The sequence below is a fragment of the Mesorhizobium erdmanii USDA 3471 genome, assembly GCF_000472705.1.
In the GTDB taxonomy this organism is placed as follows: domain Bacteria; phylum Pseudomonadota; class Alphaproteobacteria; order Rhizobiales; family Rhizobiaceae; genus Mesorhizobium; species Mesorhizobium erdmanii.
Genome location: NZ_AXAE01000027.1, coordinates 55,742 through 96,210, shown reverse-complemented (window position 1 = coordinate 96,210; position 40,469 = coordinate 55,742). Strand labels below are relative to the sequence as shown.

Annotated in this window: 37 protein-coding genes and 1 pseudogene (1 of these 38 cut by a window edge); 18 read left to right on the top strand and 20 right to left on the bottom strand. The window is 64.0% G+C overall.

Annotation, left to right across the window (positions count from 1 at the left end):
• Nucleotides 1–139, top strand: a pseudogene (locus tag A3AU_RS01000000135870) (FMN-dependent NADH-azoreductase); the annotation flags it as partial.
• A gap of 56 nt (nt 140–195) precedes the next feature.
• Here A3AU_RS01000000135870 and A3AU_RS0122225 read toward each other — a convergent pair.
• From A3AU_RS0122225 to A3AU_RS01000000135865, 3 genes are all read right to left on the bottom strand, one after another.
• Nucleotides 196–1,422 carry an ROK family transcriptional regulator gene (locus A3AU_RS0122225; protein ID WP_027054834.1) on the bottom strand — a complete coding sequence of 409 codons (1,227 nt, stop codon included), beginning with the start codon at nt 1,420–1,422 and terminating at the stop codon, nt 196–198.
• A 140-nt stretch (nt 1,423–1,562) separates the two neighbouring features.
• The gene (locus A3AU_RS0122220; protein WP_051355437.1) at nt 1,563–2,585 is read right to left on the bottom strand and encodes an SIS domain-containing protein; all 1,023 of its coding nucleotides are present in this window, start codon (nt 2,583–2,585) and stop codon (nt 1,563–1,565) included.
• Nucleotides 2,586–3,509, bottom strand: a complete 924-nt coding sequence (locus tag A3AU_RS01000000135865) for a BadF/BadG/BcrA/BcrD ATPase family protein (RefSeq protein ID WP_245235548.1) — start codon at nt 3,507–3,509, stop codon at nt 2,586–2,588.
• 149 nt (nt 3,510–3,658) lie between these two features.
• Here A3AU_RS01000000135865 and A3AU_RS0122210 point away from each other — a divergent pair, with 149 nt between their 5' ends.
• The 5 genes from A3AU_RS0122210 to A3AU_RS0122190 are packed head-to-tail and all read left to right on the top strand — an operon-like array spanning nt 3,659 to nt 8,725.
• Nucleotides 3,659–4,909 (top strand): extracellular solute-binding protein, encoded by a 1,251-nt coding sequence (locus A3AU_RS0122210; RefSeq protein WP_027054832.1) that lies wholly within the window; start codon nt 3,659–3,661, stop codon nt 4,907–4,909.
• Between the two features lies 1 nt (nt 4,910).
• Nucleotides 4,911–5,846 (top strand): carbohydrate ABC transporter permease, encoded by a 936-nt coding sequence (locus A3AU_RS0122205; protein WP_027054831.1) that lies wholly within the window; start codon nt 4,911–4,913, stop codon nt 5,844–5,846.
• Nucleotides 5,843–6,691 carry a carbohydrate ABC transporter permease gene (locus tag A3AU_RS0122200; RefSeq protein WP_051355436.1) on the top strand — a complete coding sequence of 283 codons (849 nt, stop codon included), beginning with the start codon at nt 5,843–5,845 and terminating at the stop codon, nt 6,689–6,691. The genes A3AU_RS0122205 and A3AU_RS0122200 overlap by 4 nt, the downstream gene beginning before the upstream one ends.
• A 32-nt stretch (nt 6,692–6,723) precedes the next feature.
• Nucleotides 6,724–7,656, top strand: a complete 933-nt coding sequence (gene kce / locus A3AU_RS0122195; RefSeq protein WP_027054829.1) for a 3,5-dioxohexanoate:acetyl-CoA acetone transferase — start codon at nt 6,724–6,726, stop codon at nt 7,654–7,656.
• A gap of 10 nt (nt 7,657–7,666) precedes the next feature.
• A complete protein-coding gene (locus A3AU_RS0122190) occupies nt 7,667–8,725 on the top strand; it encodes an ABC transporter ATP-binding protein (RefSeq protein ID WP_027054828.1) in 1,059 nt (352 codons plus the stop codon).
• A gap of 27 nt (nt 8,726–8,752) precedes the next feature.
• On the opposite strand, the gene A3AU_RS0122185 is transcribed toward A3AU_RS0122190, so the two are convergent.
• On the bottom strand, nt 8,753–9,052 hold the full coding sequence (locus A3AU_RS0122185) for an AzlD family protein (RefSeq protein ID WP_027054827.1): 300 nt from the start codon (nt 9,050–9,052) through the stop codon (nt 8,753–8,755).
• Complete coding sequence (locus A3AU_RS0122180; protein WP_027054826.1) at nt 9,049–9,789, bottom strand: AzlC family ABC transporter permease; 741 nt, start codon at nt 9,787–9,789, stop codon at nt 9,049–9,051. Before A3AU_RS0122180 ends, A3AU_RS0122185 begins: the two co-directional genes overlap by 4 nt.
• A 172-nt stretch (nt 9,790–9,961) precedes the next feature.
• Here A3AU_RS0122180 and A3AU_RS0122175 point away from each other — a divergent pair, with 172 nt between their 5' ends.
• Together A3AU_RS0122175 and A3AU_RS0122170 are read left to right on the top strand one after the other, a co-directional pair.
• A complete protein-coding gene (locus tag A3AU_RS0122175) occupies nt 9,962–10,420 on the top strand; it encodes an Lrp/AsnC family transcriptional regulator (RefSeq protein ID WP_027054825.1) in 459 nt (152 codons plus the stop codon).
• A gap of 126 nt (nt 10,421–10,546) precedes the next feature.
• Nucleotides 10,547–11,749: an MFS transporter gene (locus tag A3AU_RS0122170; RefSeq protein WP_027054824.1), complete on the top strand. Its 1,203-nt coding sequence runs from the start codon at nt 10,547–10,549 to the stop codon at nt 11,747–11,749.
• Nucleotides 11,750–11,794: 45 nt separating this feature from the next.
• Here the strand turns inward: A3AU_RS0122170 and A3AU_RS0122165 are convergent, their stop codons facing one another.
• Nucleotides 11,795–12,928 carry an NAD(P)/FAD-dependent oxidoreductase gene (locus tag A3AU_RS0122165; protein WP_027054823.1) on the bottom strand — a complete coding sequence of 378 codons (1,134 nt, stop codon included), beginning with the start codon at nt 12,926–12,928 and terminating at the stop codon, nt 11,795–11,797.
• A 37-nt stretch (nt 12,929–12,965) separates the two neighbouring features.
• Nucleotides 12,966–13,634: a peroxiredoxin gene (locus A3AU_RS0122160; protein ID WP_027054822.1), complete on the bottom strand. Its 669-nt coding sequence runs from the start codon at nt 13,632–13,634 to the stop codon at nt 12,966–12,968.
• Nucleotides 13,635–13,781: 147 nt separating this feature from the next.
• Between A3AU_RS0122160 and A3AU_RS0122155 the strand changes: the two genes are divergently transcribed.
• Nucleotides 13,782–15,488 (top strand): AfsR/SARP family transcriptional regulator, encoded by a 1,707-nt coding sequence (locus A3AU_RS0122155; RefSeq protein ID WP_027054821.1) that lies wholly within the window; start codon nt 13,782–13,784, stop codon nt 15,486–15,488.
• 25 nt (nt 15,489–15,513) lie between these two features.
• On the opposite strand, the gene mocR is transcribed toward A3AU_RS0122155, so the two are convergent.
• A complete protein-coding gene (mocR, locus tag A3AU_RS0122150; RefSeq protein ID WP_027054820.1) occupies nt 15,514–16,974 on the bottom strand; it encodes a rhizopine catabolism transcriptional regulator MocR in 1,461 nt (486 codons plus the stop codon).
• A 97-nt stretch (nt 16,975–17,071) separates the two neighbouring features.
• Here mocR and A3AU_RS0122145 point away from each other — a divergent pair, with 97 nt between their 5' ends.
• The 5 genes from A3AU_RS0122145 to A3AU_RS0122125 all read left to right on the top strand — a co-directional run bounded on the left by A3AU_RS0122145 (nt 17,072) and on the right by A3AU_RS0122125 (nt 22,226).
• Nucleotides 17,072–18,190: a Gfo/Idh/MocA family protein gene (locus A3AU_RS0122145; protein ID WP_027054819.1), complete on the top strand. Its 1,119-nt coding sequence runs from the start codon at nt 17,072–17,074 to the stop codon at nt 18,188–18,190.
• The gene (gene iolE, locus A3AU_RS0122140) at nt 18,187–19,086 is read left to right on the top strand and encodes a myo-inosose-2 dehydratase (protein WP_027054818.1); all 900 of its coding nucleotides are present in this window, start codon (nt 18,187–18,189) and stop codon (nt 19,084–19,086) included. Before A3AU_RS0122145 ends, iolE begins: the two co-directional genes overlap by 4 nt.
• Before the next feature lie 112 nt (nt 19,087–19,198).
• Entirely contained in the window at nt 19,199–20,155 is a 957-nt protein-coding gene (locus tag A3AU_RS0122135) for a rhizopine catabolism ABC transporter substrate-binding protein (protein WP_051355435.1), read from the top strand.
• 179 nt (nt 20,156–20,334) lie between these two features.
• On the top strand, nt 20,335–21,432 hold the full coding sequence (locus A3AU_RS0122130; RefSeq protein ID WP_027054816.1) for an ABC transporter permease: 1,098 nt from the start codon (nt 20,335–20,337) through the stop codon (nt 21,430–21,432).
• Complete coding sequence (locus A3AU_RS0122125) at nt 21,432–22,226, top strand: ATP-binding cassette domain-containing protein (protein WP_027054815.1); 795 nt, start codon at nt 21,432–21,434, stop codon at nt 22,224–22,226. The genes A3AU_RS0122130 and A3AU_RS0122125 overlap by 1 nt, the downstream gene beginning before the upstream one ends.
• Nucleotides 22,227–22,631: 405 nt before the next feature.
• On the opposite strand, the gene A3AU_RS01000000135860 is transcribed toward A3AU_RS0122125, so the two are convergent.
• The 5 genes from A3AU_RS01000000135860 to A3AU_RS0122100 all read right to left on the bottom strand — a co-directional run bounded on the left by A3AU_RS01000000135860 (nt 22,632) and on the right by A3AU_RS0122100 (nt 31,026).
• The gene (locus A3AU_RS01000000135860; RefSeq protein WP_245235547.1) at nt 22,632–26,411 is read right to left on the bottom strand and encodes an IPT/TIG domain-containing protein; all 3,780 of its coding nucleotides are present in this window, start codon (nt 26,409–26,411) and stop codon (nt 22,632–22,634) included.
• Between the two features lie 329 nt (nt 26,412–26,740).
• Nucleotides 26,741–27,007, bottom strand: a complete 267-nt coding sequence (locus A3AU_RS1000000139035) for a hypothetical protein (protein ID WP_154674635.1) — start codon at nt 27,005–27,007, stop codon at nt 26,741–26,743.
• Nucleotides 27,008–27,472: 465 nt separating this feature from the next.
• On the bottom strand, nt 27,473–29,911 hold the full coding sequence (locus A3AU_RS0122110) for a GcvT family protein (protein WP_027054814.1): 2,439 nt from the start codon (nt 29,909–29,911) through the stop codon (nt 27,473–27,475).
• A 129-nt stretch (nt 29,912–30,040) separates the two neighbouring features.
• Nucleotides 30,041–30,337, bottom strand: a complete 297-nt coding sequence (locus A3AU_RS0122105; protein WP_027054813.1) for an HlyU family transcriptional regulator — start codon at nt 30,335–30,337, stop codon at nt 30,041–30,043.
• Between the two features lie 47 nt (nt 30,338–30,384).
• A complete protein-coding gene (locus A3AU_RS0122100; RefSeq protein WP_027054812.1) occupies nt 30,385–31,026 on the bottom strand; it encodes a TetR/AcrR family transcriptional regulator in 642 nt (213 codons plus the stop codon).
• Between the two features lie 179 nt (nt 31,027–31,205).
• Between A3AU_RS0122100 and A3AU_RS0122095 the strand changes: the two genes are divergently transcribed.
• Together A3AU_RS0122095 and A3AU_RS0122090 are read left to right on the top strand one after the other, a co-directional pair.
• On the top strand, nt 31,206–31,883 hold the full coding sequence (locus A3AU_RS0122095) for a PspA/IM30 family protein (RefSeq protein WP_027054811.1): 678 nt from the start codon (nt 31,206–31,208) through the stop codon (nt 31,881–31,883).
• A gap of 64 nt (nt 31,884–31,947) precedes the next feature.
• Entirely contained in the window at nt 31,948–32,208 is a 261-nt protein-coding gene (locus tag A3AU_RS0122090) for a YiaA/YiaB family inner membrane protein (RefSeq protein ID WP_027054810.1), read from the top strand.
• Nucleotides 32,209–32,305: 97 nt separating this feature from the next.
• On the opposite strand, the gene A3AU_RS0122085 is transcribed toward A3AU_RS0122090, so the two are convergent.
• Nucleotides 32,306–32,974, bottom strand: a complete 669-nt coding sequence (locus A3AU_RS0122085; RefSeq protein ID WP_027054809.1) for a PadR family transcriptional regulator — start codon at nt 32,972–32,974, stop codon at nt 32,306–32,308.
• Nucleotides 32,975–33,169: 195 nt separating this feature from the next.
• Between A3AU_RS0122085 and A3AU_RS0122080 the strand changes: the two genes are divergently transcribed.
• The gene (locus tag A3AU_RS0122080; RefSeq protein ID WP_027054808.1) at nt 33,170–34,036 is read left to right on the top strand and encodes a patatin-like phospholipase family protein; all 867 of its coding nucleotides are present in this window, start codon (nt 33,170–33,172) and stop codon (nt 34,034–34,036) included.
• A gap of 25 nt (nt 34,037–34,061) precedes the next feature.
• On the opposite strand, the gene A3AU_RS0122075 is transcribed toward A3AU_RS0122080, so the two are convergent.
• The 4 genes from A3AU_RS0122075 to A3AU_RS0122060 all read right to left on the bottom strand — a co-directional run bounded on the left by A3AU_RS0122075 (nt 34,062) and on the right by A3AU_RS0122060 (nt 36,260).
• On the bottom strand, nt 34,062–34,454 hold the full coding sequence (locus tag A3AU_RS0122075; RefSeq protein ID WP_027054807.1) for a thiol-disulfide oxidoreductase DCC family protein: 393 nt from the start codon (nt 34,452–34,454) through the stop codon (nt 34,062–34,064).
• A 13-nt stretch (nt 34,455–34,467) separates the two neighbouring features.
• On the bottom strand, nt 34,468–35,532 hold the full coding sequence (locus A3AU_RS0122070) for a DMT family transporter (protein ID WP_027054806.1): 1,065 nt from the start codon (nt 35,530–35,532) through the stop codon (nt 34,468–34,470).
• A 35-nt stretch (nt 35,533–35,567) separates the two neighbouring features.
• Nucleotides 35,568–35,837, bottom strand: a complete 270-nt coding sequence (locus A3AU_RS0122065) for a putative hemolysin (protein WP_027054805.1) — start codon at nt 35,835–35,837, stop codon at nt 35,568–35,570.
• Between the two features lie 129 nt (nt 35,838–35,966).
• Nucleotides 35,967–36,260, bottom strand: a complete 294-nt coding sequence (locus A3AU_RS0122060) for a GYD domain-containing protein (RefSeq protein WP_027054804.1) — start codon at nt 36,258–36,260, stop codon at nt 35,967–35,969.
• 213 nt (nt 36,261–36,473) lie between these two features.
• On the opposite strand from A3AU_RS0122060, the gene A3AU_RS0122055 reads away from it, so the two are divergent.
• Nucleotides 36,474–37,529 (top strand): TauD/TfdA family dioxygenase, encoded by a 1,056-nt coding sequence (locus A3AU_RS0122055; RefSeq protein ID WP_027054803.1) that lies wholly within the window; start codon nt 36,474–36,476, stop codon nt 37,527–37,529.
• Between the two features lie 70 nt (nt 37,530–37,599).
• Here the strand turns inward: A3AU_RS0122055 and rpoD are convergent, their stop codons facing one another.
• Both rpoD and dnaG read right to left on the bottom strand, forming a co-directional pair.
• Nucleotides 37,600–39,624, bottom strand: a complete 2,025-nt coding sequence (gene rpoD / locus A3AU_RS0122050; protein WP_027054802.1) for an RNA polymerase sigma factor RpoD — start codon at nt 39,622–39,624, stop codon at nt 37,600–37,602.
• A 424-nt stretch (nt 39,625–40,048) separates the two neighbouring features.
• Nucleotides 40,049–40,469, bottom strand: partial view of a DNA primase gene (dnaG, locus tag A3AU_RS0122045; protein WP_027054801.1) — the 3' end only. The gene runs 1,514 nt beyond the window's last position; only the last 421 of its 1,935 coding nucleotides appear in the window; its start codon lies off the right edge, out of view; its stop codon occupies nt 40,049–40,051.

The following is a 40,469-nucleotide window of genomic DNA, read 5'->3' as shown; positions in this document are numbered from 1 at the left end:
CCTCGGCATGACCGATGTCGACGTCATCCGCATCGAAGGCGTCGGCATGGGCCCTGAAGCGGTGACATCAGCGCTCGCCAAGGCGACCGCCAAGGTCGATGCGGTTGTGGCCAGCCAGCAGGTTGCCGCAGCGGCGTAAGGCCGCCGATCATCCAAACTCAGAGGCAGGCGCCCGGCGCCTGCCTTTTTTGTTTATCAGACGTCCGTTGCCTGCTCGGTCGTGCCCGTCGCGTCCAGCGCCATTTCCGACATCGGCGGCAGCACGACAGCCGGGTGGCGGCCTTCGCGCAGCATCAGCCCGAGACTGTAATCGACGGCCAGCTTCATCGCGCCGAGCGCCGTGCCGCCGTCTTCGAGCGAGCTGACGGCGATGCGTGTCGGCCAGGCGAGGTCCGCCGCGACGCGCTCGACATTTTCCGTCATCAGCGGATTTCTGCCGACGCCGCCGCCAAGCACGATCAGGCCGGGGTCGAGCATGCCGATGCAGCCGGCCGCCAGCCTGCCGATATCGGCGGCATGGCGCGCGACGGCCGCCATCGCGGACGGCGAGCCTTCCAGCGCGCGCGCAAAAAGATCCTTGGCCGAGTCGGGCGGCGCGCCTTCTTGCGCCGACCAATCGACACGGCAGCGCTCGACCAGCGCCCGCGAGCCGAGATAATGTTCGAGCCCTTCACGATAGGGCGTCTCACTGGCCGACCACGGAAACGGCATGCGGCCGATTTCACCGGCAGCGCCGCCGGCGCCGCGAAACAGTCGCCCCTCGGTGATGAAGCCGAGGCCGACCCGCACGCCGACTTGCAGAAAGGCGAAGGTCTGGTGGCCTTGCGCGGCGCCAAAATGCATCTCGCCAATGGCCGCGCAGTTGACGTTGTTTTCCAGGATGATCGGCACCTCGATACGGCGGCGCAGCAGGCCAAGCACGGCGGATGGCCCACCGGGCCGGTCGAAGCGATCGTTGGAGACGATGCGCGGCACGGCCACCGCGATGGCGCGCGGCGCGCGAAAACTCTTGGCCACCCTGGCCATGGTAGTACGCGCCACCGACAGCACGACGGCGCCGACCGCATCGGCATCGCTGGCCATCGATTCCGGGATCGGTTCTTCGGCCGATGCCAGCTTCTGTGCGTCCATCGAATAGGCGACGGCACGCACCTGGGCAGCGCCGACATCGATGCCGATCGCGTAGCCGGCGCCCGGGCCGATGCCATAGATCGTCGCCGTGCGGCCGATCGCGCCACGCTCCAGCCCACGCGAGGCGACGAGGCTGAGCGCGCTCAACTCCGAGACCGCCGCCGACATGGTCGGCTTAGACAGGTCGAGCATGGCGCCGAGCTTGGGCCGCGTCACCGGCCCGTGCGAAGCGAGCAGGCGCAGTACCGCGCGGGCGCTATCGGTCAGATTGGGGATTTCCGCAGCCGCCATCTCAGCCGTTCGACCTTTGCCTGAAATCCTGTCCCAGTCGGTGGAAGCGCGATCGCCGCCCCGACTCGAAAGCCCCATCCCTCTCTCAATGCCTCATTGCTGGCCGGTTTGGCAATTTCCATGCTGTCCGGACAGGGACGTCAGACTTCCGTCGGCGACCACGGCTTAAGCTTGGTATCGGTCTGGCGATAGCGGAAGGTGATGTCGGTGAGCCCGGCCGCATCCTGCATGTCGCCGACGACAAGCTGGATAGCGATGATTTCCAATATGGCGTCCGCCATGGCGTTGCCCAGGGTTGGAATGGAGATCACCACAAGCCTGTCGGCATCAACGACATCCGTGCGCCTCGTCACCAGCACGCAAGGACAGCCGAAGCCGGCCATGTCCTGCGCGATCTTGACCTCGCGGCCGTCGCCGATGGCGATCACGCCGGTGGCCTCATCCTGCGATTCCATCGGCCCATGCAGATAGTTCAGCGTATCCCATCCCGAGGCCGGCACCCGAACGGCTTCGCGGATCAGCATGGCTGCCTCGCCGGCGTTGGCGAAGCTGACGTCGGCGCCGACAATATCGATTGATGTTCCGCCCTGCAGCAGCCGCGCCGCTTGCCCCGCGGCCTGTTGCACGCCGGAGAAGACGCTGGAGACAGCACCGGGCAAACGCGTCCAGTCGAAGCTGTTTCCGGCAAGCCTGTCGATCAGCATGCCGAGCGCCAGCAGGGTCCCCGTGTAGCCGGTCGAGCTGGCGCCATTGTCGGCGCCCGAATCCGTGGCCAGCACCGCGCCGGTCAGGTCAGCCAGCGGATTGTCGCTGCCTCGGCAGACCGCCAGTCGCGGCGAGCCCGCTGCCTCACGCATGACATCGGAAATCTCGCGGCTCTGCCCGGAGGCCGACAGCGCGATGAACGCATCGGCGGCCGCACCTGTGCGGCCATAGAGATCCGTCGGCGTATAGGCGAAGGCCATGATGGCGGAGGTGCGCAGATAAAGCGCTCCGGCAAGCGCCGCCTGATAGCTGGCGCCGATCCCGGCAAGCCCGATCGTCTTGCCGGCAAAGGCGCTGAGATCGAGGCCCTCGAGCGCTGCGGACACCGAGCCCCGGCCGATCTCGAGACTTTCCGTCTGGCGCGCCACCGCCTGGCGGTAACCGATGCGCTTCTGCATTCAAATGGCTCCAATTTGTGAGGACAACCCTTGGCTGACGAGCAGTCGCCTGGCCAAGGCGACCGCGCCGAGCACCGGCGGCTCGCGCAGCAGCAGCACCTGGCTCGACGGCGACACTTTCGCCATGGCCTCGACGAATGCCGTCATCAGCATCGGCTGCTCCGAAATGACGCCGCCGCCGGCCACGACCAAGGCAGGATTGGCGCCGCGTTCGATCAGCAGTTCGACCAGCGCGGCAAGCCCTGCCCCACCCTCCCTGATGACCCGGGTCGCCAGCACCGAGCCGGCGATCGCCGCATCGAAAACGGCATTGGCGTAGCGGCCCCAGACCGCGGCTCCACGCGTTTCGTTGAGCAGGATGCCGAGCTTGGTCTGGTCGTCGGTACCGAGTTCGCGCATCAGCGCGGCAATCAGCGGATCGCCATTCTCACCCCGGTCCAGACTCTGGCGGATCGCCTTCGCGGCCTCGCGCACCAGGGCCGGCGCGCTGCCTTCGTCGCCGAGGATCCAGCCCCAGCCGCCGGCGGCCAGCATCTTGCCGTCGGCCGTGCGCGCCACCGCGATGGAGCCGGTACCGGCAACGACACCGATGCCATCGACATGGCCGGCGGCAGGCACCATCAGTTCGGCATCGTTGATCACCTGCACCGCACCACCGGTCCTGTCTGCCAGCAGCGCCTGGAAACGCAGGCACTGTTCACCCGTGTCGCAACCATGCGCGCCGACCGCCAGCGCGGCTGGCGCGACGCCACCGCACAGTCCGGCGACGATCCCGGCCAGCGTCGCGGCATCGCTTTCCATCTGGCGAATGCGCCAGCTCTCCGTCACCAGCACCTCGTCTGCGATCATGTGCTCACCCAGATACGCCATGATGCGCGTCTTGGTGCCGCCGATATCCACGCCTGCAATGATTTTCTGGGTCACCGATGTCCACCGCGCACGCCGGACGAAGCGGGTTGCCGCGTCCAATCCACATTAGTTAGGAAACTTTACAAACTATCTTTCCAGACGGCAAGAACTATGATTTGATAATCGTCGTAAAAAGCGCATCAAGCGCATTGGGAGATTGCAACATGAGCAGGAGAAGGATGGGTCTGGCCCTCGCGGCCGCGTCTTTCGCATGGGGATTGGCAGCCGGCGTGGCCCATGCCACCGACATCTCGTTCTGGACCTGGCGCCAGGAAGACAAGGCCGCCTACAATGAACTTTTCGCCGATTTCACCAAGGCCAACCCGGACATCCATGTGAAGTTCGAGTCGTTCCCGGACGAGAACTATCCGACGATCGTCTCGACGGCGCTGGCCGCCGGCAAGGGCGGCGACGTCATCCACACCCACGCTTACGGCTGGCTCGAGCAGTTCGTGAAGGCAGGCTATTTCGAGCCGCAGGATCTGACCACCGTGCCTTCGCTCGCCAACCAGCCCGCCGATGCGCTGGTGGCCGGCACCTACCGCGCCGACAAGAAGGTCTATTCCCTGCCCTTCGCTTCGCAGACGCTCGGCCTGTTCATCAACAAGGACGTCTTTGCCAAGGCCGGGCTGACACCGCCGACCACATGGGATGAGTTCATAACCGTCAGCAAGGCGCTGAAGGAAAAGGGTATTTATCCCCTCGCCAACGGCATGGGCACCAGCTGGTTCAACGAGATGTTCGTCGCCATCTTCACCAACCCGTTCCTCGGCCATGATTTCGTCAGCGACCTGACCTCGGGCAAGACCACCTTCAAGGACCCGCGCTATGTCGCGGCGCTCGGCAAGCTGCTCGAATTGCGCGACTACATGCCGCCCGGCTTCGAAGGCATCGACTACGACACCGCTGGCCAGCTGTTCATCAGCGGCAAGGCGGCGATGCTGGCCGGCGGCAGCTTCGACATCGCCAGCTACCGGACCCAGAACCCGGCCATCAACATGGACTTCGTCGCCCCGCCAATGGCCAAGGCCGGCGACGTGCCGCAGGTGACCAAGTTCTTCGACGGCGGCTATGCCGTCAACGCAAAGTCGGCCAACAAGGCGGCTGCGCTCAAGCTGGTCAACTGGATGGGCACCAAGGAGTTCGGCGACAAGTTCTCCGCTTTGCTCGGCAACATCTCGCCGATCAAGGGCGTCGTCATCAAGGACGAGCTGCTGGCGCACGTCGCCAAGTTGAACGAAACCGCCATGCCGCATATCAATGTCGTCTACTTCCGTTTCGAGAAGCCGACGGGATCGGAACTGCTGCAGGGCGACATCACCAAGATGATGTCGGGTTCGATCACCCCGGACCAGCTGGCCGCCGACCTGACCGACGGCCTCGCCAAATGGTACAAGCCTTTCCAGGGCAAGTGACATGAACATCGGCCGGCGCCACACCACAAAAGCCTTTCCGTGGCGCCGGTCACTCTGGATCGCGTCCCTGCTGACGCCGGCCCTGGTGGTCATGGTGCTGTTCGTGCTGTGGCCGCTGCTCTCGGCCTTCCGTCTTGCCTTTTATGAGTTCAACGGCCTGCAGCCGACCGGATTCATCGGCTTCGAGAACTTCCGCAAGGTGTTGTTCGAACAGCCTTATAGCGGCTGGACCTGGAACGCGCTGAAGCACAACATCATCGTCTTCTTCGCCCTGATGGTGTTCGAGAACGGCACCGCCTTCCTGCTTGCCTACGCCTTGCTGAAGGCGCTGCCCGGCCACCGCATCCACCAGGTCATCGTCTTTCTGCCCGTCGTGCTGTCGGCGGTCATCGTCGGCTTCCTCTGGAAGCTGTTCCTGCATCCGCTGTTCGGGCTGGTGAACCAGACGCTGGCGCTCGTCGGCATCGGCGCCATCCCGTGGCTCGGCAATGAATCGACGGCGCTGGGCAGCATCCTGTTCGCCAACATCTGGCACTGGCTCGGTTTCCCGACCCTGGTGTTGCTGGCCGGCATGCAGCGCGTCGGCAAGGAAGTGATCGAAGCCGCCCGTCTCGACGGCGCCGGCGACTATGTGCTGATGACCAGGATCATCTGGCCGCTGATTGCGCCGAGCGTCACCATCGTCACCATCCTGACCTTCATCGGCAGCTTCAACTGGTTCGAAATCCCCTACGTCATGGCCGGCCTGACCGGTTCGCCCGGCGGCGCCACCGACGTGCTCGGCCTCTATTTCTACCGCACCGCCTTCGGCTCGACGACGACAGGCATCCAGGATTTCGGCCAGGGCAGCGCGCTGGCGGTGATGATGTTCATCATCGTTGCCGGCGTCACCGCAATCGCGCTTCGTTATCTGCGCCGTCGTGAGATCGAACTGTGAGCACCGTGGTCGCCACCAGGGAACCCGCAGAGCTGTTGAAGAACGGCGCCATCCAGCTGATGCTGGCGATCAACGCCGTCATCATGATCTATCCGCTGTTCGTCATGGTGATGTCGTCGTTCAAGACCAATGCCGAAATCTTCTCGTCGCCCTTCGCCCTGCCGGCGCACTTCTCGCTGGCCAATGCCGAGCGTGTGTGGAGCGAAACCAACTTCGTCCGCTACCTCGCCAATTCCGTCGGCATCACCATGGCCGCGGTCACGCTGATCCTGCTGTTCAGCACCATGGCCGCCTATGCGATTGCCCGCTACCAGTTCCGGCTGAGCGCGCTGGTTCTGATGTTCTTCCTCAGCGGCATGACCGTGCCGCTGAAACTGGCGATCATTCCGCTGTTCATTCAGTTGGACTCGCTGGGCCTTGTCGACAGCTATGCCGGCCTGGTGCTGGTCTACGTCGCCATGGGCATTCCCTCGGCGGTGTTCATCATGACCGGCTTCCTCAGGACCTTGCCGCGCGAACTGGAAGAGTCGGCGCGCATGGACGGCGCCAGTGAATTTCGCATCATGCGCTCGATCATGTTGCCGCTAGCGCGGCCGGCGCTGGTCATCGTCGCCATCCAGAACGCCGTGCCGATCTGGAACGACTTTTTCTTTCCGCTGGTGCTGATCACCTCGGACAATCTCAAGACGCTGCCGCAGGGCCTGACCGTCTTCATCGGCGAGTTCACCACCGACTGGGGCGTGCTGTTCACCGGGCTGACGCTTGCGGCGCTGCCGATCACCTTGCTCTACATCGTGCTGTCGAAGCAGTTCATCTCCGGCATCACCCAAGGTGCCGTGAAATAGAGCGCGATCAAACAGATAAGGGATTCTTTCAAGTGGCGAACCAGAACAAGATCATCATCACCTGCGCGGTGACAGGCTCGATCCACACGCCGTCGATGTCGCCGTATCTGCCGGTGAGCGCGCAGGAGATCGCCGATGCCGCGATCGGCGCGGCCGAGGCGGGTGCGGCCATCGTCCATCTGCATGCGCGCAATCCCGCCGATGGCCGGCCCGACCAGTCGACCGAGGCGTTCGCCCCCTTCCTGAAGGTGATCAAGCAGCGCTCGGACTGCGTCATCAACATCACCACCGGAGGGGCCGCGACGATGAGCGTCGAGGAGCGCGTCAAGCCGGCGGCAACCTTCGCACCGGAAGTCGCCTCGCTCAACATGGGCTCGATGAATTTCGGCCTCTATCCCATGCTCGAGCGCTTCAAGACCTTCGAACACGATTGGGAACGGCCCTATCTCGAAGGCTCGCGCGACCGCATCTTCCGCAACACCTTTGGCGACATCGAGCACATCCTGCGCACCTGCGCGGAGAACGGTACGCGTTTCGAGATCGAGTGCTACGACATCGGCCATCTCTACACGCTCGCCCATTTCGTCGAGCGCGGCCTGGTCAAGGCGCCGTTCTTCGTCCAGAGCGTGTTCGGCATCCTTGGCGGCATCGGCACCCATCCGGAGGATGTCGCTCATATGAAGCGCACCGCCGACCGCCTGTTCGGACAGGACTACCACTGGTCGGTGCTAGGTGCCGGACGCAGCCAGCTGCCGATCGCCACCCAGGCCATCGCGCTCGGCGGCAATGTGCGCGTCGGGCTGGAGGACTCGCTCTGGATCGGCAAGGGCCAGCTGGCGAAATCCAACGCCGAACAGGTGAAGCAGGTGCGCCAGATCATCGAAGGGCTCGGCGCATCGGTGGCCACCCCTGACGAAGCGCGGCGGATCCTGCAGCTCAAGGGCGGCGACAAGGTCTCTTTCTGAGGAACGACAAATGAGTGCGGTCACCATATCCGGCGTCGAGAAGGCTTACGGCAAGGCCAGGGTCATCCACGGCGTATCGGTCGACATCGCCTCGGGTGAATTCGTCATCCTGGTCGGCCCGTCCGGTTGCGGCAAGTCGACCTTGCTCAGGATGATCGCCGGGTTGGAAGACATCAGCGCCGGCGAGATCGCGCTCGAAGGCAAGGTCATCAACGACGTCGCGCCGAAATCGCGCGACATCGCCATGGTGTTCCAGAACTATGCGCTCTACCCGCATATGACCGTGCGCGAGAACATGGCTTTCGCGCTGACGCTGAAGAAGACCGACAAAAGCGAGATCGACGCCAAGATCATGCGTGCCGCGACGATCCTCGGGCTAAAGGATCTGCTGGACCGCTATCCGCGCCAGTTGTCCGGCGGCCAGCGCCAGCGCGTCGCCATGGGCCGCGCCATCGTGCGCGATCCCAAGGTCTTTCTGTTCGACGAGCCGCTCTCAAACCTCGACGCCAAGCTGCGCGTGCAGATGCGCACCGAAATCAAGGCGCTGCACCAGCGGCTCGGAACCACCATCGTCTACGTCACCCATGACCAGGTCGAAGCCATGACCATGGCCGACAAGATCGTCGTCATGAATGGCGGCATCGTCGAACAGGTCGGCGCCCCGCTCGACCTATACGACCGGCCGGCCAATCTGTTCGTCGCCCAGTTCATCGGCTCGCCGTCGATGAACATCCTGCGCGGCCGCACCACGGCTGACGGTTTCACCGCCGGCGACGGCACGGTGTTTCCGCTGCCGGTGCTGGAACAGGGCGAATGCGCTTCTGCCTGGGGCATCCGGCCCGAACATCTCAGGCTCGCCGACAGCGGCGTGCCGGCGGTGGTCGAAGTGGTCGAGCCGACCGGCTCGGAAACCCTGGTCATGGCCAAGGCCGGTGACAACACGCTGGGCGCGCTGTTGCGCGAGCGGATTGCGGTAATGCCGGGTCAGCGCGTTTTCCTGGCGCCGGACCTGACCCAACTCCATTTGTTCAACACCGAGGGTCGGCGCATCACGTCCAAGTTCCACTAGAAAGCCGGCGTCCGCCTATTGTCGCAGCTAGCCCAGGACATGCCTGAGCAGGCCCGCCGATGCGACCCCGATCAGCACGGTCGGCAGCATGGACAATCGTGTCGCCGCGATAAAGGTGATCGCCAGCGCCAGGAGATCGGCCGGATTGCGCGACACGAAGGCCGTTGCGATGACCGAGATCAGTACGCAGCCGGGTGCCGCCTCCATCACCGCTGTGGCACGCGCGCTGAGCACACGGTTGCGCAGCACGACATAACCGCCGATCCGCGTGAGATAGGTGACGCCGGCCATCAGCACGATGGTGAGAAGGGTTGCCATGTCGATCATGCGTCACCCGCCATCAGCCAGGCGGCAGCGAGCCCCGACACCGCACCCGCCGCGACATACCAGGCGCCGGGAACGACGAGATAGACTAGGGCGGCGACGACCAGGCTGACCAGCCAGGGCCGCGCCGCCGCCACGCCTTTCCACATGCCGCGCATCAGCACCAGGAACACGGCCGGGAACGCCATGTCGAAACCATAATGCTGGACATCGCCGAGCATCGGGCCAAGCAAGGCGCCGAGCGTGGTGAAGCCCACCCAGGCCAGGTACATCGCCAGTGCCGCGCCCATGTAGTAGCGCAGGCTGAAGGCTGGGGCGATGCCGGCGTCGGCACGCTGTTTGGCGTCGGCCAAGCCGAGCGCCCAGCTTTCGTCGCACAGGAAGAACAGCGCCGGAAACACCTTGCGCGGCGGCAAATGCCCCAGGAATGGCGCCAAGGCTGCTCCCATCAGGAAGTGACGGCTATTGACCAGGAAGGTGATGGCGACGATCAGCACGATGTGCGGCGGCGATGTCCAGAGTTGGATGGCCGCGAATTCCGAACCGCCGGCGAAATTCAATCCGGTCATAAGAGACAGCTCGACGGCGCTGAGGCCTTTCTGTGTCGCCTGCGCGCCCAGCACCAGCGCATAGGGGATCGTGCCGAGCAGGACCGGCACGCACGACACAACCCCGCGCCGGAACTCCGAGGTCGATCCGCCGTCAATCGTGTCGGATGATGTTGCTTCAGAAACGCTCATGATTTTCCACAGACCAATCTCGCGGAAACCGCGCCCGGTTAAGGGCCGGATGGTGATGACGTTGGCGCAACCATATAAAGTTGGCCCGGCAATTTGGTTGCGAAGATTGTTGTATTTGCCATTATTTTAGCATTCTATGTCACGATTGACGGAATAAATGGAATTCCACGCCATGAAGCTCGATGACATCGACAGGCGCATCCTGCGGGCGCTGCAGCGCGACGGCCGCATGGCCAACAACGATCTGGCCAACGAGGTCGGCCTGTCGCCCTCGCCTTGCCTGCGCCGCGTCAAGCTTTTGGAAGAAGCCGGCGTCATCGACCGTTATGTCGCCGTGCTCAACCCGGCCAGCATCGGCAAGGGCCTCACCTTCTTCACCCGCATCTGGCTTAAGACGCAGGACGAGGACACGATCGGGCACTTCGCCACCGAAGTTGCCAAGCTGCCGCAGGTCATGGAATGCTACCTGATGCTGGGTGATTGCGACGCCATGGTGCGAGTGGTGGCGGCCAGCATCGACGACTACCGCCGCTTCCAGTCGGAGCATCTGAGCCGCATCAAGGGCGTCCAGAACGTCAAGACCGACGTTCCCAGCTGGACCATCAAATATACCTCGGAACTGCCGATCTGAGACGATCGCAACAGCGCCGGAACAGACTGGATAAAAAATGCAACCGGATTGTAGGATCGGTCTCGATGCCGGCGTCCTTCGGACGCAAGCAGCGCGTAGCGCTGCCCTCTGGCTGGGAGAAGAAAGATGAACCTTTCCTATCGTTGGATCATCGTCGCGGCAGGCGCGCTGATGTCCTGTGTCGCCATCGGCACGATGTTTTCGCTGGCGATCTTTCTCGAACCGATGGCGCTCGACACGCAGTGGTCGCGCGCCGGCATTTCGAGCGCCATGACGCTCAACTTCCTGGTGATGGGCCTTGGCGGCTTCGCCTGGGGCGCCCTGTCCGACCGTTTTGGTGCCCGCATCGTCGTGGCGATCGGCGCAGCACTGCTTGGGCTGGCGCTGGTGGTGGCGAGCCGAGCCGGCTCGCTACTGACCTTCCAGATCAGCTATGGCGTGCTTGTCGGGCTTGCCGCCAGCGCCTTCTTCGCGCCGATGATCGCGCTGACCACGGCCTGGTTCGACACCAACCGCGGCCTTGCCGTTTCGCTGGTCTCGGCCGGCATGGGCGTCGCCCCGATGACGATCTCGCCCTTCGCCCGCTGGCTGATCTCGGCCTATGAATGGCGCACCGCCATGTTCGACATCGGCATCATGGCCTGGGTGCTGCTGTTGCCGGCGGTGCTTCTGGTCCGCCAGCCGCCAAAACCCACCATGGCCGATGCGGCCTCTACGCCTGTCGCCGAGGGTGCGGGCATGAGCGTGGCCCAGGCGCTGCGCTCGCCGCAATTCATCGTGCTGGGGTTGACCTTCTTCGCCTGCTGCGCGGCGCATTCCGGACCGATCTTCCACATGGTGAGCTATGCCATGCTGTGCGGCGTCGCGCCCATGGCGGCGGTCACCATCTACAGCGTCGAGGGTCTCGCCGGTCTGGGCGGCAGGCTTCTCTACGGCGTGCTTGCCGACCGGCTCGGCGTCAAGCCGGTGCTGGTCGCGGGTCTCGCCATCCAGGCGATCGTCATTGCCGCCTATCTCTCCGTCAGCCAGCTCGATCAGTTCTATATGCTGGCCGTCATTTTCGGCGCCACCTATGGCGGCGTCATGCCGCTCTACGCGGTGCTGGCGCGCGAATATTTCGGCCAACGCATCCTCGGTACCGTCTTCGGCGCCGCCACTATGCTGTCCAGCCTCGGCATGGCGCTCGGCCCGCTCGCCGGCGGCATGATCTTCGATGCCTATGCCAGCTACCACTGGCTGTTCATCGGCTCGGCCCTTATTGGGCTCGGTGCCGCCGGCATCGCGATCGCCTTCCCGCCGCTGCCGGAAAGGGCGTTGCAGCCGGCGTGACAGCGGACGGATGGTCGCCGGCTCGCCGGCGACCGCCGGTCGATATCAGCGCCCGAACCAGCGGGCCTTGCGGCTGGAGCCGAAATTCGCCTTGTCGACCCGGAGGGCCTCCGACGGCTCGTAGAAGGCGCCGGTGGGTTTGGGGCCGGAAAAGAAATCCACATCCACCCTGGCGATCCTGTTGGCCCCGAACTCGATATAGCAGGATCCCGCTCCTGGGTTCCTGGCCGTCTGCTCCTCGCCGCGGAGCCTGGCTATCAGGTTGGCCGCGACGGTGCGCGCCGCCCCCTCGGCGAAGACACCCGCCTTCGGCGCCCCGGTATTGGCGAGGTCTCCGAGCGCATAGACGCCGATAAAGCGGGTTTCCAGCGTGCGCGGATCGATGGTCACCCAGCCGCCTTCGGTCAGCCCTGCCGCGACGACGACATCGGGAGCCCGGTTCCGCGGCACGCCCAGGAACAGATCGCACGGCAGTTCGCCGCCATTGTCGAGCGTAACCACCTTGCGCCCTTCGTCCACGGAAACCACGCGGGTGCTGGGTATGAAGGTGATGCCGCGTTCGGCGAAGGCCGCCAGAAGCGCCTTGGACGTTTCGGGAGATGGCGGCACCGGGCTGGACATCGGGTTGACATAGGTGATCCGGCAATCGCCCCGCACGCCTTTTTCGGTCAAATAGTCATGCAGCATCAGGGCGCATTCGCTGGGCGCGGGCGGGCATTTGTAGGGTGCGCCGCAGACGCCGATCACGGCATCGCCGTGGATAAAACCGGGCAACAGTTTCGCCATGTGGGCGGCGCCCGGAACGGAGTAGAACTCGTTGCGACCAAGCGTGATGCCCGGCGTTGCCGAGACGTCGTAATCGGCGCCAAGCGCGAGCACCAGAATGTCGGCCTCGTGCACGCCCTTGTCGGTGGTCACGCGCCGGCGTTCCGGGTCGATGGCGGTGACGGTCTCGCGCTTCATCGTCACGCCGACCTTGGCAAAGTCCGCGTAAGGCAGCCGCACGGCATTTTCCGTCGACCGGCCGAACATCACGTCGAGCTTGGCGTAGCCGAACACGAAGGCATCCGACTTGTCGATGAGGGTGACAGCGATGCTGTCACCCAGGGCCTCGGACAAGGACGTGCTGAGTTCGAGGCCACCAAATCCGGCGCCTAGGATAAGGATGCGGGTTTTCATCTGTAGTCTCCTGTTGCCTGGTGCCTCGAGCAAAGACTCAGGCATTGCCATGAGGCTGCGGGACGATGCGGATGTACGGCTTCGGCTGCTTCCAGCCGTCGGGATAGAGTACCTTGGCTTCATCGTTCGAAACCGAACCCGCGATGATCACGTCGTCGCCCTGCTGCCAGTTCACCGGAGTGGCAACGCGATGTCTGGCCGTCAGCTGCATGGAGTCGACGACGCGCAGAATCTCGTCGAAGTTCCGGCCGGTGGTCATCGGATAGGCGATCATCAGCTTGATTTTCTTGTCAGGTCCGATGACGTAGACATGGCGCACCGTCTGGTTGTCGGCGGCCGTGCGTCCCTCGGCGCTGTCGCCGGCCGTGGCCGGCAGCATGTCGTAGAGCTTGGCGACGGCAAGCATCGGGTCGCCGATCATCGGGAAGTTCGGGGCATGGCCCTGGGTTTCGGCGATGTCGCTTGCCCATCCGGCATGACGGTCGACGGGGTCGACGGAGAGCCCGATGATCTTGACGCCACGCTTGTCGAACTCGGGTTTCAACTTGGCCATGTAGCCGAGTTCCGTCGTGCAGACCGGGGTGAAGTCCTTGGGGTGGGAAAACAGGATGCCCCAGGACGTGCCCAGCCAGTCGTGAAAGTTGATCGGGCCCTGGGTGGTCTCGGCGGCGAAATCGGGGGCGGTGTCGGCGATACGAAGAGACATTTGATCCTCCTGTGGGAGATAGTTGGAATTGACTACGGGTGCAGACTAGGCAACCTATGTTCCGCCAGCGTTCCCCGCCGCGCAGACGCTTGTGACGGCAGGCTTTGGAGCACATGCGGCAACCGGGCATGCTGAAAGGGCCTCCTATTGCGCGTTCGAATTCAACTGCTTGGCGGCTTCAGCGTCAGTGTTGACGATCAGGTCGTTCCGGCAGCGGCATGGCGCCGGGACCGGGGCGCCGCATTGGTGAAGCTGCTCGCCGTCAACCACTCGCACCGCGTGCACCGCGAACAGGTGATGGAGGCGTTCTGGCCCGATCTTGATCCCGAGGCCGCGGGCGCGAACCTGCGCAAGGCCATCCACTTTGCCCGACGCGCGCTCGGCGCCCATGAACTGATCGAACAAACGGCCGAGATTATCACCCTTGGCCCTGTCGCCGACCTCGAAATCGACGTCGAGACGTTCGAGGCGGCCGCCAGACTTGCCTTGCGCGGCGAGGATATCGCCGACTGCGAAACGGCCGCTGATCTCTACACGGGAGACCTGCTGCCGGACGACCCCTATGTCGACTGGTTCGATACGCCCCGGCAGGCCCTGCGGCAGCGCCATGCCGCCGTGCTGCGGGCGGGCAAGCTCTGGCAGCGCCTGATTGCGATGGACCCGGCCGACGAGCAGGCGCAGTGCGCCCTGATGCAGGCGGCACTCGACGCCGGCAACCGGGCCGAGGCGATCCGGCTGTTCAATCAGCTGAGCAATTCTCTCCGTATCGATCTCGGGGTCGGCCCAGGCGTGGAGACCGTGAAGCTCTACGAAAAAGCGCTGGCCGTGCCCTCTGTCGACCCGGTCGGCTTGAGCGACCGCATCCGTGCCTCGCTGGCCTGGGGCCTGTTGCACCTGCAGAGCGGCGACTTCGCCAAGGCCGGCCAGGTCGGCAGGGAAACACGCGAACTGGCGATGGATGCGGGATTGGCCCGCGAGGTTGGTGAGGCAAGCGCCCTGATCGGCCTGGTGGCCCACATGCAGGGCCAGTGGCGAGAATTGTTCCGCGCGGAATTCATCGAATGGGTGCGGTCCAAGCCGGCCTTTGTCTCCAATGTTTTCGACGGGCATCTATGCCTGGCCGAATTCTGCCTCTGCAGCGCCAAGGGCCATCACGACATCGCCGCGTCGGCGCGGGAACTCCTTTCGGTGGCCGAGGGCGCCGGCTCGGTTGCCGGGCGTGGCCTTGCCTCGCTCGTGCTGGGGGAAGCAGCGCTGTTCTCCGGCCAGTTGGCCGAGGCCGAGCGCATGCTGACCGAAGCCGAAAGACTCTATGCTCAGGTGGGAGCCGTCGCCGGCCGCGTGCTCGCGCTCCAGCGCTTGACGGAACTCGCGCTTGCCCGCCGCCAGAAATGGCAGGCGGGACGGCTGATCCGCCGCGCCACGACACTTGCCCAGTCCTCCTGGCTCGCGCCGCACCTGCTGATCAGCCTGAAGGGGCTCGAGGTGCGCGCCGCCTCGACGCGGGAAAGGATCGCCGAGACGATCCGCGAGGGGGACCGCATGCTGTCGGCGGGTTGCAATTGCCAGCCTTGCTCGATGACCTTCCGCACCGCCGCGGCGGTTGCCCTTGCCGAAGCGGGCGAAACCGAACAGGTCAACCGGCGGCTCGACGAGGCCGAACGGGTGGCCGGCATGTGGAACGGCGGCCCATGGGTGGCGGCCGTCTGGGAAGCCCGCGGCGTCCAGCGCCGGGCCGAGCGCAGCGAAACCCGTGCCGTGGCGGCGTTCGAGGAAGCGGCCACGCGCTTTGCCGCGCTGGGCAGACCCATCGACGAGGTGCGTTGCCGGGAGCGGATTGCAAGTCCGGCCTAGTACCGCTCGTCTGTCCTAGGCGGGATTATTCGGCTCGCGAAAAATGGCTTTGCAGCACGGCGCGAAACTTCTGCATCGTCTTTTCGGTTGTCGGCGCATCGGCCGCCGCGAAGCCCATGACGAGGCCATTCTGCTCCGTGCCGTGGCGGTACTGGATCGACAGCGCCGAAACGTTGATGCCCTGCTGGAACGCCGCTTCGGCAACCGCCCTGTCGCTGCATCGCTCGCGGAAAATGCCGACGACCTGGATGCCGGATTCGGTCGTGTGGAAATCCAGCCATTCTCCGAGATGCCTTTGCGCGCTTTCCAGGAAGAACTGCCGTCTCTCCGCATAGAGCCGCCGCATGCGCCTCAGATGGCGGGTGAAATGCCCCTCGTTCATGAAGTCCGCGAGCGCCGCCTGGGTCAGCAAGGGCGCGAACTGGCCGCTGACGCTCAGCGCCGAGACGATCGTGTGGTCGATCGCCTTGGGCGCCACCAGGAAACCGAGGCGCATGGCCGGGAAAAGGATCTTGGCGAAGGTACCGACATAGACCACGCGGTCCGACGCGCCGATGCCCTGCAGCGCCGGAATGGGCTGTCCTTGAAAACGGTACTCGCCGTCATAGTCGTCCTCGATGATCCACGAGCGCCAGCTCTCGGCCATGTGCAGGAGATTGAGCCGCTGTTCCATCGGCATGGTTATGCCGAGCGGATGGTGGCAGGAGGGCGTCACGAAAATCATGCGCGGAACGACCGGCGGCGGATCTAGGGTCCAGCCGGCATTGCTGACGCGCAGCGGCGCCAGCCTCGCCCCGGCCGAGACAAAGGCCGAACCGGCGCCATAATAGCCTGGCTCCTCCATCCACACCGTGTCGCCGTCATCGATCAGCAGCCGGGCCAACAGGTCGAAGGCCGACTGCGCGCCATTGGTGACGACGATCTGCTCTGGCGTGCATTTCACGCCGCGCGAGGCGGTGAGATAGCGCGCTATGGCCTCGCAGAGCGGTGGATAGCCCTTGACGTGATAGGTCCCGAAAAGATCGATATGCGCGAATTTGGCGCGGCGGCTGAGCAGTTTCGACCAGGTGTTGAACGGAAAATTGTCCGGGTCCGGCATGCCGGGATGGAAGGCAAGCATGCCCGGCCGGCCATGATGATAGGGTTGCGCAAGCATGGTCTGCCCGCGCCGCGACAGCGGATTGGCGTCCTCGACCGACACATGCACCGCCGCGGTCGAACGGGTCGGCAGATCCATCACCACGGAAGGCCTGCGCGGGCGTATCGCCAGATAGCCCTCCAGCGCCAGCTGGTCGCAGGCGGCGATCACCGTGTTGCGGCCGACATTCAGGTCCCGCGCCATGACCCGTGTCGAGGGCAATGCGTGGCCGCTCGGCAGCACGCGCCGTTCGATCAGGCCGCGCAGCTGGACATAAAGCTGCCGGTGCAGGTTGGCGGGACTGCCACGATCCAAAGCGATGCCGTCGACGGGAAAACTGCTCTTCATCTGGTTCCCAAAAATCAATGGAATCTGGTTCTAACAATGGAACCAAAGCCGTCCTAGGCTCAAGAAAAAAGCGTATGGGTTTAGATGGGGCTGGCCGATGCGGTGCATAAGGGTAGGAGTGATCGGTGCGGGCGGCGTCGCCCAGGTCGAGCACATTCCGAACCTGCTCAAGCTCTCCCGGCAGTTCAAGATCCTTGGCGTCTATGATCCGTCGCCAAAAGTCCGCGGCTTTGTCGGCGAGGAATTCGGCCTCGAGACTTTCTCCGATCTCGACGCGCTTCTCGCCATGCCGCTTGACGCCGTGGTCATCGCCTCGCCGGATGCGCTGCACCGCGAGCAAAGCCTTGCCGCTTTCGCCAGGGGGCTGCATGTCTTCTGCGAAAAGCCACTTTGCTACAGCGCAGCCGACATCGATGAACTGATCGCTGCCAGGGATCGCGCCGGAAAGGTGCTCCAGGTCGGCTACATGAAGCGTTTCGACCCGAGCTACGAGGCGGCGCTGAACATGCTGCCCGGCACGGCGCGCACGCTTCGCTACGTTTCGGTCGAGGTCAACGATCCCGACGCCTGGCCCTTCATCCGGCACGCCTCCACTTGCCGGGGTGACGATGTCGCGGCGGGGTTGATTGCGTCGACCGAAGCCAAACAGCGCGAGCAGGTGGACCGCGCGGTGCCCGGCATCGACGACCCCGACGCCTTTCGCGGCTTTGTCGGCCCCTATGCTTCGTCGATCGTCCACGACGTCAACGCCGTCCATGGCTTGCTGGACGCGCTCGGCGTCGCCGATGGCGACATTGTCGGCGCCTCGCTCTTCGCCAAGGGCGAAGGCGGCCAGGGCACTGTCCGGCTGCTCGGCGGGCAGGCATTGTGGACCATGGCGCATGTCGCCATTCCCAGGCTGCCGGATTACCGCGAGCGCATCACGCTCTATTTCGACGACGCCTCGCTCGAGCTGGAATTCCCCTCGCCCTATCTCAACCATCAGCCGACGCGGCTGACCGTCCACACCGGCGACGGCCACACGCTCTCCAGCCGCGACATCCGCAGCGGCTACGAAGAAGCCTTCGTCGAGGAGCTGAAAGGTTTCTGGTCGGCGATCGTCGAAGGGGCGCCGGTGCGCAACACCGCCGAGCATGCCCGCCGCGACATGACCCTGCTGGCGGGGCTGGCCCGCCACCACCTTGCCCAGCCGAAGCAATCAGGAGTTCGCCCGTGACGGTTCGCATCGGCATCAATCCGATCACCTGGACCAATGACGACGTGCCGGAACTCGGCGGCGACACGCCGCTCGAGGTCTGTCTAAGCGAAACCAGGCAGGCCGGCTATGCCGGCACCGAGCTCGGCGGCAAGTTTCCGCGCCGCTCGGCCGAACTGAAGCCGATCATGGACCGCTACGGCCTTGCCGTGATTTCCGGCTGGTATGATGGCCGTTGCGACGAGAAGGATGTCGGCGCGGAGATGGATGCGATCACGCCGCATCTCCAGCTCTTGAAGGATATGGGCTCGACCCATGTCGTCTATGCCGACACATCGCGCGGCCGCCACAACGCCATCTGGGGACCGATCTCGCAGCGCCCCGCGCTCGGCCCGGAAGAATGGCCGGCCTATGGCCGCAAGCTGACGGCGCTGGCCGAGAGGATGGCTGATTTCGGCGTGCGCATGGCATTCCATCATCACATGGGGACCATCGTCGAGACCGATGCCGAGGTCGGCCTGTTGATGCGCCACACCGGCGAGGCGGTCGGCCTGCTCTACGACACCGGCCATTCGATATTTTCCGGCGGCGACCCGCTGGCGCTCATCAAGGCGCAGGTCAAGCGCGTCGTGCATGTGCATTGCAAGGACGCCCGCAAACCCGTGCTCGAGCGTGCCCGCGCCGAGGACATGAGTTTCATGGGAGCGGTCATGGAGGGGATCTTCACCGTCCCCGGCGACGGCTTCATCGACTATCCCGCCATTTTGCGCGTGCTGGCCGACAATGGTTACAGCGGCTGGCTGGTCGTCGAGGCAGAGCAGGATCCCAACAAGGCCAACCCGCTGACTTATGCGACAATGGGCTTCCAGAACCTGTCTCGCATGGCGAGACAAGCCGGATTTGACGTCATCGAATGATCGGGGCCGTTTGCGGCCTCCAGGGAACCAGTGCTGAGGAATAAGACTGGAATAAAGGGGCAACTGGACCGCCAACCGTAACTGCGGCGGCGGAAAACAAACAGGAGGTTCTATGTTTTCGCTTGCGAAATTAATAAAGCCTGCGCTCGGCCTGCTGGCCGGCTTCACGATGATGGCGGCGGCCACGACCCTTGCGGCCGCCGACGAGACGCGTGTGGTGTTCGTCACCCATGGCCAGAGCGGCGACCCGTATTGGTCGGTGGTCAAGAACGGCATGGACGATGCCGCCAAGACGCTCGGCGTCAAGGCGGAATATCTGGCGCCCGAAACCTTCGACATGGCCAAGATGGCGCAGATGATAGACGCCATCACGGCCTCTAAGCCCGATGGCATGGTTGTCTCGATCCCCGACACGGCCGCCCTTTCGGCGTCGGTCAAGAACGCGGTCGCGGCCGGCATCCCGGTCATAGTCATCGATTCCGGCGGCTCGAAACTGACCCATGACCTTGGCGGCCTGCTGTTCATGGGGCAGGATGAATTCCAGGCGGGCGTCATGGCCGGCGAGCGCATCAAGGCGCTCGGCCTCACCAAGGCGGTCTGCGCCAACCATGAGGTCGGCAATTCAAGCCTCGACGACCGCTGCGCCGGCTTTGCCAAGGGCATGGGCGTCGACGTTCCGGTGATGAACGGCGTCATCGACCCGACTGAAATGAAGAACCGCGTGATCGCCTACATGACCGCTCATGCCGATACACAGTTCATTCTCGCCGTCGGCGCCAGCGGTGCCGAGCCGACGCTGGCCGCCCTCGATGAGCTGGGCCTCGCGGGCAAGGTGAAGACCGGCACGTTCGATCTTTCGCCGACGATCCTGCAGGCCGTCGTCGCCGGCAAGATGGAATGGGGCATCGATGCCCAGCAGTATGCCATGGGCTACATCCCGGTCGCCATGTTCGACCTCTGGAAGAAATACAAGATCATGCCGATTGCCGACTATCCGACCGGCCCCGGCTTCGTCACCAAGGACACTGCCGCCTCGGTTATCGAGCTGTCGAAACTCGGCAAGCGATAACATTGGCGGCCGGGGCCCGCCCCCGGCCGCTTCACAAAGCAATTCCAGGAAAAGTGTGAGCGGTTTTCCCGGGGAAACCGAGCAGCGCTTTCCCCAGGGAATTGCGTCAAGGCAAGGAGATGGAGCGGTTCGGCGTTTCCGTGAAACGATGAACGGCTCCATGTGAGGGTTACGTAGCCATGGTTTCAGAGATTCGCGACGAGCGGGTCCGGTCCGTCTCACGCCTCAGCCGCCTGCTCGCCAGGCCTGAGCTTGGCGCGGCCGCCGGCACCGTGCTGGTCTTCGTGTTCTTCGCCGTCACGGCGGGAAGCTCAGGACTGTTCAGTGCCAAGGGTATCATCAACTTCCTCGAAGTCTCGGCCCAGCTTGGCATTCTCGCCGCCCCCGTGGCGCTGTTGATGATCGCCGGCGAGTTCGATCTGTCGGTCGGCTCGATGATCGGCTTTGCCGGCATCCTGATCGCCATCCCCGCAGTGTTCTGGGGCTGGCCGATCTGGCTTTCGCTGCTGTTCACCTTTGCCGTCTGCGGTGGCATCGGCGCGCTCAACGGGCTCGCCGTCGTCAGGACCGGCCTGCCCTCCTTCATCGTCACGCTCGGCAGCCTGTTCATGCTGCGCGGCCTGACCCTTGGCCTGACGCGCGGCATATCGGGGCGGACCCAGGTGTCGGGCGTGCATGAACTGGCCTTGCACGATCCGCTCAACAGCCTGTTTTCGGGACAGGTGCTTTCCGGCCTCATCGCCTGGCTGGCCGATATCGGCTTGATCGGCAAGCGGGCCGACGGCCTGCCGTCGATCTCGGGCATTCCGGTGTCGATCGTCTGGTGGATCGTGCTGACATTGGCCTGCACCTGGCTGTTGACGCGCAGCCGCTTCGGCAACTGGATCTTCGCCGCCGGCGGCGAAGCCAATGCCGCGCGCAATCTCGGCGTGCCGGTGGCGCGCACCAAGATCACGCTGTTCGTCATGACCGCACTCGCGGCTGCCCTGTTCGCGGCGATCCAGGTGCTGGTCACCGGTTCGGCCGACACGCTGCGGGGCACGCAGAAGGAATTCGAGGCCATCATCGCCGTCGTCATCGGCGGCACGCTGCTGACAGGCGGCTACGGCTCGGCCGTCGGCGCCATGTTCGGCGCCCTGATCTTCGGCGTCGTCCAGATGGGCATCTTCTACACCGGCATCGACACCGACTGGTTCAAGCTGTTCATGGGCGCCATGATGGTCATCGCGGTGCTGTTCAACTCCTATGTGCGCAACCGCGCGATGAGGAGCCGGTGATGGCCGAGCCCTATGTCGAACTGAAATCGGTCAGCAAATATTTCGGCTCGGTCGTCGCCCTGAAGGACGTGTCCTTCGACGTCTGTCCCGGCGAGGTGCACTGCCTGCTCGGCGACAATGGAGCCGGCAAGTCGACGCTGATCAAGACGCTGTCGGGCGTCTACACGCCCGACGAGGGCGAGATCCGCGTTCAGGGCAAGCCGGTACGCTTCGCCTCGCCCGCCGACACCCGCGACAGCGGCATCGCCACCGTTTACCAGGATTTGGCGCTGGTGCCGCTGATGAGCGTGGCGCGGAACTTCTTCCTCGGCCGCGAGCCGATGCGCAAGTTCGGGCCGATCAGCCAGTTCGACGCCGATTTCGCCAACCGCACCGCCTATGACGAGATGTCGGCGATGGGCATCCAGCTGCGCGATCCCGAACAGCCGGTCGGCACGCTGTCGGGCGGCGAGCGGCAATGCCTGGCCATCGCGCGCGCCGTCTATTTCGGCGCCAAGGTGCTGATCCTCGACGAGCCGACATCGGCGCTCGGCGTCCACCAGGCATCCGTGGTGCTGAAGCTCATCGTCCAGTCCAAGGCGCGCGGCATCGGCGTCATCTTCATCTCCCACAACGTCCACCACGCCTACGTCGTCGGCGACCGCTTCACCCTCCTGAAGCGCGGCAGGAGCACCGGCACCTACGCCAAGGGCGAAATCAACCGCGACCAGCTGCTCAATTTGATGGCGGGTGGGAAGGAACTTGTGGACCTGGAACAGGAACTGGCGAAGTCGGGCAGGAATGGCGGGGGGTAACGGGGCGGCGCTGATCGAAAATCTTTCGCTGTCCCGCCTAACAGCGCGGCGCCTCTGCCGTGCAGCGGCCAGCCGAGATAGCTGGTTTTTTGGCCCAAAAGCGCCATACGTCACCCAGAGCGAACGGCCGCTTTGCGCCTCAGCTCAGACGTTCGGCGGTGATCATAGACATCGGCAGAGCGGACACTCGCGCTGTCTTGCTCTAGCGCCGGAATGGGCGGGGGCGGGCACAAGTTGCGACTTCGTGAACCCGCGTACACGGCGTTCGGCAAAGCGTTGCACGAAATGGTCGGCAGGAACCGCGACCATGAGTGACTCTCGGCCTAAACCGAAGGGCAAAGCCCGATGGTTCTATTCCGCCTTTAGCAGCAGCGCCACCCGATCCGTCATCGATCGCCGAAGGCGTTAGAATGGCACCTGTGCTTTCGCGCTCAGCGTCCAGGTCTTCGTGTTGCTGCCAAGTCCGCCTAATTCTCCGCCGATCGCGACACCGGCTCCGCCGGGGAAGCGGGCGGCGAGACCGCCGGTCGCGCGCGCCGACCATCCTTGCAGCCGGGTTGTCGATGCCTGCGGGAGGCCGTCTGCGCCGAGGATCGCGCCGCTATCCTCCGTATTGAAGTAATAGTCGCCGTAGAGCCCGGCGAACGGCGTCAGCACGATGCCGCTATCCGCCCATGGCAACGGGTACGCAGCCTTCACGCCACCCGAGGCCCGCCCGGTCATGAAGTCATAGCTGCCTTGTTGGGTGCCGAGAGAGTCGACATAGCCATTTTCATGCTCCCACAGCGCGTAGACCTTCGCGGATGGCTCGATGAGGAAGCCGGCAGTCTTGTAGCTACCGGTCAGGCCGCTCGAAAGCATCCAGCGCTCGCCAGTGAAATTGCCCTGCGCGATGCCGGCAACGCCATTGTATCCGATGCCAGAGTAGGTGACGGCCGCATCGTAACGCAGTGTCGGCAGGATCTTCCAGCCCAGATAGGCGCCCGCGGTCCAGCCGTCGCCCTTCAGCTTCCCGTCGATGTCCTGGTCCGTGTAGCTGAAGGTCTCCCAGCCGCCGACCACGCCGATCGCAAGGTTGGGCCTTGGCTTGTAGGTGAGGCCCATCAACGCATTGACCTGCTGACCGTAGAGCGATGACTCCGAGGTCTGCGGCAGGCCATTGTTGTTCGTCGTGTTCCAGCGGTCGATGCCCGAGGTGCGAACGTCGGCCCAGAGCAGCCATTGCTTCGTCTGTTCAAATTTCGGAGGCGCCTTCTCTGGCATCTGCTGATTGATCGCGGCAAAGGCGTCTTCGACCCGCGAGCCGCTGCCTGGGGCCTCTGCGAACGCGTTACCGCGTCCGTCAGCGCCGAAAGCGCTGCTGGCGATTCCAGGCGCGCTTGCCGTTGGCCCGGCCTGAACATCATCGGATGGGTCGGCGAAGAAATTGAAGCGTATGTGCCCATTGCCTGGCGTCATGAAGGCAGCGTCTTCGTTGAAGCTGTCGGCGATCGCGTCATCGATTGCGCCTGATATCGCCTGGCCCGAGGCTTGCGCCACCACCTTGGTGACGTTGATCTGAAGCGCCCGCAGCCGTACGCTGTCGATCGGCACGTCGACCGTCTGCGCGAGTGACGGGGAAGTACTCGGCGCAAACGTCGTGCTCCCGCCGTAGCTGGCCGTGATCGTGTGGCTGCCTATCGCAAGAGTCGAGGTGCTGAAGGTCGCTAGGCCGCCCGACAAGGTAGCGGATCCGATCGTCAGGCCTCCGTCGGCGAATGTGACAGTGCCCGCGGGCGTTCCACCCGTCGCGGCGACAGTTGCGGTGAATGTCACGGGTTGTCCAAACTGACTCGGATTTTGTGAGGACGCCAGCGTGGTCTGCGTCGTCGCCGATTGATAGGTGAAGCGATCGCCGGACGTGACGGCGGACGTCTGCGAATTGGTGGTGACGACGATATCCACCGTGCCCGTGCCGGGTGGCGAGACCGCCGTGATCGAGTTCGCCGAATTGACCGTGTAACTGGCAGCGTTCGCCGCACCGAACCGGACGGCGCCGGCGCCAGCCGTTCCCGCGAAATCTGATCCGGTGATGGTCACCGAGGTGCCTCCCACCGCTGGACCTGTCGTTGGAGAGATCGATGTGACAACCGGGGCGCCAAGATAGCTGAACTGATCGGCGGCAGTGGTCGCGGATGTTCCGCCCACGGTCGTCACTGTGATGTCGACGACACCCGTGCCGGCTGGCGCTGTCGCTGTGATCGATGTTGCTGAATTGACCGTGAAGCTGGTAGCGGCCGTAGCGCCGAAGGTCACCCCTGTAGCACCGGTGAAGCCGCTGCCGGCGATGGTCACGGTGGTGCCGCCGGGCGCCGGTCCCGAGGCCGGCGAGATCGTCGTCACCGTCGGCGCTGCCGTATAGGTGAACTGGTCAGCCGCCGACGTAGCGGAGGTCCCGCCTGGATTGGTCACCCTGATATCGACGGTCCCGGCGCCGGCAGGGGAGACTGCGGTGATGGACGTCGCGGAATTGACTGTATAGCTCGTTGCCGCCGTCACCCCGAACGTCACGGCCGTCGCTGCCGTGAACCCGGTGCCGGTGATTGCCACCGAGGTGCCGCCCGCAACCGGACCCGCCGTCGGCGCCACTGCCGCCACGGTTGGAGCCGCGGCATAGGTGAATTGATCGGCGGCCGAAGTCGTCGAGGTGCCGCCGACCGTGGTCACCTGGATATCCACGGTGCCGCTCCCGGCCGGTGCGACCGCGGAGATCGAGGTCGCGGAATTGACGGTGAAGCTGGTGGCGGCCGTACCGCCGAAGGTCACCACCGTGGCTCCCGAGAAGCCCGAACCAGTGATGATCACGGTCGTGCCGCCTGTCTGTGGCCCCGACGTCGGCGAGATCGAGGTGACGGTTGGCCCCGCGACGTAGGTGTACTGGTCGGCGGCCGAAGTCGCCGAGGTGCCGCCCGTGGTGGTGACCCTGACATCGACCGTGCCAGTGCCGGAAGGTGCCGTCGCGGTGATCGAGGTGGCGGAGTTGAAGGTGAAGCTCGCGGCCGAGGCGCCGAAGGTGACCGCCGTTACACCCGTGAAGTTGGTGCCAGTGATGGTCACGGTGGTGCCACCGGCCGTCGGGCCAGCGGTCGGTGAAATCGAGGTGACGGTCGGGGATGGGATATAAGTGAACTGGTCGGCTGCCGATGTTGCCGAGGTTCCGCCGACGGAGGTCACCCTGACGTCGACCGTGCCGGTGCCGGAAGGCGACGTCGCGGTGATTGTGGTCGCTGACACGACGGTGAAGCCCGTCGCGGCCGTCGCCCCGAAGGTGACGGCCGTCGCTCCCGAGAAGTTGGTGCCGGTGATGGTCACCGTGGTGCCACCGGTGCCGGGTCCCGACGTTGGTGAGATCGAGCTGACGGTTGGAGCTCCGACATAAGTGAACTGGTCGGCGGCTGATGTGGCCGAGGTACCACCTGCCGTCGTCACCTTGACGTCGATCGTGCCGATGCCGGATGGCGACGTTGCGGTGATCTGGGTTGCGGAATCGACCGTGAAGCCTGTCGCAGCGGTTGCGCCAAACGTCACCGCCGTCGCACCCGACAGATTGCTGCCGGTGATGATCACGGTCGTGCCGCCCCCCTGCGGTCCCGCTGTCGGCGAGATCGAGGTGACGGTTGGCCCCGCGACGTAGGTGTACTGGTCGGCGGCCGATGTGGCCGAGGTGCCGCCCGTGGTCGTGACTGTTACATTGACGGTGCCCGCCGAACCAGTCGGCGCGACCGCGGTGATCTGGGCGTCGGAATTGACGGTGTAGCTCGCTGCGTTCGTAGAGCCGAACTTCACGCCACCGGCGCCCGTGGTGCCGGTGAAGTTCGTGCCCGTGATCACGACCGAGTTGCCGCCGCCCAAAGACCCGGATGTCGGCGAGATCGCCGTCACGGTCGGCTGGGCCGAGCAGGTCACTGTCGCCTGGGACGACCCAGGTGGATTGCTCCAGATATAGACGATGAACTGGGTATCGTTCGCAGGAAGAACATAGTTGCCACTGAGATTGAGTTCGGCGCCTGCTGCCCCGTACTGCTCGAGAATGACGGTGTTCCCATTGTCCCCGTAAAGCGCAAACCCGGAACCGTTGAAAGGGTCGGAGGGCGCATTCGTATCTCCCGACGTCGTGGCGGAATAGGTGATCTTCTCACCGGCCAAGAGGCTGTATGTCAGATATTGGCTATTGCCAGACGAGACCGAGAGCCCACCACCCCACGTCGTGTTGATATCGCTGCAGCCGGCAGATATCGCAAAGGAAGGCGATACGAGAGCCAGTTGAAAGACCACCACAAGAAGCCATGCGAGCGACGCATGACCGTATCTTGCACGGTTGCGGGCTGCCAAAATAAGGCCAAACATCGAAAGCATTTTTGAAATCATTGCATCGGCGAAGAGTATCGCCCGCCCCCAGCCCGAAACCCAATCCTGCCACGCAGGCATGCCCATATCGGCCATAGCAGTCCGTTTCGGTTCTTGCCACAGAAAACTCACAATTTGGGGGCGTGCCGCCGGCGGCCGGGCCATGTTTTCCAGCGCGTGATTTGATTGCGCGCGGCCGTCGCGGCCTTCGTGCAGGACGCGAGAGGATGATGTTCGCCGTGCTTTGCGTTCGAAACCGAATCGGCGCGGCACTGTTGCCACTCAGCGTACGGCTTCTTCAGCTCCAGGCGGCGCAGCTGACCAACCAATACTTCGACGATCGCGCTATGCTCGCGGATGTTCCAGGGATGCACTTCCGTGCGAACGCGTCTCAATGAACGGTGTCAACTTGTCCGTGGTGCCCATCACGAGCAATCGAACCTCTTACTCATGCACGTGGGTAGGGTACTTCGAGGTCAAGGCATTCCAATTCAATAGGGATGCAATGAGGTGGCGAGGTTGGTTGCACCGGTAGCAGCTCCAGACTCGAACCGTCCAGCAACCAGATTTCCCGAAGGGCCACTATGGGTCCGGCAGCGGCAGGTCTGCTTCCCTGTCTTCGAGGCCAGAATCGGACGTTCCGCTTCCGGCCCCATTGACGTCATCCGAGAAACTCGCTGCGAACGAGCACTTTGGCGAAACGCAGATTGTCGTCGCTTCGACCAGTTCGCTCTACCCGATCGAGGTGTCGTCGAGCGGTCGGCGCGGATGAATGAATTTGGGTCCCGTCGCTTCATGCTTGGAGATGTCGAGGTCCGGCCGATGCTCGGTCCAAACCTCTGCCGGACATCTTCGCCCCCTTACACCCGCGCCCTGGCCGAGCTCGGATCATAAGGCGAATCCGCGACCACCTCGGCGACCTTCCACTCCCCCAGGATCGCCACGTCCAGCTTCGTACCCGGCTTGCTCAGCCGTTCGGGTAACAGCGCCAGCGCAATGTCGTGCCCAAGCGTGTAGCCATAGCCGCCCGACGTGATGCGCCCGACCAGCTGGCCATCGATATAGAGCCCCTCGCAAGCGAGCGTGCTGGCGCCGTCGGTTTCTATTCTGAGCGTCACCGAGCGGCGCTGGTCGTTCTTGTCCTTGTATTTCAGGACCGCGTCGCGGCCGATGAAATCGCCCTTGTCGAGGCGGATGAAGCGTTCGAGGCCGCTCTCCAGCGCGTTGAGTTCGGGGTTCATGTCGCGGTACATGGCGCGGTAGGATTTTTCCAGCCGCAGCGATTCCAGCGCATGCAAGCCGACCAGCCGCATGCCGTGCTTCTCGCCCTCTTTCAGGATCGCGTCGAGCAATTGCCGCTGGTAGGCTATGGGATGATAAAGCTCCCAGCCGAGCTCGCCTTCATAGTTCACCCGCAGTAGCCGCACATCGCTGGCAAGCGCCACGTTGCCGGTCTTCACGCCGAACCAGGGAAAGGCGGCGTTGGATAGGTCGATCTCGGTCAGCGGCTGCAAAACCTCGCGCGCGTTCGGCCCGACGACGGTGAAACAGCCGCGCTCGTTGGTGACGTTGCTCAGGCGGACGCTGCCGTCGGTGGGGAGCAGTTTTGAGAGATCGTCGAAATTCCAGCGCTCGGCGCGTGGCGTCGAGATGAGATAGAAGCTGTCTTCGCCAAGCCGCGCCACCATATATTCGGCCTGCACGCCGCCGCCGACAGTGAGATGATGCGCCAGCACCGCCCGGCCGGCCGCCGGCAGCCGGTTGGCGAGAATCCTGTCGAGCCAGGCGGCGGCGCCTGGCCCCGAGACCTCGAACTTGGTCATCGGCGTCATCTCGACCAGGCCGACGGCGTTGCGCACGGCCTGCACTTCCTCGCCGACGAACACGCCCTTGGCGGTCCAGCGCCAGCTATATTGGTCCTTGGCCTCGACACCCCTGGGCGCGAACCAGTTGGGCATCTCCCAGCCATTGAGCACGCCCCAGACGGCACCCAGCTCGCTCAGCCTGTTATAGGACGGCGCGGTCTTCTGCGGGCGGGCGGCAGGCATGTCCTGTCCCGGATATTTCTGCTCCGCATGCGTGCCCCAGGCCTCGCGGACCTTTTCGCGCGTCCAGGCCTTGTTGGCGTAGTCGCCGAAACGGCGCGGGTCGAGATCGGAGGTATCGAGGCTGTTGCGGCCTTCGACGATCCGCTCCGACAGGTAATAGCCGATCGTGCCGCCCCACAATATGCCGCCCGGCACGCCCTCGGCCAGCCACACATTGGGCAGGCCCCAGGCCGGTCCCATCAGGGGAAGCTCGTCCGCAGTCATCTGGAAGGGGCCGCGCACATTGGCCTTGATGCCGGCGCGTCCCAATGACGGCACAAGTTGCGTTGCCTGCTCCCAGTTCCACGACACCGCCTCGAAATCCTCTTCGACGAGGTCGGCGCCGAACCAGGCGGGAACGCCGTCCTCGGCGAACAGCTTGAGGTGTTCGGTGCGCTCGTAAGGCCCGAACATGAAGCCGTCGCCCTCCTCGCGCAGATAGCCCTCAAAACCCTCGTCGCGCAGGATCGGCATTTCCGCCCGCCCCTGCTTCTTGCGCTCGACGATCTCCGGCACCGGTTCGGTGATCCAGTACTGGTGCAGGATCGGAATGGCGGGAATGTCGAGGCCGAGCAGCGCGCCGGTCTGGCGCGCGTAATTGCCGGTCGCGCAGATCACGTGCTCGCAGATGATGTCGCCCTTGTTGGTCTGCACCCGCCATTCACCGCCGGCGGTCCGCTGAAAGCCCGTGACCTCGGTATTGAGATAGACCTTGCTTCCAAGGTCCCGCGCGCCTTTGGCCATCGCATGGGTCACATCGGCCGGCGCGATATGGCCGTCATCGGGATGATAGAGCGCGCCCAGCATCTGCTTATTGTCGAGAAGCGGGCACAGCGCCCTTACTTCCGCCGGCGACAGCAGATGCGCCCGCATGCCTTGAACGCAGGCGACGCTCATATAGCTCTTGTATTCGTCGAGCCGGTCCCTGGAATTGGCGATGCGCAACTGCCCGCATTTGTGCCAGCCGACCGGCTGCCCCGTCTCAGCCTCCAGCCCTTCATAGATCTCGATGGTCTTGTTGATCATCCGGCCGATACTGATGTTGCGGGCATAGGATGGAACGAGACCGGCCGCGTGCCAGGTCGAGCCGGCCGTGAGCTGCGTGCGTTCGAGCAGCGCAACGTCGGTCCAGCCGCGCTTTGCCAGCCCATACAGGATACCCGCACCGACGCATCCCCCGCCGACAATCACCACCCGCGCATGCGTCTGCATAGATCCGCCAAATCCTTAGTGTTTTCATAGGAGCATCGTCGAAGCTACAGATGGCGGAAGGCGGTGTAACGTCTTCAAAAATTGCCGATGATGATAAGCTGGGTTTATGCAGGCGCGACCTGGCCGGCCCTACCCGAAAATCCGCTCGCCCTGTTCGTCGACCAGCTGCATGCCCTTCTTGATCGAGATGTCGACGGCGTCGTCCAGGCCGGCGAAGCGGTCGGCGCGGATGAATTTGTGTTCCTTCATCACGCCGTCGACCTCCTTGGAGACGATGCCGCAGGTCTGATACTGGCCATCGTTCTTGTAGGGCGTGGCGCTGATCAGGAAACCCTTGTGCTCGACCTGCTTGGCGGGCGCGGCACTTTTGGGCTCGGCCGCTTCACCGCCGCCGCCACCGCCGAAAAGACGTTTCAGAAAAGACATGGCTCAAATCTCCTTGTTCGTCCTGCAGACCGCGGTCCGTTCGCGATTCACGACGCTCTCGTTCCAGCATGCGCGAATGTGCCGCCGCGTTCCAGCCCCCTGATAAAGACGGCGACCAGCAGCTCGATCTGCTCGTCGATCTCGTCCGCCTGCCGGCGCACGGATCTGGCCGCGTAGCCGCTGGTGACGATGCCGTGCACGCTCGACCACAGCGTGCGTGCGGCGATCCGGCGCGAGTCGTCGTCAAGGTCGAAGTCACCGCCTGCAAGCACACTGGCAATGATCTCGAACAACTGGTCGAGCCGCGCCTCGTAGGCATCCGGCTCGGTCAGCGTCGGGCGACGCCTGTTGAAGGCGAGCAGCGCCGGCCAGCTGCCTGGATGCGCCTCGACAAAGCGCACATAGGCGCCGGCCAGCGCCAGCAGGCGCTGGCGCACATCGGTGATGCCGCGCTGGCTAAGATCGGCCATCGCCGCCGCCCCCGCCGCGCCCAGCCGGTCGAGCAGCCGCATGTTGACGGCGCGGTGCACCCCGTCGAGGTCGGAAAACAAATTGTAGACCGAGCCGACCGAGATGCCTGCCTGCTCGGCGATGGTCCTCGCTTTCAGATTGTCCATGCCGCCCGCGTTGAGCAGTGCCTCGGCAATGGCCAGCACCCGCTCGCCCGTCTCTTCCTTGTCCAGTGCCATATCGATCCTTGTGGCCGCGCATGCCCCGTGCGGCGCGTTCTTCAAACCGCGATTTCCCGCTCTTTACCATATGAAGGGTTTTGTGAACAGCGTTCAAAAAATAGCTTGAACAATGTTCATTTCCTGTTACTTTGCCGTTGTGAACATTGTTCACGTCGCAATTCGAAGGGAGAAGAACCATGCTTAGCCTGATCAGAACATTGCTCGACGGCGCCAGCGCAAGGGCCGAGGACGGCCTCAAGGATCGCTTCGCCATCGACCTTCTGACGCAGCGCATCCGCGACGCCGAGGCGGGTCTTGCCGCCGCCAAGCAGACGCTTGCCACGCTGATCCTGCGTCAGCGGGCAGAGCAGGCCGGTCTCGACCAGCTCGACCGCCGTCACGCCGATCTGGAAAGCCGAACCATCAGCGCGCTGGCCGCCGGCAACAGCGGGCTTGGCGAAAGCGGTGCGGCGGCCATCGCCGAACTGGAAAATGTACGCGAGGTCCGCCGCGCCACCGTTCAGAGCCTCGGCGAAAAGACGTTGCGGATGCGCGTTTCGGTGGAGCGGGCGCATCGCCGCATCATCGACCTCCACCAGGGCATGATCTCGGCCCGCGCCATCGATGCCGAGCGCAAGGCGCAATCACGCCTGTTCAGGTCGATCGGCCAGTCGTCGAGCCTCAACGACGCCGAGGAGCTTCTGGCCCGCATCAAGGGCGCCAGCGACCCGTTCGAGGAAGCCGGCATTCTCGACGAGATCGACGGCGAGTTGCGTCACGAAGCGATCCGCGACCGCCTTGCCGACGCCGGGCATGGCCCGGCGGTGAAGGTGCGCGCGAGCGACGTGCTCGAGCGCCTGAGGACCATCAACTGAAAACCAGCCTTCGCAGACCCGACTTCCATCAGATCCAACATCGTCGAACCAACGGAGAACTCCAATGAACGCCAATCAGACCTACATCATGTTCAACACCGCCTCGGTCGGTGCCGCCTATTTCATGCTCGGCCTGTCGCTGTGGCTGGCGCCGGTCGACCTGGCGACCAAGGGCTACTGGGCCATGGGCATCCTGCTCCTCACCGGCAGCCTGGTGAACCTTGTCAAGTACCGCACCGACGAACGCATCTCCGCCGAGACCACCGCCAAGATCGAGAAGGCGCGCAACGAGAAGCTGATCAGCGAGTATGTCGGCAAGGAGTGATGCTGGCATGAACAAACGAAAAAAGCCCGGGCGACCGGGCTTTTTGTGCCTTGCAGAAGGTGGGTTCTTGCCGGGTCGGTACCCGACCTGCCTCACATCACTTGCGCGCCAGCGCTTCCAGTGCCTCCGCAGCGGATTCGAGCACCTTGATCGCCGCTGCCTGCCGCTCGGCGGGAGCGTCCACGAGGTCGCTTAGGGCGGCCCGCAACCGATGACGCACCGCGCGAAACTCGTCGCGCGCGTCACCACGGCCACCGCGACGGTCCTCGCCATCATCGCTCCAGCCGAACCAGTCGCGCGCCTTGGCCATCTTGCGGCCAAAGCGTTCGAGATGGTCGAGCACGCCGTCGATCATCTCGCGATTGTCGGCAAGATGCGCCTGCCCGGCCTCCGTGATGGAAAACACCTTCTTGTTGCCTTCGCTTGACGAGACGGCATAGCCTGCCTCTTCCAGGAAGGTCAGCGTCGGGTAGACCACGCCCGGGCTCGGGCTGTAGATGCCGCTGGTGCGCTCTTCCAGCGCCTTGATGATGTCGTAGCCGTGGCGCGGCGCCTCGGCCAGCAGCGACAGCGTGATCAGCTTGAGGTCGCCGTCGGCCAGCATGCGGCCAGCGCGGAACATGTCGCCCGGGCCGCCACGTCCGCCGCCCCTGCCCCCGAACGGCCCGAAACCGCCGCCACCGCCGCGGCCACCGAATTTGCCGGCCATGTGCATGAACATGCGCTCGCCGAAATGACCGCGCCCGAAATGATTGTCTTTGTGCATTGATTGCTCCTTGAGTTCTATCTTACGATATATCTTAATTAGGCGCGGTCCATCGTCGAGTCAAGATATATCTTACGATGTATCTGAATGCGGCGCCAGCGCCACTTCACGAACACGTGCTGTCACACTGGCACACGCACGAAACAAACCGGACATCCCCCACGAAACCCAAGCGAGGCTCGCAGGGAGGTTGCCATGCCGTCAGGTACAGACAACAAGACCGCGCTGGTGCTGGCCGGCGGCGGCAGTTTCGGCGCCGTGCAGGTCGGCATGCTGAAGGCGCTGGTCGCCGCCGGCATGACCGCCGACTTCGTCGTCGGCTCCAGCGTCGGCGCCATCAATGGCGCCTACTATGCCGCCGCCGGCACGGTGGAGACCATCGCGCGGCTGGAGACCCTGTGGCGTGGCATCACCCGCAACGACGTCTTCCCCATGAGCTGGCGCTCAATGCTGGGCTTCGCGGCGCGGCGAGATTTTCTCTCCGCCTCGCACGGTATCCGCACTCTGATTGAACGCAACCTGCCGTACCGCAACCTGGAGGATGCGCCGATCCCGATCCATATCATCGCCACCGACCTGTTTTCCGGCGAGGCCGTTGTGCTGTCGCACGGCAATGCGGCAGATGCGATCGCCGCCTCCAGCGCCATTCCGGTGGCGTTCGCGCCGGTAAAGGTCGGCGATCGGCTGTTGATCGACGCCGCCGTCACCTCGAATACACCGATTGGCGTTGCGATCGGCCTTGGCGCGCACCGGCTGATCGTGCTGCCGACCGGCTTCGCCTGCAATCTGCAAGCACCACCACAAGGCGCTGTTGCCAACGGCCTGCATGCCTTGACCCTATTGATCGCCCGGCAACTGGTGCGCGAACTCGACACCATGCCGGCTGGGATCGATTACGCGATTGTGCCCTCGCTCTGCCCGCTGATGGGCTCGCCCTATGATTTCACCCGCACCGGTGCGCTGATCGACGACGCAGAAGAATCGACACGGGCATGGATAGAGGCCGGCGGACTGTTTCAGCGTGTGATCCCCAACCAGATGCGCCCGCACAGCCATCATTGACCCCGCCTGATCTCAAGCCGGCGCGCTACCAGCGGCCCTTGCGCCGGTTCCAGGCATAGAGCAGGTCGGCGAAGCGATCATAGCCAAAGCGCGTCAGCGGCAAGGCAAGCCGGTTGCCGAAGAGCTTGGCCAGCCAGCCCTCGCCGGGCGTCGCCGCCCACACGGCGATGGCGACGTCGGCGCCGACCAGCAAGCGGCCATCGGCATCGGTGGCGTGCAGCCGCCTGCGGATGTCTTCCAGCGAAGCACCGTGTCCGGCCAGCGCCGCCGGCTCCAGATTGATGTCGCGAAATTCGATCCGCCCGGCCCTGACCGCTTCAATCAGTCGCCGCTTTTGCCTGGTAATGCCGGCATCGCAGACGGGACAGCGCGTGTTGTACCAAACGCTTAGTTCAGGCCTTGGGGTTTGCTTGAGCATGATCTTGGCATGCTCAGCCGTGGCCGTGCCTGTGGTGCAGGTCCGGATAATGCGGGTGTCGGTGGCGCATCGGCGCATGCCGGTGCCAGTGCGAATGCGGCTCGCTCACCGGCCCGTCATGATCGTGCTGGTGGTGTTCGTCATGCACATGGCTGTGCTCGTGTTCCAGCGCCTCGTGGTCGTGCTCATGGTCGTGGCGCTCCGACAGATGCAACCACAGGCCGATGCCCATCAGAAGTCCCGCCAACGCCAGCTTGAAGGTGACGGCATCGCCCAAGATGACGATGGCCAGCAGCGCACCAATGAACGGAGCCAGCGAGTAATAGGCGCCTGTCCGCGCGGTACCAAGATGGCGCAACGCCAGGATGAACATCACCAGGCTGACGCCGATGCCAAGCAAGCCGACAGCAGCCGTGGCGCCGACAATGGATACCGTGGGAAACGACGCTCCGGCAGCGAGCGCCAACCCGACATTGGCCGCGCCCGCCACCAGCCCTTTCAGCATGGCGATCACCACCGGATCGGTCGCCGAGATCTTGCGAGTGAAGTTGTTGTCCAGTCCCCATGCCAGGCAGGCGCCGGCAACGAGCAGCGCGCCGAGATTGAAGGCGACACCCTCGCCTTGCCATGACAACAATACAGCGCCCGCCAGAATCGCGAAGGCGCCAACAAGCAGGCGCCGGTCGACATTCTCGCGATAGACGAGCCAGGCAATCGCCATCGTCGCCAGCCCTTCCAAGTTGAGCAGCAGCGCTGAACTGGATGCCGTGTTGAGGCTGAGACCAAACATCAACAACACCGGCGCGAGGATGCCGCCCATGCCGATCGCCAGCGCCAACCAAGGGACATCCCTAACGGCCAGTTGCGCTTCGCCGGCCGCGGCCTGTTTGCCGCGAAGCAGGCGATACACAGCAAGGCCAACGCCAGCGCCGAGATAGAGCAGGCCAGCCAGCATGAAGGGACTGACGCTGTTGAGCAGCAGCTTGGAAAGGGGCGGTGTTGCGCCAAACAATGCGGCCGAAAACAGGGCAAGCGGCACGCCGGGCCACAGATGGGAATGCGAGTGCGGCTCTGACATGGTCCTATCCTTGTACCCAGGCGGCGCCGTGGCTGCTATTTGCTGCGCATCGAGGCCCTTGGGCCGACGCATTTGTTGTCGCGAAACAGTGCCCATTCCTCGCACAGGCGCCCGTTAGGCAAGCGGCAGAAGCCATATTCATTGCCGGCCTTGTCTTTTCTGATCGTCAGCCGGCCGCCAATCCCGCCGCAATGGACCGAGGCGGGATTGACCATGCCGACCGGTTTTGTCGCGGCGGCGCCGACGTCGATCGGCATCAGCGATATCAAGGCAAGAGCACCGGCCAGCATCGAAAAACTGTTCATCGCAATCCCTCATGGCCGCATATCTACCACGGCGAGGCATCCTGTCCCGAGGCAACCCGTCAAATATGTCGAAATGCGCGCCGGATCAGGTGCCATCAAGGCCGCACCTGATCCGACTGTCCGCGAATACTATCCGAGCGAAGCGATGATCTCGCGATAAGCGAATTCGGGGAAGGCCTTAAGCGTTCGCGTCCGGATGTTGCCGCTCGCCGCCAGCATCAGCGAGAAACGCGCGAGCACCGCGTCGTCGGGGGCTTCGACCACAGCCACCATGTCGTATTCGCCCATGGTCAGATAGAACGACTTGAACGAGCCGCCCATGTCGCTCAACTGCTTCCTGGCGGCGTCGAGCCGCTTGGGTGAATCGCGCACGTTTCTGGCGCCTTGCTCCGTCCAGTTCATCAGCACGATGTAGCTTGTCATGGCTCACCTCCCTCCGGGGCCACGGAGCACGGCGGCTTCGCCGGGGCGGGCATCCGGGTTGTCGCCCAGAAAATGCGTCCGATATGAGACTATCCTCCCGCGGCGAACATCTCGCAAGGACCACCGCGCCAGCAACGACCAGCGAAAGCCGGTTTAAAAATCCGCCTGACTGCGGCAGTCTCCATCTTGGCCATCAGCCCCGCAGGAGAACTCATGCGCGAGACGACAGACCTGCCGCCGGAACAGATCGACATCCCTGCCGCTTGGACCGGCGAGGACATGGCGAAGCAACCCGGCCGTTGGCTGGTCGAACTGGACTCTCGCGACATCGCCGAGCTGGAATCGGCGGCAACCGGCTTTCTCGCCGGCTCGCACGATATCGGCAACCTGACCAAGGGCGACTTCCCCCTGCCCCGGCTCGCCGGCCATCTTGCCGCCCTTCGCGAAAAACTGATCGCCGGCATCGGCTTCGAGGTGCTGCGCGGTCTCCCGGTCGAAGGATATTCCGCTGAAATGGCGGCAACGATCTTCTGCGGTATCGGCGCGCACCTGGGAAGCGCGCGGTCCCAGAATGCCCAGGGCCACATTCTCGGCCATGTCCGCGACATCGGCGCTGACGCCAGGGACGCCACGACACGCATCTACCAGACGGCGGAGCGCCAGACGTTTCATACAGACTCCGCCGATGTCGTCGGCCTGCTCTGCCTGCGCGATGCCATGCAAGGCGGCGAGTCCCTGCTGGTCAGCACGGTGACGATCTACAACGAGATGCGCAAAAGGCGGCCCGATCTGGTCCGCCTTTTGTTCGATCCGATTGCCACCGACCGGCGCGGCGAGATACCGGAAGGCGAAAAGCCCTACTTCGAAATCCCGGTCCTCAACTGGCATGCCGGCTTGCTGACCGGCATTTATCAGCGCCAATATATCGACAGCGCCCAGCGCTTCCCCGATGCCATGCGGCTGAGTTCGGCGCATGTCGAAGCGCTGAATCTGTTCGACAGCCTCGCCAATGATGTCAGGCTGAACCTGTCGATGCGGCTGCGCCCCGGCGACATGCAGTTCGTCTACAATCATTCGCTGCTTCACGACCGCACGGGTTTTCGCGATTGGCCCGGGCCAGACAAGCGGCGCCATATGCTGCGCCTGTGGCTGTCGATCCCCGGCGACCGTCCGTTGCCCCCGTGCTTCAGGCAGCGTTACGGCTCGATCGAGATCGGCGACCGCGGTGGCATCATCGTCAAGGGCACACGGCTGAACGTGCCGTTGTAGGAGCAAGCCCGCCTGAAATGAAAAAGGGCGCCGATCGGCGCCCTTGATTTCGTGACGGATAAAGCGCGCCTCAGCTATCTAGGAAGCTGCGCAGCTTGCGCGACCGGCTGGGGTGCTTGAGCTTGCGCAGCGCCTTGGCTTCGATCTGGCGGATACGCTCGCGGGTGACCGAGAACTGCTGGCCGACTTCTTCCAGAGTGTGGTCGGTGTTCATGCCGATGCCGAAGCGCATGCGCAGCACACGTTCCTCGCGCGGCGTCAGCGAGGCCAGCACGCGCGTGGTGGTCTCGCGCAGATTGGCCTGGATCGCCGCGTCGATCGGCAGGATCGCCATCTTGTCCTCGATGAAATCACCCAGATGCGAATCCTCCTCATCGCCAACCGGCGTTTCGAGCGAGATCGGCTCCTTGGCGATCTTCAGCACCTTGCGCACTTTTTCGAGCGGCATGGCAAGCTTTTCGGCCAGTTCTTCCGGCGTCGGCTCGCGGCCGATCTCGTGCAGCATCTGGCGCGAGGTGCGCACGATCTTGTTGATCGTCTCGATCATATGCACAGGAATGCGGATGGTGCGCGCCTGGTCGGCGATCGAACGCGTGATCGCCTGCCGGATCCACCATGTCGCGTAGGTCGAGAACTTGTAGCCGCGGCGGTACTCGAATTTGTCGACCGCCTTCATCAGGCCGATATTGCCTTCCTGGATCAGGTCGAGGAACTGCAGGCCACGATTGGTGTACTTCTTGGCGATGGAGATGACGAGGCGCAGATTGGCCTCGACCATTTCCTTCTTGGCGATCGCGGCTTCGCGCTCGCCCTTCTGCACCTGGTTGACGATCTTGCGGAATTCCAGGATCGAGATCGCCGTTTCGGTGGCCAGATGCTGGATCTCGGCGCGCAGCTCCTTGATCGCATCCTTCTCGTTCTTGGTGAATTCCTTCCAGCCGCGCGAGGTCAGATTGGCGATCGAGCGCGTCCAGTTGGGGTCGAGCTCGGAACCCTGATACTCCTTCAGGAACTCCTCGCGCCGCACGCCATAGCTTTCGGCGAGCCGCAATAGCTTGCCCTCGTTCTGCACCAGGCGCTTGTTGATGTCGTAGAGCTGCTCGACCAGCGCCTCGATGCGCGCGGTGTTGAGCGACAGCGACTTCACCGCCTTGATCAGCTGGTCCTTCAGCTCCTTCAGCCGGCGGTCCTGGCTGGGCGACAGCGTGCCGGCGGCGGCCAGGCGGTTCTCGACCTGCTGGTCCTGCAGCTTGCGCAGCTTCTTGTAGGTGTCGGCGATGACGTCGAGCGTCTCCATCACCTGAGGACGCAGTTCCGCTTCCATCGCCGCCAGCGACAGGCTGGCCTCGTCCTCGTCTTCCTCGTCGTCGTCCCCGATGCCGCGCGTATCGACGCCGACATTGGTGATGTCGTCTTCTTCGTCGCGCCCGCGGCGCGGCTTTTCCTCGGCCTTGGGCGCTTCCTCGATGCGCTCGACGACCGGCGCCTGTTTGGCTTCGGGGCCGGCATAGGTCGCTTCGAGATCGATGATCTCGCGCAGCAGGATCTTGGATTCGTTGAGCTCGTCGCGCCAGATGATGATGGCCTGGAAGGTCAGCGGGCTTTCGCACAGGCCCGCGATCATCGTCTCGCGGCCGGCCTCGATGCGCTTGGCAATCGCGATTTCGCCCTCGCGCGACAGAAGCTCGACCGAGCCCATCTCACGCAGATACATGCGCACCGGATCGTCGGTACGGTCGGTCGGCTCTTTCTTGGTGGTGGTGGCGGCGACCGCCGTGCCGGTCTGTTCGGCCAGCTCGTTGGCGTCTTCCTCGGCGTCGGCCGCGGTATCGCCGGCCTCTGCCTCTTCGCCCTGCTCGTCATCCTCGACGACGTTGATGCCCATGTCGGACAGCATCGCCATCGTGTCCTCGATCTGCTCGGAGGTCACTTCCTCGGAAGGCAGCACCGAATTCAGCTCGTCCATCGTGACATAGCCGCGCTTCTTGGCGGCCTTGATCATCTTCTTGACAGCATCATCGGAAAGGTCGAGCAGAGGGCCATCGGTGGCGCCTTCGCGTTCGGTCTCGACCTCTTCCTTTTCCTTAGTCGCCATAATTTTTATCTTCTCCTAGCGGCCGGCCATCGCGGCCGCGTAAGCTATCGGACCAGTCAAATCGGACACGCTCGTTTTTCCAAACGCGCTTCACCCGGGCCACTGACTGCATCCACTCTTTGTTTGGTGCATGTCGTCGCCCCAAACCGGTTCCCACTTTTGGGCGACATGCATTAAGTCCAGATTAACCCTGATATCTGTGGCAGGCTGCCTGCCTGTCCAGTGACCAGTACCTCACATCGCACATTTCCCGTCGGCACGGGTGCGGGTTAACGTTTCGAATCGTCCTGATTCCGCCATTCTGTCGGAAGGTCAAGCGCCTCTCGCATGATTCGCATGAAAAAAGCGAATCAATTACCCGACTTAGCGCGACCTGCTCCCCGGGGAAGCCCGGCCACGCTCTCATTCCTGCACGCAGCCGCACTCAGGCTCGCCCGGCCCTGCCCGACGAAACGCCGAATCCTTCGATCAGCGCTTCCGTCGCCTGCACATCCTGAAATTGCGCCTGAATTTCGATCAGATGGCGGAAGTTTTCGTCCGAGGGATCGGCTTCGAGCGCTGCTTCCGCCTGTTTCAGCTCCTTATGTAAGGTGCGCGCGCTGCGCTGCAAGTGCAGGGCCTGGTTCAGAGCGTCGCGGGCGTCGTCAAGTGCCGCCGTCTCCAGCGCCGGCCATTGCCGCGCCCGCCGGATCAGGCCGACCGCGCGCTCCCAGATCTCGGCGCAGCCGGCACGCTCGATCATCGTCACCACGGCGTGGCGGTCATTGGCCATATCATGCGCCATCGCGTCGAGGATGGCGGCGTGCAGCCGCTGCAACTCGGAATTGGCAAGGTCGAGAAATTCG

Coding starts and splice junctions, on each gene's coding strand:
- A3AU_RS0122225 (WP_027054834.1), bottom strand. CDS start 1,422: ATGGCGGCTGCGGAAATCCCCAATCTGACCGATAGCGCCCGCGCGGTA.
- A3AU_RS0122220 (WP_051355437.1), bottom strand. CDS start 2,585: ATGCAGAAGCGCATCGGTTACCGCCAGGCGGTGGCGCGCCAGACGGAA.
- A3AU_RS0122210 (WP_027054832.1), top strand. CDS start 3,659: ATGAGCAGGAGAAGGATGGGTCTGGCCCTCGCGGCCGCGTCTTTCGCA.
- A3AU_RS0122205 (WP_027054831.1), top strand. CDS start 4,911: ATGAACATCGGCCGGCGCCACACCACAAAAGCCTTTCCGTGGCGCCGG.
- A3AU_RS0122190 (WP_027054828.1), top strand. CDS start 7,667: ATGAGTGCGGTCACCATATCCGGCGTCGAGAAGGCTTACGGCAAGGCC.
- A3AU_RS0122185 (WP_027054827.1), bottom strand. CDS start 9,052: ATGATCGACATGGCAACCCTTCTCACCATCGTGCTGATGGCCGGCGTC.
- A3AU_RS0122180 (WP_027054826.1), bottom strand. CDS start 9,789: ATGAGCGTTTCTGAAGCAACATCATCCGACACGATTGACGGCGGATCG.
- A3AU_RS0122175 (WP_027054825.1), top strand. CDS start 9,962: ATGAAGCTCGATGACATCGACAGGCGCATCCTGCGGGCGCTGCAGCGC.
- A3AU_RS0122170 (WP_027054824.1), top strand. CDS start 10,547: ATGAACCTTTCCTATCGTTGGATCATCGTCGCGGCAGGCGCGCTGATG.
- A3AU_RS0122165 (WP_027054823.1), bottom strand. CDS start 12,928: ATGAAAACCCGCATCCTTATCCTAGGCGCCGGATTTGGTGGCCTCGAA.
- A3AU_RS0122160 (WP_027054822.1), bottom strand. CDS start 13,634: ATGTCTCTTCGTATCGCCGACACCGCCCCCGATTTCGCCGCCGAGACC.
- mocR (WP_027054820.1), bottom strand. CDS start 16,974: ATGAAGAGCAGTTTTCCCGTCGACGGCATCGCTTTGGATCGTGGCAGT.
- A3AU_RS0122145 (WP_027054819.1), top strand. CDS start 17,072: ATGCGGTGCATAAGGGTAGGAGTGATCGGTGCGGGCGGCGTCGCCCAG.
- A3AU_RS0122135 (WP_051355435.1), top strand. CDS start 19,199: ATGTTTTCGCTTGCGAAATTAATAAAGCCTGCGCTCGGCCTGCTGGCC.
- A3AU_RS0122130 (WP_027054816.1), top strand. CDS start 20,335: ATGGTTTCAGAGATTCGCGACGAGCGGGTCCGGTCCGTCTCACGCCTC.
- A3AU_RS0122125 (WP_027054815.1), top strand. CDS start 21,432: ATGGCCGAGCCCTATGTCGAACTGAAATCGGTCAGCAAATATTTCGGC.
- A3AU_RS0122110 (WP_027054814.1), bottom strand. CDS start 29,911: ATGCAGACGCATGCGCGGGTGGTGATTGTCGGCGGGGGATGCGTCGGT.
- A3AU_RS0122105 (WP_027054813.1), bottom strand. CDS start 30,337: ATGTCTTTTCTGAAACGTCTTTTCGGCGGTGGCGGCGGCGGTGAAGCG.
- A3AU_RS0122100 (WP_027054812.1), bottom strand. CDS start 31,026: ATGGCACTGGACAAGGAAGAGACGGGCGAGCGGGTGCTGGCCATTGCC.
- A3AU_RS0122095 (WP_027054811.1), top strand. CDS start 31,206: ATGCTTAGCCTGATCAGAACATTGCTCGACGGCGCCAGCGCAAGGGCC.
- A3AU_RS0122090 (WP_027054810.1), top strand. CDS start 31,948: ATGAACGCCAATCAGACCTACATCATGTTCAACACCGCCTCGGTCGGT.
- A3AU_RS0122085 (WP_027054809.1), bottom strand. CDS start 32,974: ATGCACAAAGACAATCATTTCGGGCGCGGTCATTTCGGCGAGCGCATG.
- A3AU_RS0122080 (WP_027054808.1), top strand. CDS start 33,170: ATGCCGTCAGGTACAGACAACAAGACCGCGCTGGTGCTGGCCGGCGGC.
- A3AU_RS0122075 (WP_027054807.1), bottom strand. CDS start 34,454: ATGCTCAAGCAAACCCCAAGGCCTGAACTAAGCGTTTGGTACAACACG.
- A3AU_RS0122070 (WP_027054806.1), bottom strand. CDS start 35,532: ATGTCAGAGCCGCACTCGCATTCCCATCTGTGGCCCGGCGTGCCGCTT.
- A3AU_RS0122065 (WP_027054805.1), bottom strand. CDS start 35,837: ATGAACAGTTTTTCGATGCTGGCCGGTGCTCTTGCCTTGATATCGCTG.
- A3AU_RS0122060 (WP_027054804.1), bottom strand. CDS start 36,260: ATGACAAGCTACATCGTGCTGATGAACTGGACGGAGCAAGGCGCCAGA.
- A3AU_RS0122055 (WP_027054803.1), top strand. CDS start 36,474: ATGCGCGAGACGACAGACCTGCCGCCGGAACAGATCGACATCCCTGCC.
- rpoD (WP_027054802.1), bottom strand. CDS start 39,624: ATGGCGACTAAGGAAAAGGAAGAGGTCGAGACCGAACGCGAAGGCGCC.